This is a genomic window from Caballeronia sp. BR00000012568055 (genome assembly GCF_029439455.1).
GTDB lineage: Bacteria > Pseudomonadota > Gammaproteobacteria > Burkholderiales > Burkholderiaceae > Caballeronia.
This window is the reverse complement of record NZ_JAQFVG010000358.1, coordinates 196614-253824: the sequence shown is the minus strand read 5'-3', so window position 1 is coordinate 253824 and position 57211 is coordinate 196614. Positions and strand designations below refer to the sequence as shown.

Genomic DNA, 57211 nt, shown 5'->3' with positions numbered 1-57211 from the left:
CGACGCCGGTGGGAATCGGCGTCGTCGGGGTAAGTCCGCTCATGGTGTCGTCGTCTTTATTGATGGCCGAACGCGTGGTTCAGCTCGTTGCGCACTTGCTCGCGCAACAGCGTGGCCTGTGCGCGACGCTTCGAAAGTTGCGCCTCGGAAACCGTGCGCTGGCGCGGCGCCCAGATCGGCAGCGGAAAGCGCGAGTCGTTGGTGAAGCGCGGAATGATATGCCAGTGAACGTGCGGCACCTGATTGCCGAGGCTCGCCAGATTCATCTTGTCGGGCACCAGCACGCGACGCATCGCGCGTTCGACGCCGTTGACCGCGGTCATCACGCGCGCGCGGTCGTGGTCCGATAAATCGGACATTTCGGCGACGTGCGCGCCCCAGATCACGCGGCACAAACCCGGCCAATCGGCTTCATCGGCGAGGACGACGCGCAACGCGTCGTCCGACCACAGCACTTCGCCGCCGTCTTCACGGCAAAACACACAGTCCATCATTTACCTCTAGCGAATCGAACATCGATTTCGCTATTACACCAGCACGCGCTCGATACCGCCATTGTTCGCGCGTTCGACGTACTGTTCCATCCAGTTTTCGCCGAGCACCTTGCGCGCGATTTCCACGACGATATAGTCCGCCTCGACATTGGCGTCCTCGTTGTAGCGTGACAGACCTTGCAGGCACGACGGGCAGCTCGTGAGAATTTTCACGTCCGCGCCATTAGTCTGAGGGCCGTCGCCGGCCTTGAGCACCGAACCCGGCTGCGCGCCCGCCGCACCCGCCGAAGCATTGGCGATATTGATGCCGTTCGCGCCCGCTTCGGCCACCAGTGGAATGCCGCGCAACTTGGCCGCGCCCTTGCGAATCTCTTCTTCCTTGCGGAAGCGCACCTGCGTCGATACATCCGGACGCGTGACCGCGAGCGTGCCCGATTCACCGCAGCACCGATCGTTCTTCTCGATCTTGTAACCGTCCTGCGCCGAACCCATCAGTTCATTGACGAGCTTCACCGGATCGATGGTCTTGATCGGCGAGTGGCAAGGGTCGTGATACATGTAGCGCGTGCCCTTCACGCCTTCGAGCTTGATGTTCTTTTCGAGCAAGAATTCGTGAATGTCGATGATCCGGCAGCCAGGGAAAATCTTCTCGAATTCATATCCTGCGAGCTGGTCGTAGCAGGTTCCGCACGAGACCACTACGGTCTTGATATCGAGATAGTTCAGCGTGTTGGCGACGCGATGGAACAGCACGCGATTGTCCGTGACGATCTGCTCGGCCTTGTCGTACTGACCCGAGCCGCGTTGCGGATAACCGCAACACAGATAACCCGGCGGCAACACGGTCTGCACGCCCGCTTCCCACAACATCGCCTGCGTGGCGAGTCCGACTTGCGAGAACAGGCGCTCCGATCCGCAGCCGGGGAAATAGAACACCGCTTCCGAATCCACCGACGTCGTCTTCGGATTGCGGATGATCGGCACGATCTTGTTGTCTTCAATGTCGAGCAGCGCGCGCGCCGTTTTCTTCGGCAGATTGCCCGGCATCTTCTTGTTCATGAAGTGAATCACCTGCTGCACGACCGGCGGTTTGCCGACCGTCGCAGGCGGTTTCGCCGTCTGCTTCTTCGCGAACTTCTTCAGCACGTCGTTGCCGAAGCGCTGCGCTTTATAGCCGACGCCCATCATCGCGGTGCGCGCGAGATTGATGGTCTGCGGATTCGTCGCGTTGAGGAAGAACATGCCGGCCGCGTTGCCCGGATTGAACTTCTTCTTGCCCATCTTGCGCAGCAGATTGCGCATGTTCATCGTGACATCGCCGAAATCGATTTTCACCGGGCACGGCGTCGCGCACTTGTGGCAGACGGTGCAGTGATCGGCGACGTCGTTGAACTCGTCCCAATGTTTGATCGATACCCCGCGGCGCGTCTGCTCTTCGTACAGAAACGCTTCAACCAGCAGCGACGTGGCGAGAATCTTGTTGCGCGGGCTGTACAGCAGGTTCGCGCGCGGCACATGCGTGGCGCACACCGGCTTGCACTTGCCGCAACGCAGACAGTCCTTGATCGACTCGGAAATCGCGCCGATATCCGACTGCTGCATGATGATCGACTCGTAGCCCATCAGCCCGAACGACGGCGTGTACGCGTTGCGCAGATCCGCGCCATCGAACAGCTTGCCCGCGTTGAAGCGGCCATTCGGATCGACACGTTGCTTGTACGCGCGGAATTCGCTGATCTCGTCTTCGGTCAGGAATTCCAGCTTCGTAATGCCGATGCCGTGCTCGCCCGAAATCACGCCATCGAGCGAACGGGCGAGCTTCATGATGCGCGCGACCGCGTGATGCGCGTCCTGCAGCATCGCGTAGTTGTCGGAGTTGACGGGAATGTTCGTGTGCACGTTGCCATCGCCCGCGTGCATGTGCAGCGCGACGAACACGCGGCCGCGCAGCACTTGCTTGTGGATGGCCTGCGCTTCGTCGAGGATCGGTTTGAACTCGCCGCCGTTGAAAATCTGGCGCAATTCGGCGCGAATCTCCTGCTTCCACGAAATGCGCACCGTGCGATCCTGCGCGATATGGAACACGTTCGCGTCCGGCTGCACATCGACGCGATCGGCGAACTTCTCCGCCAGCGCTTCGTAGCCGAGATTGACGAGGTAATGCTGCGCCTCGCGCAAAGGCATATCCAGCTTGTCGCCGACGAACATCCAGCGCGCCCGCACGCGCTTGAGCAAATCGAGCGCTTGCTGCACGCGATCCTCGAGCAATTCGGCGCTCGGGATTTCGTTGGCGTCGTCGGTCTTGCCGAGCGGCAGCTTGCCGGTGCGGAAAAAGGCTTCCAAAGCATCGACCAGTTGCAGCTTGTTCTTGATCGACAATTCGATGTTGATGCGCTCGATCCCGTCCGTGTACTCGCCCATGCGATTGAGCGGAATCACCACGTCTTCGTTGATCTTGAACGCGTTGGTGTGCTTGGCAATCGCCGCCGTACGCGAGCGATCAAGCCAGAAGCGCTTGCGCGCCTCGGCATTCACCGCGACGAAACCTTCGCCGCTCTTGCCGTTCGCCATGCGCACGACTTCCGACGTGGCTTGTGCGACCGCATCCGCATCGTCACCGACGATATCGCCGATCAGCACCATCTTCGGAAACGCGTTGCGCTTGCTCTTGGTCGCATAGCCGACCGCGCGCAGATAGCGTTCGTCGAGATGTTCGAGACCCGCGAGAATCGCGCCGCCCTGCTTCGATGTCTCGAACAAATAATCCTTGATCTCGACGATGCTCGGAATCGCGTCGCGCGCCTGGCCGAAGAATTCGAGGCAGACGGTGCGCGTGTGCGCGGGCATCTTGTGGAGAATCCAGCGCGCAGACGTAATCAGCCCGTCGCAGCCTTCTTTCTGCACGCCGGGAAGGCCGGCGAGGAATTTATCGGTGACGTCTTTGCCGAGGCCTTCCTTGCGGAACACGCGGCCTTTGATATCGAGATTTTCGGTGCGGATGAGTTTCTCGCCCGGCGGACGATTGCCGTCGAACCAGTCGAGCCGGAACCGCGCCACTTCGACGTCGTGAATCTTGCCGCAGTTGTGATCCAGACGCGTAACTTCGAGCCAGTTGCCCTCCGGATCGACCATGCGCCACCACGCGAGGTTGTCGAGCGCCGTGCCCCACAACACCGCTTTCTTGCCGCCCGCGTTCATCGCCACGTTGCCGCCGACGCAGGACGCATCGAGCGACGTCGGATCGACGGCGAAGACGAAGCCCGCTTGCTCGGCCGCTTCCGTCACGCGGCGCGTGACCACGCCCGCGCCGGAGAAAATCGTCGCGACCTTGCGATCGACACCCGGCAAATCCGTCATTTCGACCGGGCCGAGTTGTTCGAGCTTTTCCGTGTTGATGACGGCTGAGAACGGCGTCAGCGGAATCGCGCCGCCGGTGTAGCCGGTGCCGCCGCCGCGCGGGATCACGGTCAGACCGAGTTCGAAGCACGCCTTGATCAGACCGGCGATTTCCGCTTCGCTGTCCGGCGTCAGCACGACGAACGGATATTCGACGCGCCAGTCGGTCGCGTCCGTGACGTGCGCCACGCGCGAGAGGCCATCGAACTTGATGTTGTCCTTCGCCGTCTGCCGGCCCAGCACGCGCGATGCGCGGCGGCGCAAGTCAGCCATGCGGCCGAATTCGTTGGCGAATTCATCGACGGCGACGCGCGCTGCGGCCACCAGCAATTGCACGCGCGATGCGCGTTCGTTGCTGCCCGCTTCGTCGCTGTGTTCGGACAGATCGGCGCTGCGGCGCTTCTCGATTTCGTGCAGACGATGGTTCAGCGCTTCGACCAGCAAGGCGCGGCGCTTGGGGTTGTCGAGCAAGTCGTCTTGCAGATACGGATTGCGGCGCACGACCCAAATGTCACCGAGCACTTCGTACAGCATGCGCGCCGAGCGGCCGGTGCGGCGTTCGCTGCGCAGCGAATCCAGCGCGGCCCAGGCTTCGTCGCCGAGCAGGCGCATGACGATTTCGCGATCGGAAAACGACGTGTAGTTATAGGGAATTTCGCGCAGACGGGGTTCGGTATCGAGCGCCGTGGCGGCATGGGCGCCGTTCGGATCGAAGGCTTGGGGTGCGTTCATGTTCGACGGTTCGGTGTGCCGGAGAACGCGCTCTTGCTGTCAAAAGCAGCGGGAACGCCGGCGATGCGCGTGGGGGCGCAAATTTTCGAGTGAGACTTATCTTGGCGAAGGCCGCCGGATCGCCCGCTGGCAGCGAATCTGGCGAATTCCATTCACGGCGCCTTCGATGTGCCCTGGATCAACGCCACGATCGCGCGTGACGGGCATGCCGTTCCGCCGCGGGATGCGACTCGCGGGAGACATGCGCCAGAAAATCGATCCGAAGCTGCCGATGCATCTGCCGATCCTGATTGCTGATTTGTAAAAGGAAATTCTAACCCATCGCGAAAAGTCACGTTCGCGGTTGCTAGCAGTCAGAAGGGGCATTTGCTTGCCGATTTTCGACGCTGTTTGGCTCATTTGCGCACTTTTACACACCCGTCCGGTCGGTCTGGAATGTGTGTCGAGCCGGAAAAGCGCCCCTTTGGCGCTATCATTGATGCTTTCGCTCTCAAAAAACCAGCGCGCAGCGTTTCGGCGTGACGATTCAACGATTCTCCGCATGACACATCCTGACTACCTGAAGAAAGTGCTCACCGCGCGCGTCTACGATGTCGCCCGCGAGACCGAGCTGGAACACGCCCGCAATCTGTCGGCGCGACTGCACAACGCGTTCTATCTGAAGCGCGAGGACAACCAGCCGGTGTTCTCGTTCAAGATTCGCGGCGCGTACAACAAGATGGCCCAACTGCCCGCCGATGTCCTGGCGCGCGGCGTGATTACGGCCTCGGCGGGCAATCATGCGCAGGGCGTGGCGCTCTCGGCGGCGCGGCTCGGCTGCCGCGCGGTGATCGCGGTGCCGACCACCACGCCGCAGGTCAAGATCGATGCGATCCGCGCGCACGGCGGCCCGACGGTCGAAATCGTGCTATCGGGCGAGTCGTACACGGATGCCTACGGACACGCGCTGAAGCTTCAGGAAGAACGCGGCCTCACCTTCGTCCATCCGTTCGACGATCCGGACGTGATCGCCGGCCAAGGCACGGTCGCGATGGAAATTCTGCGCCAGCATCAAGGCCCGATCCACGCGATCTTCTGCCCGATCGGCGGCGGCGGACTGGCGGCGGGCGTCGCGGCGTACGTCAAGGCGGTGCGGCCGGAGATCAAGGTGATCGGCGTGCAGACCGAAGATTCCTGCGCGATGGCGCAATCGATCAAAGCGGGCGAGCGCATCACGTTGAATGAAGTCGGCCTGTTTTCGGACGGCACGGCGGTGAAGCTGGTCGGTGAAGAAACCTTCCGCCTGTGCCGCGAATTGCTCGACGAAGTCATTACCGTCGATACGGACGCGCTCTGCGCCGCGATCAAGGACGTGTTCCAGGACACGAGAAGCGTCTTGGAACCCGCAGGTTCACTGGCCGTTGCTGGCGCGAAGGTGTACGCGGAACGCGAAGGTATCGAAGGAAAAACGCTGATCGCGGTAACGTCCGGCGCGAACATGAATTTCGACCGCATGCGCTTCGTGGCCGAACGCGCGGAAGTCGGTGAAGCGCGCGAAGCCGTGTTCGCCGTGACGATTCCCGAAGAACGCGGCAGCTTCCGCCGCTTCTGCGAACTCGTCGGTACGCGCAGCGTGACCGAGTTCAACTACCGTATCGCCGATGAAAGCGCCGCGCATATCTTCGTCGGCGTGCAGATCAAGTCGCGCAAGGAAACGGCGCAGATGATGTCGTCGTTTATCGAACATGGTTTTGCGACGGTCGATCTCTCGCACGATGAACTGTCGAAGCAGCACATTCGCTATATGGTCGGCGGCCATTCCGTGCTCGCGCGCGACGAGCGTTTGCTGCGCTTCGAGTTTCCGGAACGGCCGGGCGCGCTGATGAAATTCCTTTCGTCGATGGCGCCGGAGTGGAATATCAGCCTGTTCCATTATCGGAATCAGGGCGCGGACTATAGCTCGATTCTGGTCGGCATTCAGGTGCCGCAGTCGGACAATGCGGAGTTCGAACGCTTCCTCGCGACGCTCGGTTATCCGTGGTGGGACGAGCAGCACAATCCCGTCTACAAGCTGTTCCTCGCCTGAGCGTAAGCGATGCCCAAGTTCACGCTCGAAGACAAACTCGTGGTCGCGATTTCATCGCGCGCGCTGTTCGATTTCGAGGAAGAGAATCGCGTTTTCGAAGCGGGCGATCTCGCATCGTACGAAGCGTTGCAGCGTTCGCGGCTGGAAATGCCCGCGAAACCGGGCGTCGCGTTTGGTCTCATTCGCAAGCTGCTCGCGTTGAACGCGGATGAACAGCGCGTCGAAGTGGTGATTCTGTCGCGCAGCGATCCGATCAGCGGTTTGCGCGCGTTCCATTCGTGCCGCGAACATGGTTTGGCGATCGAACGTGGCGTGTTCACGCGCGGGCGCTCGCCGTTCGCGTATCTGAAGCCGTTGCGCGCGTCGCTGTTTTTATCGGCGAATCCGGAAGATGTGCGTGATGCCCTCGCCGCCGGTTTTCCCGCGGCAAGCGTGCTGCCTGAACCGCCGCGCGCATCGAGCCGATACGCGGACGAAATCCGCATCGCGTTCGATGGCGACGCCGTGCTGTTCTCCGATGAAGCCGAACGCGTATTCCAAAGCGATGGTTTATCGGCCTTCGTCGGGCACGAGACGGATAAACGCAATTCGCCTCTGCCCGGCGGTCCGTTGAAACCGCTGCTGGCAGCACTGAACAAACTCCAGCGCATCGCCGACGACAGCGAAAATACATCGTCGATGCAGATTCGCACCGCGCTCGTCACCGCGCGCTCCGCGCCCGCACACGAACGCGCGATCCGCACGCTGATGGCCTGGGACATCGATATCGACGAAGCGATGTTTCTGGGCGGACTCGACAAGGGCGAATTCCTGCGCGAATTCGAGCCCGACTTTTTCTTCGACGACCAAATCCGCCACTGCGAATCCGCCCGCGTCGTGACTGCGACGGGGCACGTTCTCAGCGGCATAGCGAACGCATCATGACACCCGAACAATCACCGCTCGGCAAGCCCGTCCACTACACCGAACAGTACGATGCCTCGCTGCTGTTCCCGATCGACCGCAAGCGCGCGCGCGACGATATCGGCGTGCCGGCGCGGCTGCCGTTCTTCGGCACGGATATCTGGAATGCTTACGAATTGTCGTGGCTGAATATGCGCGGCAAACCGCAGCTTGCGGTGGCGACATTCTTCGTGCCGGCGGATTCACCGAATATCGTCGAATCGAAATCGTTCAAGCTGTATCTCGGCTCGTTTGCGCAAACTCGTTTCGATTCCATCGACGACGTGCGCGCCGCCATCAAGCGCGATGTATCGGCGATTTGCGGCGCGACGGTATCGGTGCAACTGACCGCGCCCGCCGAATTCGCCAAGCTGACGATGGAAGAGTTCGATGGTTTATCGCTGGATCGGCTGGATCTGGATTGCGAGATTTACGCGCCGGACGCTTCGCTATTGAAGGCCGCGCATGATGAAGCGCCGACCGATGAAACGCTGTTTTCGAATCTGCTGAAATCGAATTGTCCGGTGACGGGACAGCCGGACTGGGGCAGCGTGCAGATTCGTTATTACGGTTCGCAGATCGATCACGCGGGCTTGCTGCGATATATCGTGTCGTTCCGCGAGCATACGGGCTTTCATGAGCAATGCGTCGAGCGCATTTTCATGGACATCATGCGGGAATGTAAGCCGGAACGGCTGGCGGTTTATGCGCGTTATACGCGGCGTGGCGGGCTGGATATCAATCCGTTTCGCACTAACTTCAATTTGCCGATGCCGGATAATGCGCGGCTGGCGCGGCAGTAAATGACAATGCGGCTTCGCGAGTAACACGCGAAGCCGCAACAGAATTTACGCCTTCTTATAAGCCACGCAATCCACCTCGACCTTGCAGTCGATCACCATCGACGACACCACACACGCACGCGCGGGCGGGTTCGCGCCGAAGTATTCCTTGAAGATCTTGTTGAACGATGCGAAGTCGCGCGGATCGTCCAGCCACACGCCGCAGCGCACGACGTGTTCCGTGCCATAACCCGCTTCTTCCAGAATAGCGATTACGTTCTGAATCGCCTTGTGCGTCTGCTCGACGATTCCGCCGTTGATCACCTCGCCGTTTTCCATCGGCGTCTGGCCCGATACGAACAGCCAGCCATCCGCTTCCACCGCACGCGCGAACGGCATATGTGCGCCGCCTTGTCCCTTGCCACCTTCCACGCCATAACGCTTCATCTCTACGACTCCTTTTTCAATCGCATCAAGTTTTAGAACGCGCCTTCCGCATCCAGTTTCGACGCCGAACCACGCGCCACGAAACGTCCCGCGCGCGCGCCGGTCACGGCCCGCTCGCGATACGTCAAACCCCCATTCACCCACACCGCATCGATACCGTCCGCCGCTTGCTGCGGATTCGAAAACGTCGCGGAATCGATCACGCGTTCGGGATCGAATACGACCAGATCCGCGTGATATCCCACCTTCACTTCGCCACGCTCCGCGAGACTGAAGCGCCGCGCCGACAAACTCGTCATCTTGCGAACCGCTTCTTCGAGCGGCAGCAGCGATGTATCGCGCGCATAGTGGCCGAGCACGCGCGGAAACGCGCCCCACAAACGCGGATGCGGCAGCGGATCGTTCGGCAAGCCGTCGGAACCGACCATCGTCGCGGGATGCGAGAGGATGCGCCGCACGTCGTCTTCCGACATGTTGTGATACACCGCGCCCGCCGGTTGCAGACGCTTCGCCGCTTCCTGTTGCGTGAGCTTCCATTCATCGGCGACTTCGCGGATCAGCTTGCCCGCCATTTCCGGATGCGGCGTTGACCAGGTAATTGTGATGTCGATATCGCCCGTGACTTGCTTCAGATCGAGCGTCGAGGAACTGCGGTTGTACGGATAGCAATCGCAACCGATCGGCTGGCCTTCACGCGTGCTTTCGATCGATTTCAGCACTTCCTCGCTGCGTCCCCAGTTCGACGGCCCCGCGCACTTCAGATGCGAAATCACCACCGGCACGCGCGCATGGCGGCCCACGCGATACGCCTCGTCCATGGCATCGAGAATGGCGTCGAATTCGGTGCGCATATGCGTGGTGTAGAGCGCGCCGGCTTTCGCGAGCGGCTCGGCCAGCGCCTGCACTTCTTCGGGCGGCGCGTTGAACGCCGATCCATACGCCAATCCACTCGACAAACCGAGCGCGCCGTTATCCAGCGCTTCTTCGAGTTGCGCGCGCATCGCGGCGACTTCATCGTTCGATGCACCGCGATCCAGCCGATCCATATGATTGTTGCGCAGCGCCGTATGGCCGATCAGCGCGCCGACGTTCACCGTCGGATGCGCTGCGTTGACCGCTTCGACGTAAGACGCAAACGTCGGATAAGCAAAAGCCGCCTGATCGCCGAGCAGGTTCATCGGATCGGGCGGCGCGCCCTTCAGCGTCACCGGCGACGCGCTGATCCCGCAATTGCCGACGATCACCGTCGTCACGCCCTGCGTGATCTTCGGCATCATCTGCGGCGAGTTGATCACGTGCGTATCGTCGTGCGTGTGAACGTCGATAAAACCGGGCGCGAGCACTTTGCCTTGCGCATCGAACGTTTCATCGGCGGTCCACGCGCTCAAACCGCCCGCTTCGACGATCGCCACGATGCGCCCGTCGCGCACCGCGACATCGCGCTCGACGGCGGGCGCGCCGGTTCCATCGATCAATCGCGCGCCAATGATCAGCGTATCGGCATGTTCCATGATCAGTCTCCCAAAGGTTGACGCTCGCCGCCGCCGCGATGCGTATCGAGTGCGTGTTTCATGCGGCGCAGCAGTTCGCGGCTCGTATCGGCCTGTTTGACGGCCAGTTCGGTGACGAGCAAGTCGAGCGCCATCATCATCGCGTAGCGTGACGACGACGGTTTGTAGATAAAGTCCGTTTCGATCGCGATGATCGGCACCAGCCAATCCGCCAGCGCGCCAAGCGGCGACGCGGGCGCGGTCAGCGCGATCACGCGCGCGCCGTACTCGCGCGCAAGGCGGCAGCTATCGACCATTTCGGGCGTCTGCCCGGTCACGGACAACGCCACGACGACATGTTCCTTCGATAACGTCGATGCCACCATCCGCTGCAACAAGCCATCCTGATACGAAGCGACCGGCCGCCCGAGCCGCACGAGGCGAAAGCGCATTTCATCGGCGAGCGCGGTCGATCCGCCGCCCATGCCGAACACGTAAATCATCGAGGCTTCGGCGAGCGCGTCCGCCGCTTCGGCGATCGGCGCGGCGCGCAGCGCGCCCTGATTCTGCGCGAGCGTGGTCTGCACTTCCTCGAAGATGCGCGCGGCGAGCGAATCGGGAACCGCATCGGGTTCACGTTTCAAAAAACGCTGTCCGACCGCCGCCGCCTGCGCGAGCCGCAACTTCAGTTCGCGCACATCGTGACAACCGACGGCTTTGGCAAATCGCGTGACCGTGGCGACGCTCACTTCCGCCTTGTCCGCCAGCGCGCCGATGCTCGCGCGCGATGCGCTGGTGAGGTCGTCGAGAATCAGCGCGGCGACTTTGCGTTCGGCGCTGCGCAATTCAGGCGCACACTCTGCAATGCGCGCGACGATATCGAAACTGAGCGAGTCGGCGTGGCCGTTCATGGTTTACCAGAGGGCTGTGTTACTAAATAACATTTCCACTGCGCATGCTACTTTGGTTACCATAATGCGTCAATTCCCGGCATCGGGCGATATTGATCTAAACGAACGATGGAGCAGCATCGAATGAAAGTTACAAACTATCACAGCGCGACGATCGACCCGTTCGGCAAAGGACTCGGCATGGTTCCGGGCACCGGCATTCAGTTGGTTGACGCATCGCGGCTGCAATGGAATCTGCTCGATGAAGATGTGAGCTTGCCCGCGGCGGTGCTGTACGCGGATCGCATCGAACACAATCTGAAGTGGATGCAGAGCTTCGTCGGCGAGTACGGCGTGAAGCTCGCGCCGCACGGCAAGACCACGATGGCGCCGCAACTGTTCCGCAAGCAGCTCGATAACGGCGCGTGGGGCATTACGCTGGCGACGGCGCATCAGGTGCGTGCGGCGTATCGCGGTGGCGTGCATCGCGTGTTGATGGCGAATCAGCTCGTCGGAAAGCGCAACATGGGCATGATCGCGGAATTGCTGACCGACCCGGGCTTCGAATTCTTCTGTCTGGTCGATTCAGCCGATGGCGTCGATCAACTCGGCGCGTTTTTCAGCGACGTGAAAAAGAAGCTGAACGTGCTGATCGAACTCGGCGTGCCGGGCGGGCGCACCGGCGTACGCGACGACGCGCAACGCGAAGCCGTGCTCGCGGCCATTGCGCGCTGGAATGGCACGATCGAACTCGCGGGTATCGAAGTGTATGAAGGCGTGCTTCAGGACGAAGCCGGTGTGCGCGCGTATCTGAAGAACGCGGTGGACACCACGCGCGCGCTGCTGTCGCAAGGCAAGATCACGCGCCAGCCGGCAATTTTATCGGGCGCGGGATCGGCATGGTACGACGTCGTCGCGGACGAGTTCGCCAAGGCCAGCGGCAATGCGATTGAAGTCGTGCTGCGTCCGGGCTGCTATCTGACGCACGATGTCGGTGTCTACAAGAAAGCGCAGAACGAAATTTTCGCGCGCAATCCGATCGCCAAGAAAATGGGCCAGGGATTGAAGCCCGCGCTGCAATTGTGGGCATACGTGCAGTCGATTCCCGAACCGGATCGCGCGATCATCGGTCTCGGCAAGCGCGATGCCGCGTTCGATGCCGGTCTGCCGGAACCCGCGAAGCATTTTCGTCCGGGTACCAATATGCCGCGCGATCTCTCCGCCGATGAAGGCTGGGAAATCTTCGGCATGATGGATCAGCACGCGTATATGCGTATCAAGCCGGGCGCGGATGTGAAGGTCGGCGATATGGTCGCGTTCGACATTTCGCATCCGTGCCTGACGTTCGATAAATGGCGTCAGGTGCTGGTCGTCGATCCGAAATATCGCGTGACCGAAGTGATCGAAACGTTCTTCTGAGCTTTATTCTTCGAGCGCGGCGGCATTGGTCGCCGCGACTTGCTGAATGCGCTTTTCCAGCATTTGAAGCGCGCTGGACAGTGCTTCGATGGAATCGTCGGGAAGCGAGGCCATGGTGTCGTGAAGATACGCGTTGCGGCGCGGCAGGCCTTCTTCGGCGGCCGCTCGACCGAGCGGCGTAAGCGCGACGTTCGAGACGCGGTTATCGCGTGCATCCACGCTGCGCACGATCCAGCCGAGACTTTCCAGCGTCTTCAACTGACGCGTCAGCGCGCCCGGATCGACCTTCAGGCGCTCGACCAGCAGCTTCTGCGACAACACGCCCGCGTGCTCGTGCAAGGCGAGCAAGATGCGCCAGCGCGGCATCGGCTGACCGACGGCGGCTTCGAACGCCGACATAAACGCGCGATACGTGCGGCCAAACTGCTGCACGACGGCAATGCGGTCTTGTTCATTCATGCTGTGATCCCTTTCTCATTCCGCGAGGATGACCGGTTCCTGCGGTCCCTTCAAGCGTACCGGCGGCACGCGCCGCGCTTGCCAGAACGACAGCACCGCGACGATCGCCGCCATCGCCAAACCAATGTGAATTGCCGCGACCAGCGATTCGCGCGCCGATTCGATCAGCGCCGCGCCGTTATGCCCGGCCGCTGCGAATTGCGCGAGCAGCGTTTGCTGTCCTTCGCGATTGATCAGGATTTGCGGATCGGCGAGATCGCTGAGCCAGCGCATCGCGTGATCTTTTTCCAGCGCGATACTTACGCCGCTCGCGTACAAATGGCTGATCAGCGTGCCGGTGATCGCCGTGCCGATCATCCCGCCGATCATGCGTAACGATTGCAGCAGCGCCGTCGCAATACCGAGATGTTCGCGGCCCGCCGTCTGCTGCGCGAACACGGTGAGATTCGGCATCACAAAACCGAGACCGAGTCCGCCGATCAGCATAAACGCCAGCAGCACCGAACGCGGCGTAGTGTGCGTCGCGATCACCACGCCGAGACACGACACCGCGAGAAACGCGAAGCCGATAAACAGCATCAGATTCGCGTTCTTCAGCCGCGTCACGATCCGCCCATTCACAATACTGCCGATGGTAATGAACACGACCAGCGGCGTAATCATCACGCCCGCGTCTTTCGGCGACATGCCGAAGCCGCCCTGGAACAACAGCGGCGCATAGAACAATAGCGAAAACATGGTGAAGCCGCCGAGAATCGCCAGCGTGAACAAAGCGGCAAGCGCCTTGTTGCGGAACATATCGATCGGCAGGATGGCGTAATCGCAGCGCTTTTCCCACTTCCATAAGCCGAAACCCGCCGCCGCGCTCATGACGAGCAGCACGCCGGTTTCCGCCGTCAGTCCATGCTTCGGCAACATTTCGACGAACAATTGCAGCGCGCCGAGCGTCAACGCGATCAACGCCGCGCCGGGCCAGTCGAGCCGCATTTTGCCTTCATGCTTGACGTGCCGCAGATGCGGCAGAAAGCGCCACACAAAAAACAGCGAAATCACGCCAACCGGCAAATTGACGTAGAACACCGAGCGCCAACCGTAGTATTCCGTGAGAATCCCGCCGAGCGACGGCCCGACCGCATTGGCGATGCCGAACGCCGAACTCATCAGCACTTGCCAGCGCAGGCGCACGACGTTGTCCGGAAACAGATCCGCAATGCACGCGAACGCGGTCCCGACCAACATGCCGCCGCCGATGCCCTGCAAGCCGCGCGCGAGCACGAGAAACATCATGCTGTTGGCAAGCCCGCACAACACCGACGCCACCGTGAACACGACAATCGATGCGATCACGAAGGGTTTGCGACCGTAGTAATCGCCGAGGCGACCGAAAATCGGCACCGTGACAACGGAAGTCAGTAGATAGGACGTGGCGACCCACGCGTAGAGATCGAAACCCCGCAATTCTGCGACCATGGTAGGCAGCGCCGTGCCAACGACGGTTTGATCCAGCGCGACGAGCATGGTGACGAAGGAAACGCCCAGCATCGCCATAAGCGATTCGCGGAAAGGCAGAACCTGTCCGCTGGAATGATGCGCGGCTGTGTGAACGGCCATTTTTTGTGACAACAATAGTTGACGAGTCAACGGAAATGGAATCATAGCACGGGCATGCGCTCTAACACGCGTAGCCTCTGTAGCCTGTGTAGCCGATGCCTCACTTTTCTCGAAGAACACGCCCAATGGAACCGACGCCGATCATCACCTCGCCGCTCACCACCGAAGACTTCGCCGCGCTGAGCCGCGCGAAAGAAGCGCTCGAAAGTCCATCGCTCACGATGAAGCTCGCGAGCGTGGTCGGCGCGCCTATCGAAAAACTCATGAACCGGCTGCCATCTGCCGCGCAGGAAAAAGTCGACGACGCCACGCAGATCGCGCTCAAGAAGTGTCTGCAAGTCGCGCTGCGGACTATCGTCAAAAGCGCACCGTCCGATTCGCTGCTCGCGCCGCCGCCCGATAAACCGAGCAATCTGATGCACAAACTCGCGGTCGCCACGACCGGCGCGGCGGGCGGCGCGTTCGGGTTGTTTGCGCTGCCGGTCGAGTTGCCGGTCACGACCACGCTGATGTTTCGCTCGATCTGCGACATCGCGCGTAGCGAAGGCGAGGACGTGCATCGCGTGGAAGCGCAGTTGCAGTGCATGATGGTGCTCGGCATGGGCAGCAACAAAAAGAGCGATGACAACGCCGATCTCGGCTACTTCATCGTGCGCAGCGCGCTGGCGCAGTCGGTATCGCGCGCGACGAACGAGATCGCGGCGAAGGGTTTGAGCAGCCACGGATCGACGGCGCTGCTCAAGTTCCTGCAGACGATCGCATCGCGTTTTTCCGTGCAGGTGAGCGAGCAAGTCGCCGCGAAATCCATTCCGGCGATCGGCGCGGTGCTCGGCGCGATGGTGAACACCGTGTTCATCGATCACTTTCAGCAGATGGCGCACGGGCATTTCACGGTGCGTCGGCTGGAGCGGAAGTACGGCGCGTCGGCGGTGGAGCGCGCTTATCAGACGATCGAGGTTATCGGCGGGCGGTGATCTTTTCGATGAAACGCGCGGCTTGCGTCAGCGCGCGGCGCGCTTCAGGCATGAACGGCGCCCATATCTGGAAGATGTGCGGAACATCGCGCCAGACTTGCAGATCGATATGCGCTTTTTCAGCGATTCGGGTTGAATCGTCGAGCAATAGTTCGGTGTCGCCGACCTGAATGTGGATCGGCGGCAGGTTTTCGAGATCGCCGAATAGTGGCGATGCGTAGGGATGCTTGGCGTCGGCATCGCCTAAGTACTGGCGGGCGACGATTGGGAAGACTTGCGCGTGGAACATCGGGTCGCGGCCCTCGTTCGTTTGCATCGATGCGCCGCTGCACGTCAAGTCGGTCCACGGTGAGAAAAGCACCGCGCCGGCGGGAAGCGAATCGCCGTGGTCGCGGAGTGCGAGCAAGGTTGCGAGCGCGAGACCGCCACCGGCTGAATCGCCTGCGATCACGATTCGATCGTGCGACGTACCGCGCGCAAGCAGCATGCGATAAGCGGCGACGGCATCATCGACCGCCGCCGGAAAGCGATGCTCGGGCGCGAGCCGATATTCGAGCGCGAAGACATTTGCACGCGCGCGCGTCGCCAGTCCAAACGTGATCGCACGATGCGTACGCGGCGAGCAGAAGTAGTAGCCGCCGCCGTGCAGATAAAAAATCGTTACCTGCGCATTCGCGTTCAGCCATTCGCCCGTAATCGGCGACTTCTGCATTTCAAGCGTGAATCCCTTCGGCACGCGCGGCAGCCACACCCGGCGCGACGTGCGCGCGCGAACATAATCGACATCGATACCCGGCTCGGCCGTTTTTGGACGCATGCTCCGTCGCAAGATCCAGCACGCCAGATCGCATTGCCAACTCATTCAATTCGATGGCATCACCTGACCGCGAATTTCGCCAGTCGGGTTTTCTTGCGTGTGAATGTTGAAGTACCACTGTCCGGCCATCAGGTCAGTGACTTGTTGATCGTTTAAGGTGGCCTGCCCTTTCATCGGACTGGCGAGGGCGGCTTTATCGACCGGCACTTGTACCTTCGCGTTCTGACCGACGGGTGCGGGGCCGTGGAAATGCGCCATCGTTACCGGGCCGGAAAGTTCGGCGTAGGTCGCGGTCCAGGTGAGGAGTTTGGTGTCGGTGTCGAAGGTGGCATCGAGAATGCCGTGGCCCTTGCTCACACGCGGCGGGACCTCGCTCGATGGCTGGAGATTGGCTTTGAGTGCAACTGTATCCGCATGCGCGCTTGTCGATGCGAGCAGCGCAAGGGTCAGGCTTAATGTCCAGCGTACATGTGGTCTGCATGTCGAGATCATCTTTGCTCTCCAAGTGCCGCGGGCTTTTGCTTATCGTGTCTCCCGCTTCGACGATGGTAGTGCATTCGGATGATCGTTGCTTTTGGCGCGCCTAAACGCAAGAAGGGCGCCTCGCGGCGCCCTTCTCTTACTGCTTGCTACTAGCCTAAGCTACAGCCCGCTTTAGAAGCGGTGACGGATACCCGTGTTCACGAGAACCTGACGGCTGCTCGAGGACGGACCGAACGCGCCGTTGCTGTTAGCGATTGCTGCCGTCGCTGCGGGAGCGTCGCCGCTTGCCGAACCGATTTGCGCAACTGCTTCGATATGGAAGTCGGTGCGCTTCGACAGAGCGTAGTCAGCTTGCAGGCCGAACTGGTGGAACTTGCTCTTTTCCGACGATTCGCCGAACGCGTTGTACTTCTGTTGCGAGTACGTGTAAGCCGCGCCAAGCGCGAGCGCCGGCGTAACCAGGTAGCGAGCGTTCACTTCGAAGTTGTTGAACACGCTCGAGAAGCCTTGGAAGTCGCTGTTATCCAGACGGCTTTGCGTCCAGACCGCACCGAACGTCATTGCGTCGTACGAGTAGCTACCGCCTGCACCGAAGGTACGCTGACGATCGTGGCTGCTGCCAACACCGACAAACTGCTCGCCCGTGATCGCGCCGTTGGGGTTCGACACGGCATCAACGCCATTGCCTTGCATATAACCAGCGCCCAGCTTGAACGGACCATTCGCGTAACCCGCGCCAACGCTGTATGCGCGGTTGTTAGCGAAAGCTCCAGCCTGGTTCGAGAAGCCATACAAGCCGCTGAACGAGAAGCCAGCGTAGTTGTTGCTCTGGAACTTGACCGAATTAGCAATGCTGAAGTTGCTGTTCAGGTTATCGTTGCCGCGAACGTGGCCGAAGTACGTACCGCCCCACGTGCCTGCTGCGCTCAGCGGGCCGAGGTAGTCAACGACGGAGTCATACTGGCGACCCAGCGTGAACGTGCCGACATCCGACGACAGGCCAACATATGCCTGGCGACCGAACAGGCCGTTGTCCTGCTGGCCATTGGCCACGCTGAAGCCGTTTTCCATACGGAAGATTGCCTTCAGACCACCACCGAGGTCTTCGGAGCCCGTCAGGCCCCAACGGCTTTCTTGCAGATTGCCGCTCGTCAGACCGTGGAACGAAGCCTTTTGCGGGCCGGTGGCCGAACCAGTCGCGACGTTGTTCACGTACGTCAGACCTGCATCGACCAAACCGTACAGCGTGACGCTGCTTTGTGCGCTTGCAGCCGTCGCGAACGATGCAGCCAGCGTTGCCACTGCTGCTACGATTACATTCTTTTTCATGCGTAATTCCTCTGAGTGAGCCTAATCGCTCGATGGGTTGCTTTGATCGGCACCGCAGCACGTTTGAGATCGATATCTCTGACGTGCGCTTCACACCGTTATTCGGCAGCCCAAAGTTTAGAACTCAGCTTTTTGCATCCACCCCCCAATGAAGTACAAAAATCTTTTTGAATAAATCAAAAGATCAAATTTCAATATAAGTTAACGCTTAGGGATCTTGTACTTACCCACTTCGGTTTCCAGTCTCGAAATTTCGCTGCGCGCACACAGTTGCAGACATGCGACAGTTGTCCAATCGCGACATCCAACATAGATCGGAGTACTCCGATTCCAACTCGCAATTCGGGCATCTAATATCGCGCACGCGAAGTGACGAGATAACTCTCTCGCTTTAATCGCGTTCTCCGGGTAACACCGCAACAGAAGCCATCCGCCCCATGAATCAACTGCAGGCGATGCGCGTTTTCCTTAAAGTCGCCGAGACCGAATCTTTCGGGCGCGCGGCCGCCGCGCTCGAAATATCGAACGCCGTTGTCACGCGCTATGTCTCGCTATTGGAAGCGCATCTCAACACGCGCTTGTTGAATCGCACCACGCGCAGCGTTTCCCTCACCGAAGCGGGAAGGACTTTTGCCGATGGCTGTCGCGCCGTGCTCGAACAAGTCGAGTCGGTCGAGGCATCGGTGGCGAGCACGGCAGTCGATCCTTCGGGAACGCTCAAGCTGGTCGCGTGGGCCTCGTTTTCCTTGCACGAACTCACGCCTATGCTGCGTGCGTTTCAGGAACGGCACCCGAGCGTGAAACTGCGCCTCACGCTGCTGCATCGTCCGGTCGATTTGGTGGATGAAGGTTTCGATGTGGGCATCGTCGTGCCGCATCTGGTGCATAGCGGGTCGCTTATTCAACGTCCGCTTTTCAAGGTTGCCGCTGTGATGGTCGCCTCGCCGGACTATCTCGCTGAATATGGCATCCCCGACCGGCCCGCGCTGCTTTCGAAGCATCGCTTTCTTGCGCCTTCCGCTGATATACACGGATCGATCTGGTCGTTCGTGGCATCGTCGGGGACGCAGGAAGATGTCGTGCTCGATCCAGACTACGCCGTGAACAGCTCGCCGATGCTGCGTCAGGCGGCATTGTCAGGCATGGGTATCGCCGTGTTGCCGGAAAGCTATGTCACGCAGGATCTTGCATCCGGCGCGCTCGTTCGCCTGCTGCAGGACTATCAGCTAAAAGATGCCGACAAGGAAGTGTCGATTGTCTATCCGGGGCGGCGATTCGTGTCGGCCAAGACGCGCTCGTTTGTCGATTTTGCGCTCGGTTATTTTCGCGATCCGGTCGCTTTGAACGCCGCGAGCGAATAGCGGCGACACCTCCAGGCCTTCAGGCAATTCCAGGCAATTCAGGCAATCGCCGCGCCCTGCGCTTCGATCCGCTCCAGCAATTGTTCGCAACGCGCGATCAGCGCAAGCCCGTCGTCCCGTCGCTGCTTGAACGACTTCACGTGGAGATCACGGCGGAACGCCTCGAGCGCATCGAGCAGCGGACCATATTGCAACACGCTCGCCGCACCCGTCACGCGATGATGCCACTCGCGCAAGTGATCGACGGTGCCGCGGTCGAGCAATTCTCGGAGCGTGAGAAGGTCGTCATGGAACGAAGAGACGAACGCGTCGAGCAAGGCTTTGACCGTCGCCTCGCTGCCCCAGAGTTGCGCCATCGCGGCGAGATCGAGCGCGTCGTCTTCAGTGTTGTCATGTGCCACAGTCCGCTCCGTGCGCAGTTCCGCTTCGGGTTTAATATTCTCGGACGCGCGCCACCGATTCAAATACTCACGAAGCGTAGCGAGCCGTGTCGGTTTGATCAGGCAGTCGTCCATGCCCGACTCACGACACTTCTTGAGTTCTTCGGGAACCGTGCTGGCGGTAATACCCAAAATCGGCAATCGGCGCGACGAGCCTTTCTCGCCCGATCTGACACGTTTGGCCAGTTCATAGCCGGTCATATTGGGCATGTGGCAATCGGTGATCAAAAAGCCGTATCGCGTGTCCTTCAACGCTGCCAATGCCTCGACGCCGTCGTGCACGACATCGCATGCAAATCCCAGCAACGATAGTTGATGGCGGATCAACTCTTGATTGACAGGGTGATCTTCCGCCACGAGCACGAGCTTGCCGCTTTGCAACGCGTCGGCACGGCTCGGCGCTTCCATTTTCGCCTCTTGATTCAGATGGGCGCGCGCGGCGATTTGCGGCATACCGGTCAACGCGGCCACACACGCCGCGCCGAGTCCGCGCCACGAAATAGGATTGACGCTCACGCGGATATCGTCTTCAAGAATCCGATATCCGGTCGGTTTCGGCTTTTCGGTCACATGGATGATCGACGCGCCGGGCGGAACCGTGCCTTGATGCGTATCACGCAGAAAGACCAGATCGACTTCCTCGAACGTGTTCGACTCGCTGAGCGACCGATCCGACGGCGCGATGCGTCGCAGGTTCAGCCCCAAAGCCTGCCCGAAGTTCAGCAATGCGCCCGCCACCCGCTCATCCTCGACGGCGACGATGCCGCGCTTGCCCCGCAAACCTTCGATCTGATACTGCTCCGTCTCGACCGGCATGGCGAGTCGCAAGGTCATGGCTGTGCCTACCCCGACGTCACTCTTCAGTGAGAGCGTGCCGCCCATTAGTTCGACGAGACGATTGCAAATGGTAAGGCCGAGTCCGGTGCCGCCGAAACGTCGTGTCGTCGAGGTTTCAGCCTGAACGAATGGCTCGAACAATCCAGACTGCGCTTCGAGCGCAATGCCGATTCCGGTGTCGGCCACGCACCATTCGATGACTTGCTCCGCGCCGCGCTGCTCGGCGACACGCACGTGCAACGAGACATCGCCGCGGATGGTGAACTTGATGGCGTTGCTCATCAGGTTGAAGAGAATCTGCCGCAGTCGAACACTGTCGCCGCGAACGACGGCGGCCACCTCTGGCGCTACATCCACGCGCACGCGCAGCCCTTTCTCATGCGCACGGCCGGCGAGAAGACCAACCGCGTTATCGACCAATTCGCGCAAATCAATTGCCGTCGATTCGATTGTCAGACGCCCTGCTTCGATTTTCGAATAGTCGAGAAGATCGTCGAGAATTTGCAGAAGCGCGCTCGCCGAATCCTGAATCATGCCGAGCATTTGCGACTGATCCGGATTGAGCGGCGTGTTTTCGAACACTTCGACAAGGCCGAGCACGCCGTTCATCGGCGTGCGGATTTCGTGGCTCATCATTGCGAGGAAGTCGTCCTTCGCGCGCGATGCGGCTTCGGCCGTATCACGCGCGCGCGCGAGTTCTTCAGCGCGAGCATGCTCGACGCTCGCATCGGCCCAATAGCCGCTCCATACCACGGCGCCATCGTCTTCGCGATGCGCGACGAGATCAGCGCGAATCCAACGCACCACGCCCGAGACCGCGGACCGGAATTCGGTGCGCACCGGTTCGAGCGATTTCGACGATGCTTCGATTTCCTGCAGCAAACGCGCGCTGTCCTCCGCATTCACATGGCGCAGAACGTTGAGCGGATCGTTCGCAAGCGCGGCCAGATCGAGCCCGAGTAACTGACGTGTATCGCCATCGACATAGGGAAGCGTGTAGGTGCCCTCGCGCGACCGCCGAAGCTGGAACACTACGGCGGGCAACGATCGCGTCACGTCATGCAGACGGCGCTCCGTGCGGCGCGCGCGCGTTTCGGCGTCGCGGATGTCGGTGATATCGATCATGGTTCCGACGACGCCCGCGCGCAGACCATCAGGCGATGAAAACGCGCCGGTCCAGAATAGGCCGCAGCGTTGCCGTCCGCTCCGATCGAAAAATTCGGCTTCTACTTCCTGGCGCATGCCCGTGTTCAAGGTCGCGGCGGAAAGCTCGTGAAGTACCGTGCTCTTTTCCGGTCCCCACGCGCATACATCTCGCGTGGTGCGCCCGACAATGTCCGCGCGCCGCACGCCGAGCGTCTCCTCGAACGCACGATTCACCGCGATGTAACGATTGTCCAGATCCTTGGCGACAAGCGGATAAGGCACGACCTCCATCATGGTTTGCTGGAAGCTGAGTTGCGTTGCGAGTTGCTGCTCGATTTCGATGCGACGCGCCATCTCGCGTTGCAAAAGAATCAGCGCCCGCAAGGTCACGATAAGCACCGCCGCGACTCCGATAAGCGCGGGAAGGAGACGCACGCCGCTGACGGTCCAACCAGCCTGAACCGCCGTGCCTGCGCCAGAAGCGTTCACCGCAAGCGAAAGCCCCGCCAAGAGCACCGGAATCACGAACCGAAAGGACGCCAACACTGATCTCAATTGCAATTTCCTTGAGGACGGCCGCGCGCATGAAAATCGATCGCGTCGATGGAAGACTGCGGCTGGGTTTAATGCGCGATCGCTGATCAAGTCTGAAGCGAGTCCGAATCCCCGAGAATAAGACTCGTCCCAAACACAACCGAAGACTCTTGCAAAATGCAATTCGATCGTTTCAGACCAGACCCACCTGGCTGAGATATGAGACCAATTCCGCCTCGCTCTCGAGGCCCAGCTTGCGCATGCCACTGCGTTTCTGAGTGGCGACGGTTTTGCTGCTGCGGCCGAATCGCGCGGCGATTTCCGGAATCAGAAGGCCGCGTGCATAAAGTTGAAATACCTCCCACTCACGCCGGCTAAGCACGCCCGCGCGTGCAGGCGCTCCGGGTGGAATGTGGCTAATCGATTCGAATGCCTTTGGAGAGAGATAGCGGCGGCCGGCGCGCGTAGTCCGAATAGCTTCCAGTGCGCAGTCGAATCCATCACGTTTGTCAATCACACCGTCGATACCGATCTGAATCAGACCCGCCACCATCTGCGGTTGAGAGATCATTGTTATGGCGATCAATCGCGGGCGCCGTTCCTGCCAGGACAAACGTCTCAGAAATGCAATGGAATTGCTTTCCCCGTCGATACCGCTCATACCGATGTCTGTGAAGACGAAGTCGCACGGCGTGGAGTCGAGCGCCGCAGCGAGTTCGAGCGTATTGCTTGCAGTAGCGACGACCTCGATGCCCCCGTCCCGTTCGAGGCAAGCCTGCAAACCCTTGAGAATAATGGGATGGTCGTCGGCCAAGATGGCTCGAATTGTTTTTTCTTCGTTCATGTTTTTATTGGTCGAAAATCGAACTACCAGCACGCACGATGTTTGCCCTGTCGCGCGTGATCTCCTTGCTGGTTGTGGGAAGCGGTTCCCACCAACCGCACATTCGCTAAATCACGTCCTTGTTGGCGACGAAGCGATAAAGGTCTGCATCCGTCGATAAATCCAGCTTTCGCATGGCGGCGCACTTCTGTGCACTGATTGTTTTCACGCTGCGGCCCAGATCTTTGGCGATTTCCGTCACATTGGACCCGCGCGCATAACGTTCGATAACTTCGAGTTCACGCGTGGTAAGCCGTTGCCGAATGAACCGCGCATGTCCTTCCTCATTCGCGACGGCTAACGATCGGCGAATGGCCGGTCCAAGATACGTTTCGTTCGCGAGCACCGATACGATTGCCACGTAAATCAGATCAAGCCGATCTTCCTTGCTGAGAAACGCCTGAGCGCCCGCGTCGAGCGCTTGCTTGACGAGCGCCGCATTGTCGTTGCGCGACAAAACGATGATGCGGACTTCCGGATGTTGATGGCTGATGTGCTGAATCAGATCGACGCCGTCACCGAACTGCCCGCCTGGCATGTGGAAGTCGAGAATGGCGACATCGCAGTCGCCACTCGCGAGCGCTTCTTCCAGAAGCGTTGAATTTGGCGAGCGGCTGATGACCTCGACATTCGGAAAATTCCCGGCTAGTTTTTCGATTGCAAGAATAACGAGCGGATGATCGTCCGCAATAGCCAGTCTTACTCTTTTTAAATGCGAGAACGCGAGGTTCTCGTTTCCCATATCCATTAAACTCTGACCTTAACGTGTGGCGCGGATTAATATGTGCTAAAACATGCATATAAGCATCTGATAGCGAACAATTAAAGGACATAAGACGCATCTGAAACAAAATGACCGAGAGCGCGAAATCAGCCTAATCCTTGCGCTCGTACAAATGCGAACAAACCGGGATCGTTTCGTACGCCAAGCTTGTTCATCGCATCACGCTTTTGGCGGCTGATGGTACGAACATCACGATTTAGCTCTTTTGCAATTTCAGTAATCGAGCGCCCTTTGGCAAACAAACGCACAACCTCAATTTCTCGCGGCGATAAGCGAGGCTCTTCAGGCGAGAACGCTATTTCGCCCCTGGCCTCGGCGAGCGCGGTTACAAAGCTCGCGCTCACGTAGCGCCGGCCTACTTGCGCATGGCGAACCGCCGCCATCACCAGTTCGATAGGCTCGGCCTTATCGACAAGACCGATCGCGCCTGCATTCAGAATTGACCGCAAAATAGCGATGTTGCTCACGCTCGTCAGTACGACGATGTTGACGAGCGGCCAGTCCTGCCGCACCTTGCGGATCAGGCGAAGTCCGTCATGGGCGTCCAGCCCCGCCTCGGGCATGGCGAAATCCGTGACGAGCACATCGCAGGATTTGCTTTCGAGTTCCGACAACAAGTGAGACACGTTCATCGCTTCACCTACGACCTCCATGCCCTCCTCCGCACCGAAAAGCGCTTTCATACCTAGGAGAACGAAAGGATGATCGTCCGCTAACACAACACGAAGCTTCAAATGGCCCCCAAATGCATTTCTATTGTGATTGTTTCCGCTCGAACGCGTGAGGTGCCCTCAAATATATTGTCGGCAAATCAGTTTCCATGGCTATTAAAAGCTTCGGCCTTATAACGCAGCGCTCCGAAGATAAATCAAGCGGTTAAATGCGATTTGCATGACAACAGACAACTAACGAGGCACTAAAAACCCGTTCGAGGCCTTATCCGAAAAATAAGACGCCAACATTTTGTACGCCATAGGATCAATCCGATACATTCGCGACATCGTCCAATTCCGCGGAGAACGTGCATTCAGGAGCGCGTTAAGTGCGAACTTGATGCCTAAAAGCAGCTAATTTCGGTGCGAAGGAATTGTGGCGACGAAAATACAAAAAGGGCCTCTGGCGAAAGCCAGAAGCCCTTTTTTTCATCGAAATACGCGTGAGCGCTTAGAACGGAATATCGTCGTCCATATCGTCGAAGCCGCCGCCTGCGGGCGTGCTCGGACGGCTCGAACCACCGCCCGACGATGCGCCACCGCCCGCAGCACGTCCGCCCGATGCGGGACGTCCGCCGCCACCCGAGCGTTCAGCCGGCGCGCTGCGGCTGTAGCCGCCGTCATCGCCGCCGCCCATGCCCGCGCCGCCACGGCCGCCGAGCATCTGCATTTGATCCGCGACGATTTCGGTCGAGTAACGTTCCTGGCCCTGCTGATCAGTCCACTTGCGCGTGCGAATACGCCCTTCGATATACACCGACGAGCCCTTCTTCAAATACTCGTTGACGATCTCGGCCAGACGTCCGAAGAACGCCACGCGATGCCATTCGGTGAGTTCCTTCATTTCGCCGGAACCTTTCTCCTTATAGCGATCGGTGGTCGCCAGGCGAATGTTTGCCACGGCGTCGCCGCTCGGGAGGTAGCGGGTTTCCGGGTCCGCGCCCAGATTGCCCACGAGAATGACCTTGTTGACAGATGCCATGATTTCTCCGGTAGATACTTTGCTTCAGTCAGCAATGCAGCGACATCGAGCGCCGCGCCGACTCAGCACAAACTAATACGAAAACTAAACTCAGGCCGCGCGTTCTGCTTTGCGCGGCGGCGGCTTCATCCATGCCGCGACGATCAGCCAGGCGAGCACCAAAGCAGAGCACGCGAAAAACACCGCGCTTGGCCCGTCAAGCTTCAGCAGCCAGCCGCCAACCACGCCGCCCAGCGCAAGACCGATGGACTGCGTAGTGTTGTATACGCCCGCTGCCGCGCCTTTTCTGGTTCCCGGCGCGAGTTTCGACACCAGCGACGGCTGCGATGCCTCCAGCACGTTGAATCCCAGAAAGTACACGAACAGAATTGCGGCCACGGACCATAGCGTATGCGGAGCCGCGCCTAATAACAATTGGCCGATCAGGATAAGCAAAATGGCACTCAGCATCACCACTTTCATCTTGCCGCGCTTCTCGGCAGCGATGATTGCGGGCACCATCATCACGAAAGCGAGGCCCATGACGGGCAAATAAATCTTCCAGTGCGATGCCACCGGCAGGCCGCCGGCTTCCAGAATGCGCGGCACGACAAGGAACAACGCGGTTTGGGTTGCATGCAGCACCAGCACGCCGAAGTTCAGACGAAGCAGTTCGACGTTGTGCAGCACTTCGGCGAATGGCGCTTTCACGTGGACGGGGTGCATCGGCGGATCGGGGACGATCCACAACACCACACCGACCGCGACGATAGATAACACGCCAATCACCGTGAACAGGCCGCTCATGCCGACCCAGTGGAACAGGATCGGCGCACCGACGATCGCCACCGCGAACGAGACGCCGATGCTGCCGCCGACCATCGCCATCGCCTTGGTGCGGTTTTCTTCGCGCGTGAGATCCGCGATAAACGCGATCACCGCCGACGACACCGCGCCCATGCCCTGAATCACGCGTCCCGCGATGATCCACGTCATCGAATGCCCGATCGCCGCAACGAAGCTGCCGAGCGCGAACACCAGCAGCCCGAACGCGATCACCGGCTTGCGCCCGAATTTGTCGGATATCCAGCCATAGAAGATATAGAGCATGGACTGCGTGACGCCGTACGCGCCGAGCGCAATGCCGACCAGCAGCACGTTATCGCCGCCAGGGATGGTTTTCGCGTAGATGGAAAACACCGGCATGATCATGAACAGACCGAGCATGCGCAGCGCGAAGATGGCAGCAAGCGACACGGTCGCGCGCAGTTCCGGCGCGCTCAGACGTGTGGACGTGGCAGACGGATTGGACATCAGAAACGGAAATGGATGTGGATTGCGCCGGGTCCGGTCTCGGGTGAAGCCCGATACGGCCGCCTTGTTGTCGGTCGAAACGGCACTATATGAAGCGTACTGCCGGGGCGCCGAGTGCTTCGCGCGGACGGTTGCAAAATCTCCGCACGACTCCTTCTATTCGCGCCGAACGCCTTGTGGCGCGGGCGCCGCGCCCTTCAAAAGTCGTTATAGTAGCAGGTTTGGCCCCCTCCCTTTCCGCACGGAACCGGTAAAAACACGTGGAAGAAATTCGTATTCGTGGGGCGCGCACCCACAATCTGAAGAACGTCAGTCTCGACTTGCCGCGTCACAAGCTGATCGTGATCACGGGGTTGTCCGGGTCGGGCAAGTCGTCGCTCGCGTTCGATACGCTCTACGCCGAAGGCCAGCGCCGCTACGTGGAGAGCCTGTCCGCGTACGCCCGGCAATTCTTGCAGTTGATGGAGAAGCCCGACGTCGATCTGATCGAAGGGTTGTCGCCAGCCATCTCGATCGAACAAAAGGCGACATCGCACAATCCTCGCTCGACGGTCGGCACGGTCACGGAAATTCACGACTATCTGCGGCTGCTGTACGCGCGCGTCGGCACGCCGTACTGTCCCGATCATCTGATTCCGCTCGAAGCGCAAAGCGTCTCGCAAATGGTCGATGCCGCGCTCGCGCTGCCCGAAGAAACCAAGCTGATGATCCTCGCGCCGGTCGTTGTGGATCGCAAGGGCGAGCATGTCGAATTGTTCGAGGAGATGCAGGCGCAGGGTTTCATCCGCTTTCGCATTCGCTCGGGCGGCGGCACGGCGAACGAAGGCGTCGCCAAGATTTACGAAGTCGATTCGCTGCCGAAGCTCAAGAAGAACGACAAGCACACTATCGACGTGGTGATCGACCGGCTGAAGGTGCGGCCGGATATGAAGCAGCGGCTGGCGGAATCGTTTGAAACGGCGCTGCGTCTGGCCGATGGCCGCGCCATCGCCTTCGAAATGGACACGGAGAACGAGAAGCTGTTCAGCTCCAAGTTCGCGTGCCCGATTTGCTCGTACTCGCTGCCGGAACTCGAACCGCGTCTGTTCTCGTTCAATAATCCGATGGGCGCGTGCCCCGAGTGCGACGGCCTCGGCCAGATCACTTTTTTTGATCCAAAACGCGTGGTCGCGCATCCGTCGCTTTCGCTGGCGGCGGGCGCGGTGAAGGGCTGGGATCGGCGCAATCAGTTCTATTTCCAGATGCTGCAAAGTCTCGCGGCATTCTATGAATTCGATATCGACGCGCCCTTCGAAGATCTCCCCGAAAAGGTGCGCAAAACACTGCTGTACGGTTCCGGCAAGCAGGTGATTCCGTTCTCGTACATCAACGAGCGCGGGCGCGCGTCGGTGCGCGAGCATGCGTTCGAAGGAATCATCCCGAATCTCGAGCGGCGCTATCGCGAAACGGATTCGGCTGCGGTGCGCGAAGAACTCGCGAAGTATCAGAACAATCAGGCGTGCCCGGCGTGTGAAGGCACGCGTCTGCGGCGCGAGGCGCGCTTCGTCAAAGTCGGTTCTGGCGATGAAGCGCGCGGTATCTACGAAATCAGCGGCTGGCCGCTCCGCGATGCACTCGGTTACTTCCAGACCCTGCGCCTCGACGGCGCGAAGGGCGAGATCGCGGACAAGGTCATCAAGGAAATCGTCGCGCGGCTGTCGTTTCTGAATAACGTCGGGCTGGATTATCTGTCGCTGGAGCGCAGCGCGGAGACGCTTTCGGGCGGCGAGGCGCAACGGATTCGGCTGGCGTCGCAGATCGGTTCGGGTCTGACCGGCGTGATGTACGTGCTCGACGAGCCATCCATCGGCTTGCATCAGCGCGATAACGACCGGCTGATCGCTACGCTCAAGCATCTGCGCGATATCGGCAATTCGGTGATCGTGGTCGAACATGACGAAGACATGATCCGCATGGCGGATTATGTCGTCGATATGGGACCGGGCGCGGGCGTGCACGGCGGCGTGATCGTCGCGCAAGGAACGCCGGCGCAAGTGCAGAAGGACAAGAATTCGATCACCGGTCAATATTTGTCGGGCAAGCGGACGATCGGTTATCCGGAGAAACGCAACGCACCGGATGAGCGGCGGCTGCGGATCATGGAGGCGCACGGTAACAATCTGAAGCGCGTGACGCTGGATTTGCCGGTCGGGCTGCTGACGTGTGTCACGGGCGTGTCGGGTTCCGGCAAGTCCACGCTTATCAACGACACCTTGCAGCACGCGGTCGCGCAGCATTTGTATGGCTCGGCGACGGAGCCTGCACCGTACGAATCGATCGAAGGTCTCGAACACTTCGACAAAGTGATCGCCGTCGATCAGTCACCGATCGGACGCACGCCACGCTCGAATCCTGCCACTTACACCGGACTGTTCACGCCCATCCGCGAACTGTTCGCCAGTGTGCCGGCCGCGAAGGAACGCGGCTACGATCCCGGCCGCTTCTCGTTCAATGTGAAAGGCGGCCGCTGCGAAGCGTGTCAGGGCGACGGCGTCATCAAAGTGGAAATGCACTTTCTGCCCGATGTCTACGTGCCCTGCGATGTCTGCCACGGCAAGCGCTACAACCGCGAGACGCTCGAAGTCCAGTACAAGGGCAAGAACATCCACGAAGTGCTCGACCTGACTGTCGAAGCCGCGCACGAGTTCTTCAAGCCGGTGCCGGTCGTTGCACGCAAGCTGAAGACCCTGCTCGATGTCGGTCTCGGCTATATCCGGCTCGGCCAGTCGGCGACCACGCTGTCGGGCGGCGAGGCGCAGCGCGTCAAGCTCTCGCTGGAACTGAGCAAGCGCGATACCGGTCGGACGCTCTACATACTCGACGAACCGACCACCGGCCTGCATTTCCACGATATCGCGCTGTTGCTGGAAGTGATCCATCGGCTGCGCGATCAGGGCAACACGGTGGTCATCATCGAGCATAATCTCGACGTAATCAAAACCGCTGACTGGGTCATCGATCTCGGTCCGGAAGGCGGCGCCGGCGGCGGGCAGATCATCGCTCAGGGGACGCCGGAGCAGGTTGCGAAAGCGAAAGCGAGCTTTACCGGCCGATATCTGGCACCCTTGCTGCAACGGCCGAAATCCGCGGCGTGATTCTTGCGCGCGCGTCGGATGAAGCGCGCGTGCGAGATAGCGACCAGGGCGAGCCGTCACGAACAACCGCAGCACGCAAGGGAGAAGGAACGCAGTCATGGCGAAGCGCAACGAAGCGGCCACGGAGGAGCGGCGCGTACGGGATCTGCCCGCACGCCCCGTCAGGCTGACGAGCGACATGAGCATGCCGAAGCTGTCGGCGGTGGAAATTGGCAGCTATCTGCTGGCGTTCGCGGCAATGTGGTTCACGCTCGAACTGAAGCTGCTCGGCGGTTTGCTCGCCGGCATGCTGGTGTACCAGCTCGTCCATATGATTGCGCCTGTGATCGAACGGCATGTGGTCAGTCGCGGCGCGCGGTTGATTTCGGTCGGGCTGATTTCGGCGATCATCGTTGGCGGGCTGACGGGCGCGACCATTGCCACCATCGAGCATTTCGAGCACGACTTTCCGAGCCTGCAAAATCTGCTCGATCAACTGATGAACATCACGTCGAGCGCGCGGCTGCGCGTGCCGGACTGGATCGCCAATTACCTTCCGGTCGATGCCGGTCAGATGAAGGACAAAGCCGCCGAACTTATGCACCAACACGCCGAGATGCTTCAGCAAGGCGGCAAGGAAATGGCGCGCGGATTCGGGCATATCTTGATCGGCATGATTATCGGCGCGATTATCGCGGTGAGTGCGCCGAAGCCTTCGAATCATCGCTTGCCGTTATCGACGGCGCTGGTCGCGCGCGTGACGCGATTCTCGGAAGCGTTCCGGCGCATCGTGTTTGCGCAGATCAAGATTTCGGCGATCAATGCGGTTTTTACCGCGCTGTATCTGCTGATCGCGTTACCGATCTTTCACGAACGTTTGCCGCTCTCGAAGACGCTGGTGCTGATTACGTTTCTCGTCGGCTTGTTGCCGGTGATCGGGAACCTGATTTCCAATACGATCATTGTCGGGATATCGCTGTCGGTATCGTTCGGAACAGCGGTGGCGTCGCTGGCGTTTCTGATCCTGATCCACAAGCTCGAATACTTTTTGAACGCGCGAATTATCGGCGGACAAATCGAGGCGCGCGCGTGGGAATTGCTGCTTGCCATGCTCGCAATGGAAGCCGCATTCGGTCTTCCCGGCGTCATCGCCGCGCCGATTTTCTACGCGTATATCAAGCGCGAATTGGTTTATTTGCGGCTCGTATAAAAACAAAGCCCGCCTTCGATCTGGCGGGCTTTGTCGTGTCGCAAGCAAAAACGATCTAAGCGATTTAACGGAACACAACCGTCTTGTGCCCATTCAGCACGATTCGATGTTCCACATGCCACTTCACCGCGCGCGCCAGCGTCACACATTCGACATCGCGTCCGATCGCCGTAAGCTGCTCCGGCGCCATGTCATGATCCACGCGCGCCACTTCCTGCTCGATAATCGGACCTTCATCCAGATCCGACGTCACGTAATGCGCGGTCGCGCCGATGAGCTTCACGCCGCGATCGAACGCCTGGTAGTACGGCTTTGCGCCCTTGAAGCTCGGCAAAAACGAGTGATGAATATTGATCGCGCGGCCCGCGAGTTTCTCGCACATATTCACCGACAAAATCTGCATGTAACGCGCGAGCACGACCAGATCGGTCTCGTGCTGATCGACGATTTCGAGCACGCGTGCTTCTTGCGCGGCCTTCGCTTCGGGCGTCGCTTTCATCAACGGCAAATGATGAAACGGAATGTCGTAACTCGCCGCGAGCTGATAAAAATCCTTGTGATTCGACACGATCGCCGGAATCTCGATTGGCAATTGGCCGGTGCGATAGCGAAACAGCAGATCGTTCAGGCAATGCCCGATCTTCGACACCATGATCACCACGCGCGGCTTCACGCTTGCATCGTGCAATTCCCAGCGCATGCCGAACTCGCTCGCCAACTCGCCGAACGACGCGCGCAGCGCTTCGACGCCCGGATCGCCGCCGACTTGCTGAAAATGCACGCGCATAAAGAACTCGCCCGTGTGGCTATCGCCGAACTGGGCCGAGTCGAGAATATTCGCGCCGAGATTGAACAGGAAACCGGACACCGCATGCACGATCCCCGGCCGGTCCGGGCACGACAACTTCAGATAGAAACTATGTTCGGTCGACATGACCTTTCCTCGTTCGATACGTGTGTAATTCGGAATCAGCTTCGCGGCGGCTCGAACAGCGCGGCCATGCCTTCGCACGCGTCTTCGTCGATCCATTGGCGGCGCAGCAGGCAATCGAGCGTGGCTAAGCTGGCATCGACGGTGAGCTTGCCTTCTTCGATCCAGCGCGCGACGTCATCGATGCGCGCGAGGCTGTGCTCACCGACTTCGCCATCCTGATTGCGCGGCGTGAAGTCTTCCGGAAGCTCGATGTCGTAGACGAAGATTTCCCGCCTGCGTGCCTTCCGGCAGCGATTGCAGCACGTAGAAGGCGCGGCCCGGCGTCGCGGTGGAAGCGAGTTCGGCGGGCATGCCTGCTTCTTCCCAGCATTCCTTTACGAGCGTCGGCATCAACGCATAACCCCAGCCGATACCGCCCGCGACCACGTTGTCCAGCATGCCGGGATCGGTCGCCTTCGTGTCGCTGCGACGCGCGATCCACAACTGCGGCGCGCTATCTCGATATTTTACGATGCCGTTCAGATGCACCGCGTACGTCATCGTGCCGAAGAAGCGCGACGCGGCGCGTTCGATAAACGCGAGCGGCGGCGCATCGAAATGATTGCGGATGGCGTAGGTTTCGTTGCGCCATCCGGGGATTTTGCCTTCGGCGTGAAGCGTGTCGATGACTTGCTTCAGCGCTTCGGTGCGGGCTTCGACGCTTGCCAGATTCAATCGGACGGCATTGTCGGCGATCGAAAAGAAAGCCCAGCGCCTGAGCGTGTCCACGTCGGACAGCCGGATCCAGCCGACACGTTCATCGCCGATAAAAAACGGCGCGTGCGCGGAAACGTCGAACCGACGCGCAGCGGTAATAGCGGGAAGCGTCATAGCCGATCAGTCGCGCAGCGCGACGCGAATGCCCAGCGCAATAAACGTCACGCCCGCCAGCCGATCCAGCCACACGCCGACACGCGGACGGCGCTTGAGCCACGCGCCGATCATTCCCGCACCGAAGCCGAACGCCGAAAACACCACCACCGTCTGCAGCATGAACAAACCGCCGAGTTCGAACATTTGCAGCATCACGTTCTGCGCGCCGTGCGGATCGACGAATTGCGGCAGGAACACGATAAAGAACAGCGTCACCTTCGGATTCAGCATATTGCCGATCACGCTCTGACGAAACACGGTCGTCAACGGCTGCTTTGGCCGCTCGTGCGCCGTCGCCAATCCCTGACTGCGCAGCGCCTTGATACCGATCCACACGAGATACGCCGCGCCCGCGAGCTTGACCGCCTGAAACGCCATCGGCGAAGAACGCAGCAGCGCCGCGATGCCGAATGCCGCCAGCGTCGTATGAAAGATTACGCCGCACGCAAAGCCGAGCGCCGCGACCACGCCCGCGAGCCGCCCTTGCGAAATGCCGCGCGCGAGCACCTGAAGATTGTCCGGACCGGGCGCGACGGTAATCGCCACCGACGCCGCGAGAAACAGAAGAAAGTTCGGCATGGCTCAATGTCCGGCGAAATCGCACACCACATACAGCGGCACGCCGTTATCGCGCAACAGTTTGGAACCGCCCAGATCCGGCAAATCGATGATCGCCGCCGCTTCCACCACTTCCGCGCCGAGGCGCTCGACCAGAATCTTGCCGGCCATCATCGTGCCGCCCGTCGCCACCAGATCATCGACAATCACCACGCGGTCGCCCGGCTTGCACGCGTCCTCGTGAATCTCGACGGTCGCGCTGCCGTATTCCAGGTCGTACGACTGCGACAGCGTCTTGTACGGCAGCTTTCCTTTCTTGCGGATCGGCACGAAACCGAGACTCAGCTCATAAGCCAGAATCGGCCCGATGATGAAACCGCGCGCATCCATGCCGGCGATCACGTCGATATCTGCGTCGATATATCGCTGCACGAAAATATCGATCAGCGTGCGCAGGGCTTTCTTGTCCTGCAAAACGGGCGTGATATCGCGAAATTGCACGCCGGCCTGCGGCCAGTCTTCGACGGTGCGCACGCGCTCTTTGATAAAACGCGCGGCATCGGCCGAGACGTTGGTGGGGATATGGGACATGACTTCTCCGGAGTCCGCGTTCAATCGCCGCGGATGCCTTCAGGTAAAAAAAGTGAGTTACGCCGCCCGGCGATTGCGCGACAGCCGTTCCTCGGCGGTCGCCAGCACTTCGGGCAGGCCGCGCAGCACGACGATATCGTTCGCGCGCAGCTTGGTTTCGGGGTCCGGTGCCACGCCCCGGATGCCGTGACGCCGGATCGCGGTCACCTCGACACCTCGACCGACGAGTCCGAGATCATCGAGCGAGCGCCCGACCGCTTCGGATTTTTCATCGATCGGTACGGATTGTAGCCGCACCTGCTCGTGGCCATCGTCGTCATCGGCGTCGTCGGCGCCGTGGAAGTAACCGCGCAAGAGACTGTAGCGCTCGTCGCGCATTTCCTCGACACGGCGCACCACGCGGCGCATTGGCACACCCATCAGCACGAGTGTGTGCGAAGCCAGCATCAGACTGCCTTCGACGATCTCCGGGATCACTTCCGTCGCGCCCGCGGCGGTGAGCTTTTCGAGATCGGCGTCATCGACGGTGCGCACGATCACCGGCAAAGTCGGCGCGAGTTCGTGGATGTTGTGCAGCACGCGCATCGCGGATGGCGTGTTGGCGTAGGTGATCGCGACCGTCGCCGCGCGATGCAGCCCCGCCGCGAGCAAGGACTCGCGCCGCCCGGCATCGCCGAATACGACTGATTCGCCCGCCGCCGCCGCCGCCGCGACGCGGTCCGGGTCCAGATCGAGCGCGACGTAGGAAAGGCCTTCCTGCTCCAGCATGCGCGCCAGATTCTGCCCCGCGCGGCCGTAGCCGCAAATAATCACGTGGCCACTCTGCTTCAGGCTTTGCGTCGCGATCTTGGTCATTTGCAGCGATTGCAGCATCCATTCCGTGGACGACAGCCGCAACACCAGCCGATCCATGTTCTGAATGATGAACGGCGCGGCGAGCATGGACAGCAGCATCGCGGCGAGGATGGCTTGCAGAATGGTCGAATCGACCAGATGTGAATCGAGAATCAGGTTCAGCAGCACGAAGCCGAACTCGCCCGCCTGCGCAAGCCCGAGGCCGGTGCGCATGGAAACGCCTTGCGGCGAGCCGAACAGCCGCGCGAGGCCGGTGATCATCACGGCCTTCAGCAGAATCGGCACCACGAAAAAGCCGAGCACCAAAAACGGATGGTCCCAGATCACGCGCGGATTCAGCAGCATGCCGGTCGTCACGAAGAACAACCCGAGCAGCACATCGCGGAACGGCTTGATGTCCTCTTCCACCTGATGCACGTACGGCGTCTCGGAAATCAGCATCCCGGCGATAAACGCGCCCAGCGCCAGCGACAAACCGAACTTGTCCGTGATGAACGCCGCGCCCAGCGTCACCAGCAACAGGTTCAGCATGAACAACTCTTGCGAACGCCGCCGCGCGACCAGATCGAACCAGCGCGTCATGAACTTCTGGCCGATGAACAGCAGCACCGTCAACGCGACCACGATCTTCACCGCCGCGATGCCGAGCCACATCGCCAGCTGCGACGAATTGCCGTTGCCGAACGCCGCGATGATGATGAGCAGCGGCACCACCGCCAGATCCTGGAACAGCAGCACGCCGAAGATATTGCGGCCGTGTTCCGCTTCGAGTTCGAGCCGCTCCGCCAGCAGCTTGCTGACAATCGCGGTGGACGACATCGACAGCGCGCCGCCGAGCGCGAAGCTCGCCTGCCACGACATCTCGACCCAGAAATGCGCGATCCAGCCGAAGATCAGCGCCAGCGCGATGGTCGCGCCGACCTGACTCGCGCCGAGTCCGAACACGATGCGCCGCATCGAACGCAGCTTCGACAGCGAAAATTCCAGGCCGATGGAAAACATCAGGAACACCACGCCGAATTCAGCGAGATGCTGCGCGCGGTCGGAATCCGGCGCGATACCGGCAGCGTGCGGACCCACGATGATGCCGACCGTCAGATAGCCGAGCATCGGCGGGAGATTGAAGTATCGAAATACGACGACGCCGACCACTGAGCACAGCAGCAGTAAAAGCGTCATTTCGAGCGGCGAGATCATCCGTCTAGCGTCCTCGTTCGTCAGTGTCCGGCGCGCTTTTTTTCATGCGCGGCGGTATCTTGAAAAAGCCCGTGACGTCAGGGCCTGCGGGGGCGGATAGGCGGCGGCGCCCTGCTGGCCGTGCGGCGCGGCGGGGAAACGCCTTTGCTATACTCCGCGCATGATAGCGAAAATCAATGGCGACCGGGCACTGGCGCTGGCTCGCACCGTAATCCAGACTGAAGCCGATGCCGTTCGCGGCCTCTCCGAACTCCTCGACGACAACTTCTTCCGCGCAGTGAATACGCTGCTCGATTGCAAGGGTCGCGTGGTGGTGTCGGGTATCGGCAAATCGGGCCATGTCGCGCGCAAGCTCGCCGCGACCTTGGCAAGCACCGGCACGCCTGCGTTCTTCGTGCATCCTGCCGAAGCTTCACACGGCGATCTTGGCATGGTCACCGCCGACGACGTTTTCCTCGCGATGTCGAACTCCGGCGAAACCGAAGAGCTCGTCGCCATTTTGCCGCTCATCAAGCGTCTCGGCGCGAAACTGATCGCGATTACCGGACGTCCGGAATCCAGCCTTGCGCAACTGGCGGACATGCATCTGAACGCACGCGTCGAAAAAGAAGCGTGCCCGATGAACCTCGCGCCCACGGCCAGCACCACCGCCGCGATGGCGCTCGGCGATGCCCTCGCCGTCGTCGTGCTCGAAGCACGCGGCTTCGGCCCGGACGACTTCGCGCGCTCGCATCCCGGCGGCGCGCTCGGCCGTCGCCTGCTCACTTATGTACGCGACGTGATGCGCACCGGCGACGAAGTGCCGGTCGTGCCGCTCGACGCCACCATCTCCGACGCGCTGTTCCAGATTACCGACAAGCGCATGGGCATGACGGCGGTCATCAATAGTAATCGTCACGTCGAAGGCATTTTCACGGATGGCGATCTGCGCCGCATCCTTCAGCGCGACGGCGATTTCCGCTCGCACAAACTCGCCGATGTCATGACGCGTAATCCGCGCACGATCGGTCCGGACCATCTCGCGGTCGAAGCGGTGGAACTGATGGAGCGTTATCGCATCAATCAGATGCTGGTCGTCGATGAACACGCCAACCTGATCGGCGCGCTCAATATGCACGACCTCTTCTCCAAGAAGGTGATCTGATGGCGCAACAAGCTTCCTCCGCAGAACTCGCCAGCCGCGTCAAGCTGATGATCTTCGACGTCGATGGCGTCTTCACCGACGGCAGCCTGTATTTCAGCGCCGAAGGCGACACGATGAAGTCGTTCAATTCGCTCGACGGCCACGGCGTGAAGATGCTTCAGAAGATCGGCATTCAGACGGCGATCATCACCGGGCGCAAGTCGGGCATCGTCAACGCGCGGGCGAAGGAACTGGGCATCACGCATCTGTTTCAGGGCGTCGAAGACAAGACTGTCGCACTGGAAGAATTGCTCGTGAAAGCGGGTGTTTCGGCCGCCGATTGCGGCTATATGGGCGACGACTGGCCCGACCTCGCGGTGATGCGCCGCTGCGGTTTTGCGGCCGCGCCTGCGAATGCGCATCCGGAAGTGATTCAGCGCGTGCATTGGGTCGCGGAAGCGCGCGGCGGCCACGGTGCCGTACGCGAAGTGTGCGACGCGATTCTGCGCGCGCAGCATCGTTACGACGAACTGCTCGCTGAAGCGCTCGGAGCCTGACGCAATGCCACGTCCCGGAAGACTCGCCTCGCTGGTGCCGCTCGTCGCAATGGCGGCGCTCGCCGGCATCACGTACTGGCTGCTTCAGGCCACGCTGCCGCCCGCGCAGCAGGCGCCCGATCAGCCCAAGCGCCACACGCCCGATTATTTCGCCGACAACTTTTCCGTATCCGAACTCGACACCAGCGGCACGACGCAATATCGCCTGACCGCCAAGTCGATGGTGCATTACGAAGACGACGAAAAAAGCGACCTCACGCTGCCTGCAATGCGCATGTTCCAGCCGCAGAAGCCGACCGTGACGGCCACGTCCGAGCGCGGCACGGTCAACAGCGACGTATCGATCGTCGATCTTTACGACAACGCGCGCATTCTGCGTGCAGCCGGTTACGGCGATCCGCAGATGCAGGCAGATTCACAGCATTTTCGCGTGCTGGTGAACGACGATGTCATCGAAACGGAAAAACCGGTTAGACTTCAGCGCGGTCCGTCGGTGATGACCGCCAACGGCATGAACTACAACAACGTCACCCGGGAAATGAAGCTCTACGGTAACGTGCGCGGCGCCATCGCCGCCTCGGACCTCAACGGCGGCGCTTCCAAATAATCCCGGGCTCCATTCCGAAGTGTGACTGCATGAACGAAAGTTTCCCTCGTCCCGACGGCAGCGCGGCGCGCGCAAAGCGCTCGATTCGTTCGATTCGGGCCGGGCTCGTCGTCCTCGCTGCGCTGGTCGCGTTGCCGCTCGCCGGTTTCGCGCCGCTCGCGCACGCCGAAAAGGCCGACCAGCAAAAGCCGCTCAATATCGAAGCGGACAACATGTCCTATGACGACCTGAACCAGAAGAACATTTTCACCGGTCACGTCGTTGCAACGAAGGGCACCATCGTTATCAAGGCGGATCGCGTGGAAGTCACGCAGGATCCGCAGGGTTATCAATACGCGACGGGCACGTCTACTGGCGGCAATCTCTCGTATTTCCGCCAGAAGCGTGACGGCGTGGACGAATATATCGACGGCAACGCCGTGCGCATCGACTACGACGGCAAGAACGACTTCACCAAGCTCACGACGCGCGCCGTCGTGCGCCGTCTTCAAGGTCTGACGAACGTGCAGGACGAAGTGCACGGCAGCGTCATCACTTACGACGGTCAGAAGGACTTCTACACCGCGACCGCGGGCAAGGACCAGGCCGCGCCGGGCAATCCGTCCGGCCGCGTGCGCGCCATGCTCGCGCCGCGCAATGGCGGCGCCGCGCGGTTGAACGGACCGTCCACGAAGCTTTCCCCGTCCGATTCAATCAAAGGAACGCCGCAGCAGTGAACGCACCCGCCATGCCCCACCGCAAGCCGGAAGGCCAGTCGAGTTCGCTCGTCGTCCGCAATCTGAAGAAGCGTTACGGTTCGCGTACCGTGGTGAAAGACGTGTCGCTCGATGTCAAAAGCGGCGAAGTGGTCGGTCTGCTTGGACCGAACGGCGCGGGCAAGACCACGTCGTTCTATATGATCGTCGGCCTCGTGCCGCTCGACGCGGGCGAAATCGACCTCGACGGCAATTCCATCAGCCTTCTGCCGATTCACCAGCGCGCGCATCTGGGTTTGTCGTATCTGCCGCAGGAAGCGTCGGTGTTCCGCAAGCTGACGGTCGAACAGAATATTCGCGCGGTGCTCGAATTGCAGACCGACGAGTCGGGCAAGCGCTTGTCGAAAGATGCGATCACGCAGCGCGCCGAAGCTTTGCTGGACGAATTGCAGATCGGCCACTTGCGCGAGAATCCGGCGCTGTCGCTTTCCGGCGGCGAACGTCGGCGCGTAGAAATTGCGCGTGCGCTCGCGACCAATCCAAGCTTCATCCTGCTCGATGAACCCTTCGCCGGCGTCGATCCGATCGCGGTGCTGGAAATCCAGAAGATCGTCAAGTTTCTGAAGCAGCGCAACATCGGCGTGCTCATCACGGACCACAACGTGCGTGAGACGCTCGGCATTTGCGATCACGCGTACATCATCAGCGATGGCAGCGTGCTGGCGGCGGGCGCGCCGAGCGAGATCATCGAAAACGAGAATGTGCGGCGCGTCTATCTGGGCGAGCATTTCCGTATGTAGTCGGCGTTGAAGGCGGTCGCGCGAGATGCCGCGCCGCATCACGAGAAGCAGCAAAACTTACGTGCCGCCCGCTGAGGCGGCACAGTTTTTTTGGATTCGCTGCGAGGTTTCGCGCGCGTGGCAAACTCTCTACAATGGTTAAAAATTTGCCATGAAAGCCAGCCTCCAACTCCGCCTCTCGCAGCATCTTGCGCTGACCCCGCAACTTCAGCAGTCCATCCGGCTGCTGCAGTTGTCCACGCTCGAACTTCAACAAGAAGTCGCGATGGCCGTCTCGCAGAATCCGCTGCTGGAGAACGACGACGACTGGATTTCGAGCCCATTGCGCGTCGCGGCGGATGGCTCGCTGATCGCATCGCCCGCGCAATCCACGCCACCCGCTGATTCGATGATGAGCAACGGTTCGTCGTCGAGCACATCGACTTCCGAGCGCTCGGAAAACAGCGAGCCGCAGGGCGTCGATGAGTACAACGGCTTAGGCTCCGACAACAGCCAGGATTCCAGTTCGTGGAATCTCGAAGACTACGGCCGCTCCAGCAACGCATCCGACGACGACGATCTCCCGCCGCTGCAAATCCATGAATCGACCACCACGCTGCGCGATCATCTGACCGCGCAATTGCGCATGACGTCGGCGAATCAGCGCGACCGTGCGCTGATCATCTTCCTGATCGAATCGCTGGACGAAGACGGCTATCTCACGTCGACGCTCGAAGAGATTCGCGCGGATTTGCCTGAAGAACTCGAAGTCGATGTCGATGAACTCAGCGCGGCGCTCGCGCTGCTGCAAAGTTTCGATCCGCCCGGAGTCGGCGGACGGTCGGCATCGGAATGTCTGAAGCTGCAATTGCTCAGGCTCGATGCATCACCCACGCGCACGCTTGCGCTGGAAATCTGCACGAATCATCTTGAACTGCTGGCCGCACGCGATTTCACGCGTCTGCGCAAGCAACTCAAAGCTGGCGACGACGCGCTGCGCGACGCGCATCTGCTGATCAAATCGCTGGAACCTTTTCCGGGCGCAGCGTACGGAAAGAGTGAGGCGGATTACGTTGTGCCCGACATTCTCGTGCGCAAAACCACGAGCGGATGGACGGCGGAACTGAATCCGGAGATCGTGCCGAAGCTGCGTATTAATCACTTGTACGCGAACATTCTGCGAAACAACCGTGGCGATCCGGGCAGTGGCTCGCTGCGCCAGCAATTGCAGGAAGCGCGTTGGCTGATCAAGAATATTCAGCAACGATTCGAGACGATTCTTCGTGTTGCGCAGGCAATTGTCGAGCGTCAAAAGAACTTTTTTGCACATGGCGAAATTGCCATGCGGCCCTTGGTTTTGAGGGAGATTGCTGATACGCTGGGTTTACACGAGTCGACAGTTTCGCGTGTGACAACCGGCAAGTACATGCTCACTCCGTTCGGAACGCTGGAGTTCAAGTACTTCTTCGGATCGCACGTTTCGACCGACACAGGAGGCGCGGCATCGTCCACGGCGATTCGCGCCCTCATCAAGCAACTGATAGGAGCGGAAGACTCGAAAACTCCTCTTTCAGACAGCCGCATCGCTGAACTGCTGGCGGAACAGGGCTTCGTGGTGGCGCGCCGTACGGTGGCCAAGTATCGCGAAGCGCTGAAGATTCCGGCAGTGAATCTGCGCAAGTCTCTTTAATCCGTCTCTGTAGTCCATCGCATGTCGTGATGGGCGTTTACCGGCCGCATCGCGAAAGCGCGGACGTGCCGGCCTATGCGACCCGTTTCATGCGTGTTGTGTTAGCGCTTTGACGGACGCATAGCCGACCGGTATCGGACGAGCCTCGTGGTCTGACGGCCCCTAGCTTGGAGAGCAACTATGAATCTGAAGATCAGCGGACATCACCTCGAATTGACGCCTGCGTTGCGCGAGTACGTGATCACGAAGCTGGACAGGGTGCTTCGTCATTTCGATCAAGTGATCGACGGCAACGTGGTCCTCTCGGTCGACAATCATAGGGAAAAGGACAAGCGTCAGAAGGCAGAAATCAACCTGCACCTCAAGGGCAAGGACATTTTTATCGAGAGTTGTGACGCTGATATGTACGCGGCGATCGATCTGATGGTCGATAAGCTCGACCGGCAAGTCATCAAGCACAAGGACAAAATTCAGGGCCATGCGCACGAGTCCGTGAAGTATCACGGTGAACCGCAGGAATTGCAGGCGCCGTCAGCCTGATCGAACCATGCTTACCCGCCGTTCGAGGACGGCGGGAATGTGTGGAGGAAAGCCTCCAATCGTTCGTTAAAGGTTGATTACAGCACGCACCAGAACGAAGCCGCCTAGCTGGCGGCTTTTTTGTCGCCTTTATGCGTTGCACAGCGGCACAAGCCATTGATTTTCTGGAATTTGTACTGCACATTCCATTGCAGGGCACGCAATGGCGCGCCGCACCATCGCGCTTTCGGCTGCTTTATAATGGTTCGGTCTTTTTCGGGGTCGCTTACCGACAGGCTGTTCCGAGCCGCGAGCGTACTTTGTCGTTTCACATCGCCGTGAGCGCTTTCAGCCAGCAGCCACGATGAGGAGCTAACAGGCCACGCATCTGCCTGCCAACATGAATCGTTTAGCCAAATTTCTTCCCCTCGAGAACGTTGTTCTCGGACTGTCCGTTACCAGCAAGAAACGTGTATTCGAGCAAGCGGGCCTGATTTTCGAGAATCAGAACGGCATCGCCCGCAGCATCGTCACAGACAATCTCTTCGCACGGGAGCGTCTCGGCTCGACCGGCCTCGGCGAAGGCGTCGCCATTCCGCACGGCCGCATCAAAGGGCTTAAGCAACCGCTCGCCGCGTTCGTGCGTCTCGCCGAACCCATCGCGTTCGAATCGCCCGACGGCCAGCCGGTGTCGCTGCTCATTTTCCTGCTCGTGCCTGAACAGGCCACGCAGCAGCATCTGGAAATTCTCTCGGAGATCGCGCAACTGCTCTCCGACACTGAGGCGCGCGAGCGTCTGCACAAGGAAGAAGATCGTGAGGCGCTTTATCAAGTGCTCACGCAATGGCAACCGTAATAGTCGCATAAACATAGCGCGCGCGTCCGCCGCCCGCCCCGTGCCGCAGATGCGACGGGGCCGCATCCCGCGCGCCGTGCTTCTGGGGCACAATCGGTCACACGCAGCGCCATGCGCCGATCCGAAGCATCCTGCTTCGGCGCGCAAAGACTGCTTCCGGCTTCCAACGGAGTTCCGGTCTCATGGATACGTCCAGCATCAACGCCCAAAGTATTTTCGACGACAACGCCGCCGCTCTGAAGCTTAGCTGGCTCACCGGGCACGAAGGCTGGGAACGCGGTTTTTCGAGCGAAACCGTCGCCAACGCGACGTCGAGCGCCGATCTCGTCGGCCACTTGAATCTGATCCACCCGAACCGCATTCAGGTGCTCGGGGACGCCGAAATCAACTACTACCAGCGTCAATCCGATGAAGATCGTTCGCGCCATATGGCGGAACTGATCGCGTTGGAGCCGCCATTTCTCGTCGTTGCCGGTGAAGTCGGCGCGCCGCCGGAACTGGTGCTTCGCTGCACGCGTTCGTCCACGCCGCTGTTCACCACGCGTATGTCCGCGGCGGCAGTGATCGATAGTTTGCGCGCGTATATGTCGCGCATTCTCGCGCCGCGCGCGACGCTGCATGGCGTGTTCATCGATATTCTCGGGATGGGCGTGTTGCTGACCGGCGATTCCGGCCTCGGCAAAAGCGAACTCGGGCTGGAACTCATCAGCCGTGGTCACGGTCTTGTTGCTGATGACGCGGTAGATTTCGTGCGCCTCGGTCCGGATTTCGTCGAAGGTCGCTGCCCGCCGCTGCTGCAAAATCTGCTCGAAGTGCGCGGCCTCGGTCTGCTCGATATCAAGACGATCTTCGGTGAGACCGCCGTGCGCCGGAAGATGAAGCTGAAGCTGATCGTGCAATTGGTGCGTCGTCCGGACGGCGAATTCCAGCGTCTGCCTTTGGAAAGTCAGACCGTCGATGTACTTGGTTTGCCGATCAGTAAAGTCACGATTCAAGTGGCCGCTGGACGAAACCTTGCTGTGCTGGTCGAAGCCGCGGTGCGAAACACGATCCTGCAGCTACGCGGTATCGATACTTTGCGCGACTTCATGGACCGGCAGCGTCTGGCCATGCAGGACCCGGACAGCCAGTTCCCCGGCAAGCTCATTTGATCGCGGATGCATCGAACTCAGGTGCTAACTCAGGTGCTAAGCTAAGAGAAAGCGAACCACTGGACACCATGCGTATCATTCTGATCACTGGCATTTCAGGCTCCGGCAAATCGGTTGCCCTGAATGCTCTGGAAGACGGCGGCTACTACTGCGTCGATAATTTGCCGCCGCGCTTTTTGCCCGAGCTCGCTTCGTATCTCGCAAGCGAAGGGCATGAACGCCTGGCCGTCGCGATCGATGCGCGTTCGAGTCTCTCGCTCGATGAAGTTCCCGCGATCATCCGTCAGCTTTCACAAGATTTCGATCTGCGCGTTCTGTTTCTGAACGCCAGCACGCAATCGCTGATTCAGCGTTTTTCGGAGACGCGTCGCCGCCATCCGCTGTCCGGTTCGTCGCGACATGAAGCGGATGTCGGCGTGCTGAATTCGCTGGCCGAAGCAATCGAACGTGAACGCGAACTCGTGGCGAATCTCGCCGAGTTCGGTCATCAGATGGACACGAGCAATCTGCGCGCAAACGTGCTGCGCGCCTGGGTGAAACGATTCGTCGAAACCGATGCCGCCGATCTTACGATCATGTTCGAATCGTTCGGATTCAAGCGTGGTCTGCCGCTCGATGCCGATCTCGTATTCGACGTACGCACGCTGCCGAATCCATATTACGACCATCAGTTGCGCCCATTTACCGGGCTGGATCAGCCGATCATCGACTATTTGTCTGCACAGCCGATTGTCGGTGAAATGATCGACGATATCGCCGCGTTCGTCGGCAAATGGCTGCCGCGCTTCCGCGACGATAATCGCAGTTACCTGACTGTGGCGATTGGCTGCACGGGCGGGCAACATCGGTCGGTGTATATCGCTCAGGCGCTTGCCGCGCGCTTCGGCGTTCAATCGAACGTGATCGTGCGGCATCGTGATGCGCCCATCCCCGTGGATGAAAGCGCCATCCACACGCGAACCTGATCGCCGCGCCGGCGGTCCACACTGGAGGCGCGCGATGTCCCAGACTCCCGCACTCGACGACTTGCCGCTGTTCCCGCTTCATACCGTGCTGTTTCCCGGCGGCATGCTGCCGCTGAAGATTTTCGAAGCGCGTTATCTGGATATGGCGCGCGCGTGTCTGCGTGAGGAAACGCCGTTCGGCGTGTGCTTGCTGAAAAGCGGGCACGAGGTCGCATCGCCGGGTGATCCTTCGGTGCCGGAGAGCATCGGCTGTCTCGCGGAAATCTCGGAATGTGACGTCGATACCTTCGGTTTGCTGCTGGTGCAGGCGCGCGGCACGCAGCGCTTCAAGCTGAAGGATCATCGCGTGGCGCCGAGCAGTTTGCTGGTCGGCGAGATCGAATTGATCGGTGACGATGCGCCCTTGCAAGGCGCTGAAACGCTGGCCAAGTTCGGCGCGTGCGCGGAAGTGCTGGAACGCATCATCGATACGATCAAAACGCGCGAGCCGCAGAATCTGCCCTTTGTCGAACCGTTTTTGCTCGATGACCCCACGTGGGTATCGAACCGTTTGGCCGAAATCCTGCCGATTCCAATGCGCGCCCGTCAGAAACTCATGGAACTGATGGACGCGGGCGGACGGATCGATGTGGTGCATCACTATATGCAGCACCACCAACTGCTTTAGTTCTAGATCAGCGAGCCGGTCAGCGCATCGAGCAGTTTGCGCACCGGCGCGGGCACACCGTATGAGTCGATACGCGCGAGCGGCGCCCACACGGTTTCCACTTCTCTCAATTCGAGCGGCGCACCACGCGCTTCGCCGAGCCGCGGCTCGATATCCAGCTTGAAGTGCGTGAACGTGTGCGACAGCGGCGCGAGTCTTTGCAATTCCGCGTCGCCACCAAAACGCTGCGATACGGCCGACAACGCGTTTTCATCCGCCGCTTCCGGCAGACTCCACAAGCCGCCCCAAATGCCCGTTGGCGGACGCTTTTCCAGCAGAATCGAATCGCCGTCTTTCAGCACGAGCATCCATGTCTTGCGCGTCGGCACGGCCTTCTTCGGGCGCGCTGTCGGAAGTTCGCGCTGACGTCCATCGATATTCGCCACGCAGTCCGATGCAAACGGGCATCGCACGCAATCGGGTTTGCCGCGCACGCAGAGCGTCGCGCCGAGGTCCATCAAGCCTTGCGTGTACGCGGTGACTTCCTCCTTGTTCGCCGCATCCGGCAACAAGGATTCAGCCAGCGTCCACATCGCGTTTTCGACTTTCTTCTCGCCCGGAAATCCTTCGACGCCGAACACACGCGCGAGCACGCGCTTGACGTTGCCATCGAGAATGGTCGCGCGCGCGGCGAACGCGAACGATGCAATCGCCGCCGCCGTCGATCGTCCGATACCTGGCAGCTCTGCCAGTTCATCGACAGTTTGGGGAAATTCACCGCCATGCTCGAACGCGACGACCTGCGCGCATTTGTGCAGATTGCGCGCGCGCGAGTAGTAACCGAGGCCGGCCCACAGCGCCATTACATCGTCGATGGGCGCTTTGGCAAGCATGGTCACGGTCGGAAAGCGTTGAAGAAAGCGCGCGTAATACGGAATGACCGTCGTCACCTGCGTCTGCTGAAGCATGATCTCCGACAGCCAGATTCGATACGCATCGCGCGTGTTTTGCCACGGCAGATCGTGCCGGCCGTGAATGCGTTGCCACGCGATCAGTCGCGAGGAAAAGTCGGTGAGTGCGAGCATCGGAGGAAATTAGCGTTGGCAGGTCGGGCAGAAATAAGTCGAGCGCTGGCCCTGCACGATTTGTCTGATCGCCGTTCCACAAACGTGACACGGCAATCCGGCGCGATCATAGACGAAATAGTCGAGCTGGAAATAGCCCGATTCGCCATTGCTGCCGACAAAATCGCGCAGCGTACTTCCGCCCTTTTCGATGGCCGCCGCCAGCGTCACGCGAACGGCATCGGCGAGCAAGTCGTAACGCACGAGCGATACGCGCCCCGCCGCCGTCGTCGGCCGAATGCCCGCGCGGAACAAACTCTCCGACGCATAAATATTCCCCACGCCCACGACGATATCGCCCGCGAGCAGCGCTTGCTTGACCGACACCTTGCGCCCGCGCGTCGCACGAAAAAGCGTTGCGCCGGAAAACTCCGGCGAGAACGGCTCGACGCCAAGACTCGCGAGCAAAGGATGATCGAGCACATCGCCGTCCGTGCGCGGATGCCAGAGAATCGCGCCGAAGCGACGCGGATCGCGGAAACGCAGAATGAAGTCGTCGAACACGATATCGACGTGATCGTGTTTTGCGGCGTCAGGCGGTTTCGGCACGTTACGCAGCACTCGCAAGGTGCCCGTCATGCCGAGATGCACGATCAGCCATCCTTCGACTGTTTCGAACAGCAGATACTTGCCGCGCCGCTCGACTCGGTCGATCTTCAGCTTCGACAGCGTCTTGGCGAGTTGCGGCGGAATCGGCCAGCGCAGCGTGGGCGTACGCACATCGACGTGCTCGACGCGCCTTCCCGCCACGTACGGTTCGATTCCTCTTCGGGTGACTTCTACTTCCGGCAGTTCGGGCATTGTTTGGGCATTTTCTGGGAGAGCGTCTTGCTGGTGCGTTTATGCCGGTATTTTAGCCACCGCGTTACAATCGACTGAAACATCGTCTGGATTTCCATGAACCCGTTCGTCACGAAGCTCTTTACGAAGCGTCAGGTCAAATCGATGCGTTCGTTTGCCATGCCCATGTCGCGCATTGCGGGTGCAGTGGCTGTTGCGTTGGCCGCGCTCGCGTTCACGCCGGCCTTTGCACAAGACTCATCGCCCGCGCCGGATGGCGACGATCAGGCCGCCGCGCAAAACGCCGCCGACATGCTGACCGCGCCAGTCAATGGCGACGAGAAGCAGGACCTGCCGAATCTTTCGCTGTCCAGCCAGATCGTGTTTCAGGTCCTGGCGGCGGAAGTCGCGCTTCAGCGTGGACAGCCCGCGCCTGCATTCCAGACGTATCTCGCGCTCGCACGCGACACGAAAGATCCGCGATTCGCGCAGCGCGCGACCGAAATCGCCATCGCCGCGCAGAGTCCCAACGATGCGCTGACCTCCGCTCAACTCTGGCAGCAATTCGCGCCGCATTCGGATCGCGCGGGACAGTTGAGCGCTTCTCTGCAGATCGTCGCGGGCAAGCCGGACGATGCGAAGCCCACGCTTCAGCATGAACTCGCCAAGGTATCGCCCGAGCAACGTGGCGATGCGATTCTCTCCTTGCAGGCCTTGCTTGCACGCGGACCGAATCGCGTTGGCGGTTTGAATGTGCTGAAAGACCTGACATCGAACGATCAGAATCTGCCCGAGACGCAACTTGCGCTGGCGCGTCAGCAATTGCTGGCGGACGATCAACCGGGCGCGAAGGCATCGCTCGAAAAGGCGTTGCAACTCAAGCCCGATTATCTGCCCGCTGCGCTGACGCTCGCGCGCATGGGACCGGATGAGCGCAAGGAAGGCATTGCATCGTTCGAAAAGTATCTGCAAAAGAATCCGAAGTCGCGCGATGCGCGGCTTGCACTGGCGCAGTTGTATCTCGCCTCCGACCGGCTCGACGATGCGCAAAAGCAGTTCGAAATCATGCGCAAAAACGATCCGAAAGATCTGACGCCGATCATGGCGCTCGCGCTTATCAACATTCAGAAGAAGCAATACGACAAGGCGCAAGATTTCCTGAACCAGTACGCGAAGCAGGCGGAAAGCACGCCTGGCGCTGATCCGGGTCAGGCGTATATCTACCTCGCGCAACTCGCGCTGGAACAGAAACAGGACGATGTCGCGAGCCAATGGCTCGATCGCATTCCGCGCACGAGTCAGCAGTATTTGCCCGCGCAGATCACGCGCGCGCAATTGCTGGCGAAGCAAGGCAAAGTCGATGAAGCGCGCGCGCTCATCAACAGCCTGCAAAGTTCCGATCCGCACGATCTCGCCATGCTGGCGCGCACAGATTCGGCGATTCTGTTCGAGGCGCATCGCTATCAGGAAGCGGAAGACAATCTGGCCAAGGCCGTCAACGCCTTCCCCGACGATCCCGACCTGATCTACGACTACGCGATGGCCGCCGAAAAAACCGGCCATTACGATGTGATGGAAACGCAGTTGCGCTCGCTGATGCGTCTTCAGCCGAACAACCCGCAAGCGTATAACGCGCTCGGCTATTCGCTCGTCGATCGCAACCAGCGGCTCGATGAAGCCGTGAAGCTAATCGAAAAAGCCGTAACGCTCGCTCCAAACGATGCGTTCATCATGGACAGTCTCGGCTGGGCGCGCTTCCGTCAGGGCAACGCCGCCGAAGCCGAAAAGATTCTGAAGAACGCATACAACCTTCAGCCGAACGCCGAAATCGGCGCGCATCTGGGCGAAGTATTGTGGAAGTCGGGTCAGCAGGATCAGGCGCGCGCTGCGTTCCGTCAGGCGCAAAAGCTTGAACCCGACAACGACACGCTCGTCAAAACGTTGAAACGACTTCAGGTAAACGATCTTTGATGGCTTTCGATTCTCTCACCGGCGCATCGCTTCGACGCGGCGCGCTCGGCTTCGCGGCCTTTGCCGCGATCGTCTTGTCGGGCTGCGCGGTTCAGCCGCGCACGCCGACACCGACCACCAGCAACGCCACGAATTCGCTCGCCACACAGACGAGCCGCGCGTATCACGGCCGTTTCGCCGTCACGTATAACGACCAGAACGGCACGCAGCGTAACGCGTACGGCAACTTCGACTGGCAGGAAACCGGCGATACCGTGACGCTGCAATTGCGCAACCCGCTCGGCTCGACCATGGCGATCGTCACGTCGTCGCCTTCGCTGGCGACTTTGGAATTGCCGAATCGGCAGCCGGTGAATGCGGAGAGCACGTCGGAGCTGATGCAGAACACGCTCGGTTTCGCGCTGCCGGTCGAAGGCTTGCGCTACTGGCTCCAGCCGTCCGCCGCGCCGAACTCGCGCGCGCAGACGGAACTCGATCCATCGTCGAACAATGACCGGCCGAAGCAGATCAAACAGGACGGCTGGACCATCGACTACATCGCTTATGCCGATGCGCCTGCCACCGGCGTCAGGCGCGTGAACCTTTCGCGCGATGAACCGCCGCTCGCCATCAAACTCGTTCTCGATCAATAACGCTTCACGCATGTCCTCATCTGCCGATTCGCTTCGCAACTGCCTCGCGCCCGCGAAGCTGAACCTTTTCCTGCATATCACCGGCCGTCGTCCGGACGGCTATCACGCGTTGCAGACCGTTTTCCAGTTGCTCGACTGGGGCGATTACCTGCACTTCACGCGTCGCGATGACGGTATCGTCGCGCGCAAGACCGACGTGCCCGGCGTCCCCGAAGCCGACGATCTGGTCGTGCGCGCCGCGCGCCTGTTGCAGCAACACACGGGCACGCATTACGGCGTGGACATCGAAATCGACAAGCGTCTGCCAATGGGTGCAGGCCTCGGCGGAGGCAGTTCCGACGCGGCCACCACGCTTTTAGCGTTGAATCGTCTCTGGGGTGTTGATCTTTCGCGTGAGATTCTGCAGAATCTCGGCCTGCAACTCGGCGCGGACGTGCCGTTTTTTGTCTTCGGACAGAATGCTTTCGCAGAAGGAGTGGGCGAAGCGTTACAGGCGGTGAAATTGCCTCAACGTTCCTTCCTGGTGGTGAATCCTACTGTTCACGTCCCCACCGCGGCGATTTTCTCCGAAAAAAGCTTGACACGGGATACGAAAGTCGCCACAATGATGGACTTTCTTGCAGCACAAAGGTCAGACACAAACTGGCCAGACAGCTTCGGTCGGAACGACATGCAGGCTGTGGTTGCGGAAAAGTACGCGGAAGTTGCAACGGTGCTCGAATGGTTTTCGAACCTCGCACCAGCGCGAATGACTGGGTCCGGAGCAAGTGTTTTTGCTGCTTTTAACAGCCAGGCCGAAGCGGAGATGGCACAAGCCAAACTCCCGGCAAGCTGGAAAAGCGTGGTCACAGCAAGTCTGGATTCACATCCTCTCTTCGCTTTCGCGTCATAAGGTTTTGTTTTGTCGGGTATGTCCTAAACTTCCCGGCGAGACTTGCAGTTTGTGTAGGGGAGTCGCCAAGTTGGTCAAGGCACCGGATTTTGATTCCGGCATGCGAGGGTTCGAGTCCTTCCTCCCCTGCCATTTCTTCTCGTTCTATTCCTCTCGTTTCCAGCCGCAGACAGGTGCACGATGAGCAGTGACGGCCTGATGGTTTTTACTGGCAACGCGAATCCCGCGCTTGCACAGGAAGTCGTCAAAATCCTTGGAATTCCTCTCGGCAAAGCAATGGTCAGCCGCTTTTCAGACGGCGAGATCATGGTCGAGATTCAGGAAAACGTTCGGGGTAAAGACGTATTCGTTCTGCAGTCCACCTGCGCCCCCACGAACGACAACCTGATGGAACTGATGATCATGGTCGATGCGCTCAAGCGCGCATCCGCAGGCCGGATCACCGCAGCCATCCCCTACTTCGGTTATGCGCGTCAGGATCGCCGTCCGCGTTCGGCGCGTGTGGCCATCTCGGCGAAGGTCGTCGCGAACATGCTGGAAATTGCCGGCGTCGATCGCGTGATCACCATGGACCTTCACGCCGACCAGATTCAAGGCTTCTTCGACATTCCCGTCGACAATATCTACGCAACGCCCGTTCTGCTCGGCGATCTGCGCAAGCAGAACCATGACCATCTGCTGATCGTGTCGCCGGACGTCGGCGGCGTGGTGCGCGCGCGTGCGCTCGCCAAGCAGATGAACACGGATCTCGCCATCATCGACAAGCGTCGTCCGAAGGCGAATGTCGCCGAAGTGATGAACATCATCGGTGAAGTGGAAGGCCGTACATGCGTCATCATGGACGATATGGTCGATACCGCCGGCACGCTGTGCAAGGCCGCGCAAGTGCTGAAGGCGCGCGGTGCGAAGCAGGTTTTCGCGTACGCCACGCACCCGGTTCTGTCGGGCGGCGCGGCAGCGCGTATCGCGGCATCGGAACTGGATGAACTGGTTGTCACGGACACCATTCCTCTGAGCGCTGAATCGCTGGCTTGCCCGAAGATTCGTCCGCTGTCGAGCGCCGGTCTGCTCGCGGAGACGTTCTCGCGTATCCGTCGCGGTGACTCGGTGATGTCGCTGTTTGCAGAAAGTTAAGCAGTAGAGCCGTATTAGCAATGAACGCGAAGCCTGCGCTTCGCGTTTTTGCATAATCGGCGTGAGCGAACGAAGGTTCACGCCGCTTGTTGTGGGATCACACTTTTTCGATGATCCCAAGTTTCCCTGCCTGGTCGCGGGCAGATCAAGGAGTCAGTTATGAAAGTCGTCGCTTTCGAGCGTAGCAAGCAAGGTACGGGTGCGAGCCGCCGCCTGCGTAACTCGGGCAAGACCCCGGGTATCGTGTACGGTGGTGCATCGGACGTTCAACTGGTCGAACTGGACCACAACGCCCTGTGGCACGCCCTGAAGAAAGAAGTTTTCCACTCGTCCATTCTGGATCTGGAAATTGCCGGCAAGTCGCAACAAGTTCTGCTGCGTGACGTGCAATACCACCCGTTCAAGCAGTACGTGCTGCACGTGGACTTCCAGCGCGTGGACGCGAAGAAGAAGCTGCACACCAAGGTGCCGCTGCACTTCATGAACCAGGAAACCAACCCGGCTGTGAAGCTGTCGGGCGCGGTGATCTCGCACGTCATCACTGAACTCGAAGTGGAATGCCTGCCGGCAGACCTGCCCGAGTTCCTGGAAATCGATCTGGCCAAGATCGAAGCCGGTCAGACGATGCACGCGAAGGACATCAAGCTGCCGAAGGGCGTGAGCCTGGTTCTGTCGGTCGAAACGGAAAACCCCGTTGTCGCATCGGCGACCATTCCGGCTGCTGTCGTGTCGGAAGAGTCGGACGCACCTGCTGCAGGCGAAACGCCGGCAGCCGAGTAAGACTGAAGTATCCTCTCGATTCGTTCTCGCGAACGGTCGATATGACCCGCCGGAGCGCAAGCCCCGGCGGGTTTTTTTCGCACTAAACGAATTCGACATGATCAAGCTGATCGTCGGCCTGGGCAATCCGGGCGCCGAATACACTGCGACGCGGCATAACGCGGGCTTCTGGTTTATCGACCAGTTCGCACGCGACGCCGGCGCGACACTGCGCGATGAACGCCGCTTTCACGGTTTCTATGGCAAAGGCCGCATGAACGGGCACGAAGTGCATCTGCTCGAACCGCAGACGTTCATGAACCGATCGGGTCAATCGGTCGTGGCGGTGGCGCAATTCTTCAAGATTCTCCCCGATGAAATTCTCGTCGCGCATGACGAACTGGATCTGCCGCCCGGCACCGTCAAAATGAAGCTCGGCGGCGGCAGCGGCGGCCATAACGGGCTGAAGGATATTTCCGCGCATCTGTCATCGCAGCAGTATTGGCGGTTGCGGATTGGTATCGGGCATCCGCGTGATCTGATTCCCGAAGGCGCGCGTGCGGGCGCGAAGCCGGACGTCGCTAATTTCGTGCTGAAGCCGCCGCGCAAGGAAGAACAGGACGTGATCGATCAGTCGATCGAACGCGCGCTCGCCGTGATGCCCTTCGTAGTCGCGGGCGAGACCGAACGCGCGATGATGAATCTGCACCGCAATTCGTAACGACTAACGAGGAGCCGAAAGTGAGCCGTTTCTGGAGCGATATCGTTCACACTCTGACGCCGTATGTGCCGGGCGAGCAGCCCGCGCTTTTGCATCCGGTGAAGCTGAACACGAACGAAAACCCGTATCCGCCCTCGCCGCGCGTGGTCGAAGCGATTCGACGCGAACTCGGTGAAGACGGCGCGTCGCTGCGCAAATATCCCGATCCGACCGCGCGCGCGTTGCGTGAAGCGGTCGCGTCGCACCATGGTTTGCGCGTCGAACAGGTGTTTGCGGGCAATGGCTCCGATGAAGTGCTCGCGCACGCGTTTCAGGCGCTTCTAAAGCACGACAAGCCGATTCGCTTTCCGGACATCACGTACAGCTTCTATCCGGTCTATGCGCAGTTGTACGGCGTCGAATATCAAACCATTCCGCTGAATTCGGATTTCGCGATCGATGTCGATGACTATCGCGGTCCGAGCGGCGGCGTGCTGCTGCCGAATCCGAACGCGCCGACGGGCCGCGCGTTGCCTCTGTCGGAGATCGAAGTGCTGCTGAAGGCGAATCCAGACGCGCCGGTGATCATCGACGAAGCGTATGTGGATTTCGGCGCGGAATCGGCGGTGAATCTGATCGATGCGTATCCGAATCTACTGGTCGTGCAGACCACGTCGAAGGCGCGTTCGCTTGCGGGCATGCGCGTGGGCTTTGCGTTCGGCAACATCGAATTGATCGACGCACTCACGCGCGTAAAGGACAGCTTCAACTCGTATCCGCTCGATCGACTCGCGCAAGTGGCGGCGGTGGCATCGTACGAAGACAAGGCGTGGTTCGATGAAGGATGCGCGAAGGTGATCGCGACGCGCGATACGCTGACGACGCAGTTAGAAGCGCTGGGCTTTGAAGTCGTGCCATCGGCGGCGAATTTCGTGTTCGCGAAGCATCCGAAGCACGATGCCGCTGCGCTTTCCGCCGAACTCAAGCAGCAGGAAATCTTCGTGCGGCATTTCAAGCTGCCGCGTATCGATCAGCATTTGCGTATTTCGGTCGGCACGCCCGACGAATGCGATGCGTTGATCGCCGCGTTGAAGAAAAAAATCAGTTAAGACGCGGCTTTCTTGGCCGCTATCAGCTTGTGGTACTTGGCCATAAGCTGCTCGGGCGATTCCGCGTGCGCGGGATCGCGCGGGATGCACTCCACCGGACACACTTGCTGGCACTGCGGCTCATCGAAGTGGCCGACGCATTCGGTACATTTGTTCGGGTCGATGACGTAAATGTCCGTGCCCATCGAAATGGCGTCGTTCGGGCACTCGGGCTCGCAAACGTCGCAGTTGATGCACTCGTCGGTGATGAATAAAGACATGCTTCGCTCTCTTGCGCCGAACCCGCGTATCTAAGAGAACACGCGGTCCGACGCCCTTAACAAATTCAAGGTGCTTTCTGCGACTGATCCGTCACCTTGTCGATCAGACGCTTCTCCACCGACGGAAACACGAACTTGCTCACATCGCCGCCAAGCTGCGCAATCTCGCGCACGATGGTGCCGGAAATGAACTGGTACTGATCGGACGGCGTCATGAACATGGTTTCGACGTCGGGCAGCAAATAGCGGTTCATCCCCGCCATCTGGAACTCATACTCGAAATCCGACACGGCGCGCAGCCCGCGCACGATCACGCGCGCGTTGTTCTTTCTGACGAAATCCTTCAGCAGGCCGGTAAAACTGCTGACCTGCACATTCGGATAGTGCCCGAGCACGTCATTGGCGATGTCGAGCCGTTCCTGCAACGAAAAAAACGGCTTTTTCGCGCGGCTGTCGGCCACGCCTACGATCAGCGTATCGAAAATGCTCGATGCGCGCCGGACGATATCTTCATGACCGCGAGTGAGCGGGTCGAACGTTCCCGGATACACGGCGACAACCATGAGTTTCTCCTCTCTTATTGACCTCGCGCCGCGTCGCCGCGACGATCGATTCCCCGTGCGCGCGTGGTCTCCGCCGCGCGCCCGATCAGGGAACGCGCATTATTCCTCATTTTGGCGACGCAGCAAATGATAGCGAACCGCGCCCGCCTTTCCTTCCCGCACGACCGTCCATCCAGCCAGTGATTCGATGGCGGATGGATCGAGCGGATCGCCGCATTCGACGTAGATCGCGGCATCGGGCGCGGCGGGCGGCGCGACGGCATCGATTGCGCGCTGGAGCAGGGCCGCATCGCCGAACGGGGGATCGAGGAAGATTACGTCGAATGAACCGGGTGCCAAGCCAGCCGCGAGGCGCAGCGCGTCCGCTTCGGCAATTTCGATATTGCGCGCGCCGAGTTTCGCCTGATTCGCGCGAATCTGCGCAGCGGCTTTCGCGCTTTTTTCGACCATCAGCACCCGCGCCGCCCCGCGCGATGCCGCTTCGAAACCGAGCGCGCCGCTGCCCGCGAACAGATCGAGGCAACGTTGACCGCTCAAATCCTGACCGAGCCAGTTGAACAGCGTTTCGCGCACGCGATCGGGCGTCGGGCGCAGGCCATCGAGATCGAGCACCGGCAGCGGCGTGCGCTTCCAGTCCCCGCCGATGATGCGAATAGTGTGGGCTTTGCCGCCGCGTGACGGCGTGTGCTGAGTGAGAGACGAGCGAGGCATAGGGACAAAAATCGATTCGACTCGGCCGACGCGCATATTTGCGACGGCGCGAACAATGAGCGCCCACGTTACCACAGCCGCCCGTTATGCCGGGAACCGCACCGAGCGGGCGCGGAAGCATCGCGCCTTGCCTGATAAAATACGCGCCTTCAATCCTTTCGCGCGGGCTTTCCACGCTGCGTTTTTACGACGCACGCGAACGCCGATTCATCAAGCGCGCATCATCCTCACGCACCCATGTTCAGCTTCTTCAAGAAATTCAAAAAGCCGGCTGACGCGCCGCTCGACACGCAAGAGGACGAAGCCGTCCAAGCG

At 60.1% G+C, this 57211-nt stretch carries 53 protein-coding genes, 1 tRNA gene and 1 pseudogene (2 of these 55 only partly in view); 28 read left to right on the top strand and 27 right to left on the bottom strand.

Annotation, left to right across the window (positions count from 1 at the left end; translation table 11 throughout):
• The 3 genes in view from P7F28_RS33010 to P7F28_RS33000 are tightly spaced (at most 36 nt apart) and all read right to left on the bottom strand, a layout consistent with a single transcriptional unit that may run on beyond the window.
• Positions 1–43, bottom strand: partial view of a DUF971 domain-containing protein gene (locus P7F28_RS33010; RefSeq protein ID WP_277189491.1) — the 5' end (the start) only. Its footprint begins 368 nt before the window's first position; only the first 43 of its 411 coding nucleotides appear in the window; its start codon is at positions 41–43; the stop codon falls past the left edge of the window.
• Positions 44–56: 13 nt separating this feature from the next.
• Positions 57–491, bottom strand: coding sequence for an HIT family protein (locus P7F28_RS33005; RefSeq protein WP_277189535.1), 435 nt, complete (start codon positions 489–491; stop codon positions 57–59).
• A gap of 36 nt (positions 492–527) precedes the next feature.
• Entirely contained in the window at positions 528–4622 is a 4095-nt protein-coding gene (locus P7F28_RS33000) for an FAD/FMN-binding oxidoreductase (RefSeq protein WP_277189490.1), read from the bottom strand.
• Between the two features lie 541 nt (positions 4623–5163).
• On the opposite strand from P7F28_RS33000, the gene ilvA reads away from it, so the two are divergent.
• From ilvA to queF, 3 genes are read left to right on the top strand one after another with little or no spacing between them, the layout of a single operon-like run.
• A complete protein-coding gene (ilvA, locus tag P7F28_RS32995) occupies positions 5164–6687 on the top strand; it encodes a threonine ammonia-lyase, biosynthetic (protein ID WP_277189489.1) in 1524 nt (507 codons plus the stop codon).
• Between the two features lie 9 nt (positions 6688–6696).
• The gene (locus P7F28_RS32990) at positions 6697–7611 is read left to right on the top strand and encodes a 5'-nucleotidase (RefSeq protein ID WP_277189487.1); all 915 of its coding nucleotides are present in this window, start codon (positions 6697–6699) and stop codon (positions 7609–7611) included.
• Positions 7608–8432, top strand: a complete 825-nt coding sequence (gene queF, locus P7F28_RS32985) for an NADPH-dependent 7-cyano-7-deazaguanine reductase QueF (RefSeq protein ID WP_277189486.1) — start codon at positions 7608–7610, stop codon at positions 8430–8432. Before P7F28_RS32990 ends, queF begins: the two co-directional genes overlap by 4 nt.
• A gap of 45 nt (positions 8433–8477) precedes the next feature.
• Here the strand turns inward: queF and P7F28_RS32980 are convergent, their stop codons facing one another.
• The 3 genes from P7F28_RS32980 to P7F28_RS32970 are packed head-to-tail and all read right to left on the bottom strand — an operon-like array spanning position 8478 to position 11259.
• Positions 8478–8858 carry a RidA family protein gene (locus P7F28_RS32980; RefSeq protein WP_277189484.1) on the bottom strand — a complete coding sequence of 127 codons (381 nt, stop codon included), beginning with the start codon at positions 8856–8858 and terminating at the stop codon, positions 8478–8480.
• A gap of 32 nt (positions 8859–8890) precedes the next feature.
• On the bottom strand, positions 8891–10369 hold the full coding sequence (locus P7F28_RS32975; RefSeq protein WP_277189483.1) for an amidohydrolase family protein: 1479 nt from the start codon (positions 10367–10369) through the stop codon (positions 8891–8893).
• A 2-nt stretch (positions 10370–10371) separates the two neighbouring features.
• Complete coding sequence (locus P7F28_RS32970; RefSeq protein WP_277189481.1) at positions 10372–11259, bottom strand: MurR/RpiR family transcriptional regulator; 888 nt, start codon at positions 11257–11259, stop codon at positions 10372–10374.
• A 123-nt stretch (positions 11260–11382) separates the two neighbouring features.
• Here P7F28_RS32970 and P7F28_RS32965 point away from each other — a divergent pair, with 123 nt between their 5' ends.
• Positions 11383–12657, top strand: a complete 1275-nt coding sequence (locus P7F28_RS32965) for an amino acid deaminase (RefSeq protein ID WP_277189480.1) — start codon at positions 11383–11385, stop codon at positions 12655–12657.
• A 3-nt stretch (positions 12658–12660) separates the two neighbouring features.
• Here the strand turns inward: P7F28_RS32965 and P7F28_RS32960 are convergent, their stop codons facing one another.
• Both P7F28_RS32960 and P7F28_RS32955 read right to left on the bottom strand, forming a co-directional pair.
• Positions 12661–13116, bottom strand: coding sequence for a MarR family transcriptional regulator (locus P7F28_RS32960; protein ID WP_277189478.1), 456 nt, complete (start codon positions 13114–13116; stop codon positions 12661–12663).
• 15 nt (positions 13117–13131) lie between these two features.
• A complete protein-coding gene (locus tag P7F28_RS32955; protein ID WP_277189477.1) occupies positions 13132–14727 on the bottom strand; it encodes an MDR family MFS transporter in 1596 nt (531 codons plus the stop codon).
• 125 nt (positions 14728–14852) lie between these two features.
• On the opposite strand from P7F28_RS32955, the gene P7F28_RS32950 reads away from it, so the two are divergent.
• The gene (locus P7F28_RS32950; protein WP_277189475.1) at positions 14853–15701 is read left to right on the top strand and encodes an EcsC family protein; all 849 of its coding nucleotides are present in this window, start codon (positions 14853–14855) and stop codon (positions 15699–15701) included.
• On the opposite strand, the gene P7F28_RS32945 is transcribed toward P7F28_RS32950, so the two are convergent.
• The 3 genes from P7F28_RS32945 to P7F28_RS32935 form a co-directional block, all read right to left on the bottom strand.
• Positions 15685–16563 (bottom strand): alpha/beta hydrolase, encoded by an 879-nt coding sequence (locus tag P7F28_RS32945; protein ID WP_277189474.1) that lies wholly within the window; start codon positions 16561–16563, stop codon positions 15685–15687. The genes P7F28_RS32950 and P7F28_RS32945 overlap by 17 nt on opposite strands.
• The gene (locus tag P7F28_RS32940; protein ID WP_277189473.1) at positions 16564–17010 is read right to left on the bottom strand and encodes a CHRD domain-containing protein; all 447 of its coding nucleotides are present in this window, start codon (positions 17008–17010) and stop codon (positions 16564–16566) included. It lies immediately after the preceding gene.
• A gap of 162 nt (positions 17011–17172) precedes the next feature.
• Positions 17173–18330, bottom strand: coding sequence for a porin (locus tag P7F28_RS32935; RefSeq protein ID WP_277189472.1), 1158 nt, complete (start codon positions 18328–18330; stop codon positions 17173–17175).
• A 437-nt stretch (positions 18331–18767) separates the two neighbouring features.
• Between P7F28_RS32935 and P7F28_RS32930 the strand changes: the two genes are divergently transcribed.
• Entirely contained in the window at positions 18768–19691 is a 924-nt protein-coding gene (locus tag P7F28_RS32930; RefSeq protein ID WP_277189471.1) for a LysR family transcriptional regulator, read from the top strand.
• A gap of 38 nt (positions 19692–19729) precedes the next feature.
• Here P7F28_RS32930 and P7F28_RS32925 read toward each other — a convergent pair whose 3' ends face one another.
• The 6 genes from P7F28_RS32925 to P7F28_RS32900 form a co-directional block, all read right to left on the bottom strand.
• Positions 19730–22669, bottom strand: a complete 2940-nt coding sequence (locus tag P7F28_RS32925; protein ID WP_306806124.1) for an ATP-binding protein — start codon at positions 22667–22669, stop codon at positions 19730–19732.
• A gap of 172 nt (positions 22670–22841) precedes the next feature.
• Complete coding sequence (locus P7F28_RS32920) at positions 22842–23492, bottom strand: response regulator transcription factor (RefSeq protein ID WP_277189470.1); 651 nt, start codon at positions 23490–23492, stop codon at positions 22842–22844.
• A 106-nt stretch (positions 23493–23598) separates the two neighbouring features.
• On the bottom strand, positions 23599–24273 hold the full coding sequence (locus P7F28_RS32915) for a response regulator transcription factor (RefSeq protein ID WP_277189469.1): 675 nt from the start codon (positions 24271–24273) through the stop codon (positions 23599–23601).
• Positions 24274–24401: 128 nt separating this feature from the next.
• The gene (locus P7F28_RS32910) at positions 24402–25034 is read right to left on the bottom strand and encodes a response regulator transcription factor (protein ID WP_277189532.1); all 633 of its coding nucleotides are present in this window, start codon (positions 25032–25034) and stop codon (positions 24402–24404) included.
• Between the two features lie 445 nt (positions 25035–25479).
• Entirely contained in the window at positions 25480–26010 is a 531-nt protein-coding gene (locus P7F28_RS32905; protein ID WP_277189468.1) for a single-stranded DNA-binding protein, read from the bottom strand.
• Positions 26011–26100: 90 nt separating this feature from the next.
• Positions 26101–27303: an MFS transporter gene (locus P7F28_RS32900; protein ID WP_277189467.1), complete on the bottom strand. Its 1203-nt coding sequence runs from the start codon at positions 27301–27303 to the stop codon at positions 26101–26103.
• A gap of 260 nt (positions 27304–27563) precedes the next feature.
• Here P7F28_RS32900 and uvrA point away from each other — a divergent pair, with 260 nt between their 5' ends.
• Both uvrA and P7F28_RS32890 read left to right on the top strand, forming a co-directional pair.
• Positions 27564–30437: an excinuclease ABC subunit UvrA gene (gene uvrA / locus P7F28_RS32895; protein WP_277189466.1), complete on the top strand. Its 2874-nt coding sequence runs from the start codon at positions 27564–27566 to the stop codon at positions 30435–30437.
• Between the two features lie 97 nt (positions 30438–30534).
• Complete coding sequence (locus P7F28_RS32890; RefSeq protein WP_277189465.1) at positions 30535–31626, top strand: AI-2E family transporter; 1092 nt, start codon at positions 30535–30537, stop codon at positions 31624–31626.
• A 64-nt stretch (positions 31627–31690) separates the two neighbouring features.
• Here the strand turns inward: P7F28_RS32890 and purU are convergent, their stop codons facing one another.
• The 5 genes and pseudogenes from purU to P7F28_RS32865 all read right to left on the bottom strand — a co-directional run bounded on the left by purU (position 31691) and on the right by P7F28_RS32865 (position 36673).
• The gene (purU, locus tag P7F28_RS32885; protein ID WP_277189464.1) at positions 31691–32560 is read right to left on the bottom strand and encodes a formyltetrahydrofolate deformylase; all 870 of its coding nucleotides are present in this window, start codon (positions 32558–32560) and stop codon (positions 31691–31693) included.
• 35 nt (positions 32561–32595) lie between these two features.
• Positions 32596–33430, bottom strand: a pseudogene (locus P7F28_RS32880) (DUF4743 domain-containing protein).
• A 6-nt stretch (positions 33431–33436) separates the two neighbouring features.
• Positions 33437–34051: a LysE family translocator gene (locus tag P7F28_RS32875; protein ID WP_277189463.1), complete on the bottom strand. Its 615-nt coding sequence runs from the start codon at positions 34049–34051 to the stop codon at positions 33437–33439.
• 3 nt (positions 34052–34054) lie between these two features.
• Positions 34055–34621, bottom strand: coding sequence for an adenine phosphoribosyltransferase (locus tag P7F28_RS32870; RefSeq protein ID WP_277189462.1), 567 nt, complete (start codon positions 34619–34621; stop codon positions 34055–34057).
• 57 nt (positions 34622–34678) lie between these two features.
• Positions 34679–36673 carry a monovalent cation:proton antiporter family protein gene (locus tag P7F28_RS32865; RefSeq protein ID WP_277189461.1) on the bottom strand — a complete coding sequence of 665 codons (1995 nt, stop codon included), beginning with the start codon at positions 36671–36673 and terminating at the stop codon, positions 34679–34681.
• A 160-nt stretch (positions 36674–36833) separates the two neighbouring features.
• Between P7F28_RS32865 and kdsD the strand changes: the two genes are divergently transcribed.
• From kdsD to P7F28_RS32810, 11 genes are all read left to right on the top strand, one after another.
• Positions 36834–37817, top strand: coding sequence for an arabinose 5-phosphate isomerase KdsD (kdsD, locus tag P7F28_RS32860; RefSeq protein WP_277189459.1), 984 nt, complete (start codon positions 36834–36836; stop codon positions 37815–37817).
• Positions 37817–38353 carry an HAD family hydrolase gene (locus P7F28_RS32855; protein ID WP_277189458.1) on the top strand — a complete coding sequence of 179 codons (537 nt, stop codon included), beginning with the start codon at positions 37817–37819 and terminating at the stop codon, positions 38351–38353. Before kdsD ends, P7F28_RS32855 begins: the two co-directional genes overlap by 1 nt.
• 4 nt (positions 38354–38357) lie before the next feature.
• Positions 38358–38960: an LPS export ABC transporter periplasmic protein LptC gene (gene lptC, locus P7F28_RS32850; RefSeq protein ID WP_277189457.1), complete on the top strand. Its 603-nt coding sequence runs from the start codon at positions 38358–38360 to the stop codon at positions 38958–38960.
• 29 nt (positions 38961–38989) lie between these two features.
• Positions 38990–39676, top strand: coding sequence for a lipopolysaccharide transport periplasmic protein LptA (gene lptA / locus P7F28_RS32845; RefSeq protein ID WP_277189456.1), 687 nt, complete (start codon positions 38990–38992; stop codon positions 39674–39676).
• A gap of 11 nt (positions 39677–39687) precedes the next feature.
• Complete coding sequence (lptB, locus tag P7F28_RS32840) at positions 39688–40455, top strand: LPS export ABC transporter ATP-binding protein (protein WP_277189531.1); 768 nt, start codon at positions 39688–39690, stop codon at positions 40453–40455.
• Between the two features lie 151 nt (positions 40456–40606).
• Positions 40607–42124, top strand: coding sequence for an RNA polymerase factor sigma-54 (locus tag P7F28_RS32835; RefSeq protein WP_277189455.1), 1518 nt, complete (start codon positions 40607–40609; stop codon positions 42122–42124).
• Between the two features lie 180 nt (positions 42125–42304).
• Positions 42305–42664, top strand: a complete 360-nt coding sequence (hpf, locus tag P7F28_RS32830) for a ribosome hibernation-promoting factor, HPF/YfiA family (protein ID WP_277189453.1) — start codon at positions 42305–42307, stop codon at positions 42662–42664.
• A 379-nt stretch (positions 42665–43043) separates the two neighbouring features.
• Positions 43044–43499, top strand: coding sequence for a PTS IIA-like nitrogen regulatory protein PtsN (gene ptsN / locus P7F28_RS32825; protein ID WP_277189452.1), 456 nt, complete (start codon positions 43044–43046; stop codon positions 43497–43499).
• Between the two features lie 182 nt (positions 43500–43681).
• The gene (gene hprK / locus P7F28_RS32820) at positions 43682–44650 is read left to right on the top strand and encodes an HPr(Ser) kinase/phosphatase (RefSeq protein WP_008351692.1); all 969 of its coding nucleotides are present in this window, start codon (positions 43682–43684) and stop codon (positions 44648–44650) included.
• A gap of 68 nt (positions 44651–44718) precedes the next feature.
• Complete coding sequence (gene rapZ, locus P7F28_RS32815; protein WP_277189450.1) at positions 44719–45615, top strand: RNase adapter RapZ; 897 nt, start codon at positions 44719–44721, stop codon at positions 45613–45615.
• A gap of 34 nt (positions 45616–45649) precedes the next feature.
• Positions 45650–46282, top strand: coding sequence for an LON peptidase substrate-binding domain-containing protein (locus tag P7F28_RS32810; protein ID WP_277189449.1), 633 nt, complete (start codon positions 45650–45652; stop codon positions 46280–46282).
• A 2-nt stretch (positions 46283–46284) separates the two neighbouring features.
• On the opposite strand, the gene mutY is transcribed toward P7F28_RS32810, so the two are convergent.
• The gene (gene mutY, locus P7F28_RS32805) at positions 46285–47346 is read right to left on the bottom strand and encodes an A/G-specific adenine glycosylase (protein ID WP_277189448.1); all 1062 of its coding nucleotides are present in this window, start codon (positions 47344–47346) and stop codon (positions 46285–46287) included.
• Positions 47347–47355: 9 nt separating this feature from the next.
• On the bottom strand, positions 47356–48186 hold the full coding sequence (mutM, locus tag P7F28_RS32800) for a bifunctional DNA-formamidopyrimidine glycosylase/DNA-(apurinic or apyrimidinic site) lyase (RefSeq protein ID WP_277189447.1): 831 nt from the start codon (positions 48184–48186) through the stop codon (positions 47356–47358).
• A 96-nt stretch (positions 48187–48282) separates the two neighbouring features.
• On the opposite strand from mutM, the gene P7F28_RS32795 reads away from it, so the two are divergent.
• The 8 genes from P7F28_RS32795 (at position 48283) to hisC (ending at position 55362) form a co-directional block, all read left to right on the top strand.
• Positions 48283–50136, top strand: coding sequence for a tetratricopeptide repeat protein (locus tag P7F28_RS32795; RefSeq protein WP_277189446.1), 1854 nt, complete (start codon positions 48283–48285; stop codon positions 50134–50136).
• Positions 50136–50768 (top strand): lipoprotein insertase outer membrane protein LolB, encoded by a 633-nt coding sequence (gene lolB / locus P7F28_RS32790; RefSeq protein ID WP_277189445.1) that lies wholly within the window; start codon positions 50136–50138, stop codon positions 50766–50768. The genes P7F28_RS32795 and lolB overlap by 1 nt, the downstream gene beginning before the upstream one ends.
• 10 nt (positions 50769–50778) lie before the next feature.
• Positions 50779–51660 carry a 4-(cytidine 5'-diphospho)-2-C-methyl-D-erythritol kinase gene (ispE, locus tag P7F28_RS32785; protein ID WP_277189444.1) on the top strand — a complete coding sequence of 294 codons (882 nt, stop codon included), beginning with the start codon at positions 50779–50781 and terminating at the stop codon, positions 51658–51660.
• A gap of 55 nt (positions 51661–51715) precedes the next feature.
• A tRNA-Gln gene (locus P7F28_RS32780) sits at positions 51716–51792 on the top strand.
• Between the two features lie 48 nt (positions 51793–51840).
• Entirely contained in the window at positions 51841–52794 is a 954-nt protein-coding gene (locus tag P7F28_RS32775) for a ribose-phosphate pyrophosphokinase (protein WP_277189443.1), read from the top strand.
• Between the two features lie 159 nt (positions 52795–52953).
• Positions 52954–53574 carry a 50S ribosomal protein L25/general stress protein Ctc gene (locus P7F28_RS32770; RefSeq protein ID WP_277189442.1) on the top strand — a complete coding sequence of 207 codons (621 nt, stop codon included), beginning with the start codon at positions 52954–52956 and terminating at the stop codon, positions 53572–53574.
• A gap of 97 nt (positions 53575–53671) precedes the next feature.
• Positions 53672–54274, top strand: a complete 603-nt coding sequence (gene pth, locus P7F28_RS32765; protein WP_277189441.1) for an aminoacyl-tRNA hydrolase — start codon at positions 53672–53674, stop codon at positions 54272–54274.
• A gap of 20 nt (positions 54275–54294) precedes the next feature.
• Positions 54295–55362: a histidinol-phosphate transaminase gene (hisC, locus tag P7F28_RS32760; RefSeq protein ID WP_277189440.1), complete on the top strand. Its 1068-nt coding sequence runs from the start codon at positions 54295–54297 to the stop codon at positions 55360–55362.
• On the opposite strand, the gene P7F28_RS32755 is transcribed toward hisC, so the two are convergent.
• The 3 genes from P7F28_RS32755 to rsmD form a co-directional block, all read right to left on the bottom strand.
• Positions 55359–55622 (bottom strand): YfhL family 4Fe-4S dicluster ferredoxin, encoded by a 264-nt coding sequence (locus tag P7F28_RS32755; RefSeq protein ID WP_277189439.1) that lies wholly within the window; start codon positions 55620–55622, stop codon positions 55359–55361. The genes hisC and P7F28_RS32755 overlap by 4 nt on opposite strands.
• Positions 55623–55687: 65 nt before the next feature.
• On the bottom strand, positions 55688–56185 hold the full coding sequence (gene coaD, locus P7F28_RS32750; RefSeq protein WP_277189438.1) for a pantetheine-phosphate adenylyltransferase: 498 nt from the start codon (positions 56183–56185) through the stop codon (positions 55688–55690).
• Between the two features lie 99 nt (positions 56186–56284).
• Positions 56285–56896, bottom strand: coding sequence for a 16S rRNA (guanine(966)-N(2))-methyltransferase RsmD (gene rsmD, locus P7F28_RS32745; protein ID WP_277189437.1), 612 nt, complete (start codon positions 56894–56896; stop codon positions 56285–56287).
• Between the two features lie 237 nt (positions 56897–57133).
• Here rsmD and ftsY point away from each other — a divergent pair, with 237 nt between their 5' ends.
• On the top strand, positions 57134–57211 hold the 5' portion of the coding sequence (ftsY, locus tag P7F28_RS32740) for a signal recognition particle-docking protein FtsY (RefSeq protein WP_277189436.1). 1131 nt of this gene lie beyond the right edge of the window; the window shows 78 of its 1209 coding nt (coding positions 1–78); the start codon lies at positions 57134–57136; the stop codon falls past the right edge of the window.

Excerpts from the sequence above, each read along its gene's own strand:
- P7F28_RS32865 (WP_277189461.1), bottom strand. The coding sequence starts at position 36,673 with ATGATCTCGCCGCTCGAAATGACGCTTTTACTGCTGCTGTGCTCAGTG.
- P7F28_RS32775 (WP_277189443.1), top strand. The coding sequence starts at position 51,841 with ATGAGCAGTGACGGCCTGATGGTTTTTACTGGCAACGCGAATCCCGCG.
- P7F28_RS32835 (WP_277189455.1), top strand. The coding sequence starts at position 40,607 with ATGAAAGCCAGCCTCCAACTCCGCCTCTCGCAGCATCTTGCGCTGACC.
- P7F28_RS32795 (WP_277189446.1), top strand. The coding sequence starts at position 48,283 with ATGAACCCGTTCGTCACGAAGCTCTTTACGAAGCGTCAGGTCAAATCG.
- P7F28_RS32915 (WP_277189469.1), bottom strand. The coding sequence starts at position 24,273 with ATGGGAAACGAGAACCTCGCGTTCTCGCATTTAAAAAGAGTAAGACTG.
- hprK (WP_008351692.1), top strand. The coding sequence starts at position 43,682 with ATGGATACGTCCAGCATCAACGCCCAAAGTATTTTCGACGACAACGCC.
- lolB (WP_277189445.1), top strand. The coding sequence starts at position 50,136 with ATGGCTTTCGATTCTCTCACCGGCGCATCGCTTCGACGCGGCGCGCTC.
- P7F28_RS32935 (WP_277189472.1), bottom strand. The coding sequence starts at position 18,330 with ATGAAAAAGAATGTAATCGTAGCAGCAGTGGCAACGCTGGCTGCATCG.
- P7F28_RS32890 (WP_277189465.1), top strand. The coding sequence starts at position 30,535 with ATGGCGAAGCGCAACGAAGCGGCCACGGAGGAGCGGCGCGTACGGGAT.
- P7F28_RS32965 (WP_277189480.1), top strand. The coding sequence starts at position 11,383 with ATGAAAGTTACAAACTATCACAGCGCGACGATCGACCCGTTCGGCAAA.
- P7F28_RS33005 (WP_277189535.1), bottom strand. The coding sequence starts at position 491 with ATGGACTGTGTGTTTTGCCGTGAAGACGGCGGCGAAGTGCTGTGGTCG.
- pth (WP_277189441.1), top strand. The coding sequence starts at position 53,672 with ATGATCAAGCTGATCGTCGGCCTGGGCAATCCGGGCGCCGAATACACT.
- lptB (WP_277189531.1), top strand. The coding sequence starts at position 39,688 with ATGCCCCACCGCAAGCCGGAAGGCCAGTCGAGTTCGCTCGTCGTCCGC.
- queF (WP_277189486.1), top strand. The coding sequence starts at position 7,608 with ATGACACCCGAACAATCACCGCTCGGCAAGCCCGTCCACTACACCGAA.
- ptsN (WP_277189452.1), top strand. The coding sequence starts at position 43,044 with ATGAATCGTTTAGCCAAATTTCTTCCCCTCGAGAACGTTGTTCTCGGA.
- P7F28_RS32855 (WP_277189458.1), top strand. The coding sequence starts at position 37,817 with ATGGCGCAACAAGCTTCCTCCGCAGAACTCGCCAGCCGCGTCAAGCTG.
- P7F28_RS32810 (WP_277189449.1), top strand. The coding sequence starts at position 45,650 with ATGTCCCAGACTCCCGCACTCGACGACTTGCCGCTGTTCCCGCTTCAT.
- P7F28_RS32870 (WP_277189462.1), bottom strand. The coding sequence starts at position 34,621 with ATGTCCCATATCCCCACCAACGTCTCGGCCGATGCCGCGCGTTTTATC.
- ilvA (WP_277189489.1), top strand. The coding sequence starts at position 5,164 with ATGACACATCCTGACTACCTGAAGAAAGTGCTCACCGCGCGCGTCTAC.
- P7F28_RS32980 (WP_277189484.1), bottom strand. The coding sequence starts at position 8,858 with ATGAAGCGTTATGGCGTGGAAGGTGGCAAGGGACAAGGCGGCGCACAT.
- P7F28_RS33000 (WP_277189490.1), bottom strand. The coding sequence starts at position 4,622 with ATGAACGCACCCCAAGCCTTCGATCCGAACGGCGCCCATGCCGCCACG.
- P7F28_RS32950 (WP_277189475.1), top strand. The coding sequence starts at position 14,853 with ATGGAACCGACGCCGATCATCACCTCGCCGCTCACCACCGAAGACTTC.
- lptA (WP_277189456.1), top strand. The coding sequence starts at position 38,990 with ATGAACGAAAGTTTCCCTCGTCCCGACGGCAGCGCGGCGCGCGCAAAG.
- hpf (WP_277189453.1), top strand. The coding sequence starts at position 42,305 with ATGAATCTGAAGATCAGCGGACATCACCTCGAATTGACGCCTGCGTTG.
- P7F28_RS32990 (WP_277189487.1), top strand. The coding sequence starts at position 6,697 with ATGCCCAAGTTCACGCTCGAAGACAAACTCGTGGTCGCGATTTCATCG.
- rsmD (WP_277189437.1), bottom strand. The coding sequence starts at position 56,896 with ATGCCTCGCTCGTCTCTCACTCAGCACACGCCGTCACGCGGCGGCAAA.
- P7F28_RS32975 (WP_277189483.1), bottom strand. The coding sequence starts at position 10,369 with ATGGAACATGCCGATACGCTGATCATTGGCGCGCGATTGATCGATGGA.
- rapZ (WP_277189450.1), top strand. The coding sequence starts at position 44,719 with ATGCGTATCATTCTGATCACTGGCATTTCAGGCTCCGGCAAATCGGTT.
- purU (WP_277189464.1), bottom strand. The coding sequence starts at position 32,560 with ATGTCGACCGAACATAGTTTCTATCTGAAGTTGTCGTGCCCGGACCGG.
- P7F28_RS32955 (WP_277189477.1), bottom strand. The coding sequence starts at position 14,727 with ATGGCCGTTCACACAGCCGCGCATCATTCCAGCGGACAGGTTCTGCCT.
- P7F28_RS32960 (WP_277189478.1), bottom strand. The coding sequence starts at position 13,116 with ATGAATGAACAAGACCGCATTGCCGTCGTGCAGCAGTTTGGCCGCACG.
- P7F28_RS32770 (WP_277189442.1), top strand. The coding sequence starts at position 52,954 with ATGAAAGTCGTCGCTTTCGAGCGTAGCAAGCAAGGTACGGGTGCGAGC.
- P7F28_RS32920 (WP_277189470.1), bottom strand. The coding sequence starts at position 23,492 with ATGAACGAAGAAAAAACAATTCGAGCCATCTTGGCCGACGACCATCCC.
- coaD (WP_277189438.1), bottom strand. The coding sequence starts at position 56,185 with ATGGTTGTCGCCGTGTATCCGGGAACGTTCGACCCGCTCACTCGCGGT.
- P7F28_RS32900 (WP_277189467.1), bottom strand. The coding sequence starts at position 27,303 with ATGTCCAATCCGTCTGCCACGTCCACACGTCTGAGCGCGCCGGAACTG.
- mutY (WP_277189448.1), bottom strand. The coding sequence starts at position 47,346 with ATGCTCGCACTCACCGACTTTTCCTCGCGACTGATCGCGTGGCAACGC.
- P7F28_RS32875 (WP_277189463.1), bottom strand. The coding sequence starts at position 34,051 with ATGCCGAACTTTCTTCTGTTTCTCGCGGCGTCGGTGGCGATTACCGTC.
- lptC (WP_277189457.1), top strand. The coding sequence starts at position 38,358 with ATGCCACGTCCCGGAAGACTCGCCTCGCTGGTGCCGCTCGTCGCAATG.
- P7F28_RS32755 (WP_277189439.1), bottom strand. The coding sequence starts at position 55,622 with ATGTCTTTATTCATCACCGACGAGTGCATCAACTGCGACGTTTGCGAG.
- mutM (WP_277189447.1), bottom strand. The coding sequence starts at position 48,186 with ATGCCCGAACTGCCGGAAGTAGAAGTCACCCGAAGAGGAATCGAACCG.
- ispE (WP_277189444.1), top strand. The coding sequence starts at position 50,779 with ATGTCCTCATCTGCCGATTCGCTTCGCAACTGCCTCGCGCCCGCGAAG.
- P7F28_RS32930 (WP_277189471.1), top strand. The coding sequence starts at position 18,768 with ATGAATCAACTGCAGGCGATGCGCGTTTTCCTTAAAGTCGCCGAGACC.
- P7F28_RS32970 (WP_277189481.1), bottom strand. The coding sequence starts at position 11,259 with ATGAACGGCCACGCCGACTCGCTCAGTTTCGATATCGTCGCGCGCATT.
- kdsD (WP_277189459.1), top strand. The coding sequence starts at position 36,834 with ATGATAGCGAAAATCAATGGCGACCGGGCACTGGCGCTGGCTCGCACC.
- P7F28_RS32940 (WP_277189473.1), bottom strand. The coding sequence starts at position 17,010 with ATGATCTCGACATGCAGACCACATGTACGCTGGACATTAAGCCTGACC.
- P7F28_RS32905 (WP_277189468.1), bottom strand. The coding sequence starts at position 26,010 with ATGGCATCTGTCAACAAGGTCATTCTCGTGGGCAATCTGGGCGCGGAC.
- P7F28_RS32945 (WP_277189474.1), bottom strand. The coding sequence starts at position 16,563 with ATGAGTTGGCAATGCGATCTGGCGTGCTGGATCTTGCGACGGAGCATG.